The organism is Arthrobacter sp. E1SS-5 (assembly GCF_057073715.1).
The window spans coordinates 2384850-2440520 of the sequence record NZ_CP172703.1 but is presented as its reverse complement, the minus strand read 5'-3'; the positions used below and the strand labels follow the sequence as shown (position 1 = coordinate 2440520).

The window sequence follows — 55671 nt, the reverse complement described above, 5'->3', positions numbered from 1 at the left end:
CACGCGTCCACCTGGTGGGTTACGGCCCGTCGTCGTCCACCATTGGTGCCAACCGGGCAGGCCGGGCAGCAGTGGCGGCAATCATGGGACTGCCTGGAATGGCGGCGGCGGCGGAACCGGTAACGTGGGGGTGATGCCCCGGGCGCCGGGGCCGGCAATCGCAACAGAAGGCGGCAGGACACCGGTGGCAGCAAACACGCTGGAGGACATTTTCCACGTCCTGCGCCGGCGGCCCGATGTGGAGGCTCCCAATCTGCAGGCGTGGGACGCGACAGACCGGCTGCTGCTGGGGACGGCCGTGCAGCTCGGGCGGGCCGGCAGCACCATGGCCGTCATCGGTGACCGCTACGGTGCCTTGACGCTCGGCGCTTCCGCCGTGCTTGCCCCCGCGTCGCTGCGCGTGCACCAGGACCTCATCACCGGGGAAAGGGCCCTGCGGCTCAACGCGGCCGAACTCGATGCTGGACAGACAGCCGGGTTGCAATCCCGCCGGGAGGCTGCCGGATCCGCAGTCGCCGAAACCGGTTTCGTCCAGCTGCCCCTTGGCCGGGAACTGCTGGAGGGAGCAGGAACGGTCCTGCTCCAGCTCCCCAAGACCCTCGCCGAACTGGAGGAAATTGCCACGGCCATAGCGCGGTACGCGGCGCCGGACGTCCGGTTGTTGGCAGGAGGCCGGGTGAAGCACATGTCGCTGGGCATGAACGCAGTCCTTGAACGGTACTTCGTGTCCGTGCAGCCGCAGCTCGCACGGCAAAAGTCGCGGGTCCTTCTGTGCAGCGGCCCCAAGCCTGCCATTGCCGCCCCGCGCTTCCCGGTAGTGGAGCACGTGGCTGAGCTGGACCTGGACGTGGCCGCACATGGCGCTGTCTTTGCCGGTCCACGGCTGGACATCGGCACACGGTTCCTCCTGACGTTCCTGCCCGCCATGAAGCCGGCGCGCCACGCCGTGGACCTGGGCTGCGGCACCGGGATCCTCGCCGCCATGTATGCCCGCCATTTCCCCGCCGCCGAAGTGACGGCTACGGACCAGTCAGCGGCCGCCGTGCAATCCGCCCTCGCCACGGCCCGTGCGAATGGACTCGCGGGCCGGATCACGGTCCTGCAGGACGATGCGCTCAGCACCTTTCCAGCCGGTGCAGTGGACACCGTGCTGCTCAACCCGCCCTTCCACGTCGGCGCCGGTGTCCACGCGGGCGCCGGGCTGAAGATGATTGAGGCCGCGGGGCGGGTGCTGGCTCCCGGGGGAGAGCTGTGGACCGTCTTCAACCGGCACCTGGCCTACCTTCCGGCACTGGAGCGGTATGTCGGTCCCACCGTGGTGGAGGGAATGAACCCGAAATTCACCGTCACGCGCAGCACACGCCGCCTCCGCTGACCGGAGATAGTCATCCGCGCCGCGCCGCCGTCCGCACATGTGGGCGGGGGCGCACCCTTAACGTACGATTCAAAGCATCACCATCACCGGTAGCCGAAGACGTTTAGGGGAAACAGTGTCTGAGATCCGCCAATCATCTCCGAGACGCGGAACCAACCTGCCAAGGATGGGTGACTTCAACCTCACCGTCATCCTCGACGCAATCCGCAGGACGTCCGGTGGTCTCAGCCGGGTCGAGCTGGCCCAGATCGTGGGCCTGTCCCCGCAGACCATCTCCAATATTTCACGCCGCCTGCTGGACCAGAACCTGATCGTCGAGGCCGGCAAGGAGGGCAGCGGTCCGGGCAAGCCGCGGACCATCCTCCGCCTCAATCCCGGCGGCATGTACGCCCTGGGGGTCCACTTGGACCCCGCCGTCACCACGTTTGTGGTCCTGGACCTCGTGGGAGCCGTGGTGCGGCATTCCCGGATCAAGACACCCGGCGGCAATGATCCGTCCGCCGTCATCGCCACCATTGCCGCGGAGATCGCCCAGCTCGTGGAGGATTCGGGCGTGGACCGCAGCCGCATCGCAGGACTGGGAGTGGCTGCACCCGGCCCCATCGACCTGGATAACGGCACCGTGGTGGACCCGCCGCTGCTGCCGGGCTGGGACAGGGTGGAGCTGCGCGACGCGCTGGCCAGGGCCACCGGCTACTCGGTGCTCGTGGACAAGGACGTCACCAGCGCCGCGGTGGCCGAAACATGGGCAGGCGGCCCCAGCGGCGCCGGCAGCTTCATCTTCATGTATATGGGCACGGGTATCGGCTGCGGCATCGTGCTCAACGACGAAGTAGTCCGGGGCACCTCCGGCAACGCCGGCGAAATCGGCCACATCGTGGTGGACCCGGACGGGCCGGTCTGCGACTGCGGCCAGCGCGGCTGCGTGAAATCCTCCGCCATCCCGCAGGTCCTGGTGGCAGAGGCGGAAGCAGCCGGAATCCTGCAGGGCCCCGCGGCCGGGAGCGCCGCCGAAATCCAGCAGAGCTTCTCTGAACTTTGCGCACTTGCGTACGCAGGAGATGAACGGGCCTCCGCCATCCTGGACAAGTCAGCCACCTTGGTTGCCAGGGCCGCTTCGGTGGTCACCAACACCCTTGACGTGGAACGCGTGGTCTTTGGCGGCCCGTTCTGGACCTGCCTGGCGCAGCGATACCTGGAACTGATCCCGCCGCTCCTGGATGCCAACAGCGATGTCCGTCTGATCCACCCCATCGAGGTAGTAGGCACAGGCGTGGGGGAGGACGTCGGGGCTATCGGGGCCGCTTCCCTGGTCCTGGAACATACCCTCGCGCCCCGTGCCCAGCGGCTCCTGCTGGAAAGCTGACCGGCATGTTTCGCCGGGCATCCAAGACAGCATCCCTGCTGGCCGCCGCGGTCCTGGTCCTCACCGCCTGTACACCCGCAGATCCGGCCGGCGGCGATAAGACCATCAAGGTGGCCTACCAGAAGACAGACTCCTTCACCGCCCTGGACACCATGCTGCAGGAGGCGAAAAAGGAGTTTGAAGCCGCCAACCAGGGCGTCAGGGTTGAACTGCAGCCCATCCAGGCCAACGACGATGACTACGGCACCAAGCTGGCCCTGGCCCTGCGGTCGCCCTCGACTGCCCCGGACGTCTTCTACGAAGACACCTTCAAGGTCCGCTCCGACGTGGACGCCGGGTACCTTCTGAACCTGGACAGCCGCCTGGCAGGCTGGGGGGACTGGGCCACCTTCGACAACGCCGCGAAGGAAGCGGGAAAAGCGGACGACGGCGGCACGTACGCGGTCCCGTTGGGCACTGACACCCGGGCCATCTGGTACAACAAGAAGGTTTTTGAGGCAGCCGGCGTTGGAGTGCCCTGGAACCCGTCCAGCTGGCAGGACATCCTGGACACCGCCCGGAAGATCAAGGCCGCCAACCCTGACGTGATCCCCTTCAACATGTACGCCGGCAAGGGCACCGGTGAAGGAACCGTCATGCAGGGGTTCTACGAACTCCTGTACGGCACCGGAGCAAGCCTCTACGACCAGGACTCCAAGAAATGGGTCGTCGGCTCGGCAGGGTTCAGGGACTCGCTCACTTTCCTCGGAACGCTCTATGGGGAGCACCTGGCCGTTCCCCCGGCTGAAGCGCTGGACCCGAACGTCTGGAAGAAAGTGTTCGGCGAATGGTTCCCCAAGGCAAAACTGGGGGCAACCGTGGAAGGCTCCTACGCGCCGTCATTCTGGCAGGACGGCGGGAGTTACGCGTGGCCAGGCTACGCGCAGGACATGGGCGTCGCCCCGTTCCCCACACAGAACGGAGCGGCACCCGGCAAGGTCAGCATGTCCGGTGGCTGGACCCTGGCCGTCGGCGCAGAAACCGGGCAGCCGGACCTGGCCTTCAATTTCCTCACCACTGCCCTCAACGCAAAGAATTCGCTGGCGTTCACGGTGGCCAGTTCGCAGATCGCGGTCCGCACCGACGTCGCAGCCGATCCCGGCTACCAGTCCGCCAACCCGTTCGTGAAGGATGTCTCCGGCCTGGTGTCCGTCACCCGGTTCCGGCCGGCCACCTCCGACTACCCGCGGATTTCCGCTGCCGTCCAGGAAGCCACCGAGGTTGTCATCACCGGCAAGCGGACCCCGGAGCAGGCGGCGGCCGACTATGACACGGCCGTGGCCGGCATTGTGGGTGGCGACAAGACCATCCGGAAGTAGCAGTGGCCGCCAACCACCGCGGCCGGCAGGTGCTCCGCTACCTGCCGGTGCTGCCCGCCGTCGTGCTGCTGGCCGTGTTCCTGGCCGGCCCCGTGATGTGGGCCTTCCACGCCTCGCTCACCAACGCCGGACTGACCGGCCGGCACGCCAGGAACCCCGAGTGGGTGGGACTGGAGAACTACCAGCGGCTGCTGCAGGATCCTGCCTTCCCGCTTTCGGTGGTGCTGACAGTGCTGTTCGTGGCAGGTTCGGCCATCGCGGGCCAGAACATGCTGGGATTGGCCCTGGCGGTCCTCATGCGGCGCGCGCGCCCGACGATTTCGGCAACTGTTGGCACCGCCGTCGTGGCGGCGTGGGTCCTGCCGGAAATCGTGGCGGCCTTCGCCGCCTATGCCTTCTTCAGCCGGGATGGCACATTCAACCAGTTGCTCGGCGCTTTTGGGCTGGCCGAAACCGACTGGCTTTACGCCGTCCCCATGGCGGCTGTGATCCTGGCGAACACCTGGCGCGGGACAGCCTTTTCCATGCTGGTGTACCGGGCCGCGCTGAACGGCGTCCCGGCCGAGCTGACCGAGGCCGCACAGATGGACGGTGCCGGTGCCTGGCAGCGGCTGGCGTTCATTACCCTGCCGGTGATCCGGAGCAGCATCGCCACCAACCTGATGCTGGTCACGCTGCAGACCCTCGCCGTCTTCACCCTGATCTGGGTAATGACCGCCGGTGGTCCCGCCAACGGCAGCACCACCTTGCCTGTCCTGGCCTACCAGGAGGCCTTCAAGTTTGGCGACATCGGCTACGGCACGGCCGTCGCTGTGGTCCTCATCCTGATCGGAGCCGTGTTCGGACTGGCATACCTGCGCCTGCTCAGGGAGAAGAAACCGTGACGGGCCGGCACGGGCGTACCCGCAGCGCGTGGGCGGACGTGGTCCTGTTGCTGATCGGTGCGTGTTTCCTGCTGCCGCTGCTATGGCTGGTCCTCGGATCCCTGGATCCCGCCGCCGGGCACTCCACCAAGGTTCCGCAGCAGCCCGGACTGGACAACTTCGCCGCCGTCTTCACTCCGGAGTTGCTGCTCCGGCCACTGTGGAACAGCCTGCTGCTATCGGCCGGAACCGGCGTCGTTACGCTCGCGGCAGCCGTGCTGGCCGCCTATCCTCTGTCCCGCTACCGGTCCCGGTTCAACACTCCGTTCATGTCGGCCATCCTGTTCGGCACCTGCCTTCCCGTCACCGCCATCATGGTGCCGGTCTACGGATTGTTCGTCCAGCTTCGGCTGCTGGACTCCATGCCTGCCACAGTGCTGTTCCTGGCCGCCACCAGCCTTCCCATGGCCATCTGGATGACCAGGAACTTCATGGACGCCGTGCCGGTGGCCCTGGAGGAGGCGGCGTGGGTTGATGGTGCATCCAGGTTGTCCGGGCTGCGGTCCATCGTGCTTCCGCTCATGGGACCGGGACTGGGCGTGGTGTTCATCTTTGTCTTCATCCAGGCATGGGGAAACTTCTTTGTTCCTTTCGTGCTCCTGCTGTCGGAGGCCAGCCAGCCCGCCGCTGTGTCGATTTTCAGCTTTTTTGGCCAGCACGGCGCGGTGGCCTACGGCCAGCTGGCCGCATTCTCGATTCTCTATTCCGTTCCGGTCCTGGCCCTGTACGCCATCGTGGCGCGCGGATCCGGCAACGCACTGGCCCTTGCAGGAGCCGTCAGGGGCTAGTCAATGTCCTCAAGCACCACGCCGAAGGGCAGGGTATCGTCCAGGTGCGCCTGATGCCCCGTGGGATTGTTCACCACCCGGACCCCGTGCAGCTTTTCCGCCGCAGACTGCATCAGGACCGGCCGGACCGTGTCCACGAAGTGCTGGCTCTTGTCCGCGAGGTATTCCTTGTAACTGGCTGGAAGCTCAATCATGGCAAAAGGATAGACCTGCAGGTCCCTTTAGGGGAGTGGTGCCCATTGCCGGACTCCAGGGCTCCGGCTTGGATAGGATGGCGGGCGGAACATGGCCGGCCCGGCCCGTGCGCCCAACACCGTCTTCAGGGGGAATCCAGTGCTTTCGACCAGCGTGCCCGCAAGAATCCAGCCGGCGGAGCTGGCCAGGGCGCAGCAGGTGGCGGCCAACATTTCCCGCAGTTTCGATGCAAAAGTGGTGGGGCAGTCCCGGCTGCGGGAGTCGTTGCTGGTGGGATTGCTGACCGGCGGCCACATCCTCCTGGAAAGCGTCCCGGGACTGGCCAAGACCACGGCCGCGCAAACCCTCGCCGAAGCCGTGAGCGCCGAATTCCGAAGGATCCAGTGTACTCCTGACCTGCTGCCCAGCGACATCGTAGGGACCCAGATCTACGATGCCGCCAAGGGAAACTTCCGCACCCAACTCGGCCCGGTGCATGCCAATATCGTGCTGCTGGATGAGATCAACCGTTCCAGCGCCAAGACCCAGAGCGCCATGCTTGAGGCCATGCAGGAACGTCAGACCTCCATTGGCGGGCAGGACCACCCCCTGCCCGCGCCGTTCCTGGTCCTGGCAACCCAGAATCCCATCGAGCAGGAGGGCACCTACCAGTTGCCCGAGGCCCAGATGGACCGCTTCATGCTCAAGGACGTGCTGGATTACCCCACTCCCGCGGAAGAGGCAGAGGTGATCCGGAGGATCGATGCCGGCGTCTACACCCGCGAACAAAAACCGGCAGCCGCTGCCTCCCTGGACGCCATCACCGAAATCCAGGACCTGGTGGGGCGGGTCTACCTCGATCCGTCAATCGTCAACTACATCGTGGGGCTGGTCTACGTAACGCGGAACGCCTCCCAATACATTGATGCCCGGCTGGCCGGCTTCATCGAATTCGGCGCCAGCCCCCGGGCCAGCATCGCCTTCAGCCAGGCTGCGCGTGCGGTGGCGCTGCTGCACGGCCGTGACCACGTGATCCCGGAGGACATCAGGTCCCTGGCCCACCGGGTGCTGCGGCACCGGTTGATCCTGAACTTCGACGCAGTGGCCGAGCAGGTCCCGGTCGAAGCCGTGATTGACGCCGTCGTGGCCGCCGTCCAGACTCCCTGATCCCGCATGGCCAGCCTCCTTCAGCGGGTGAAGTCGAAGATGGCCATCTTCGCGCACCGCAAAGCACGTGGAATGCTCGACGGCGAGTACGGTTCCGTGTTCAGGGGCCGCAGCCTGGACTTTGACGACCTGCGCGCCTACATACCGGGTGACGAGGTGCGCGACATCGACTGGAAGGCCACAGCCCGGCACGGATCGCCCCTGATCCGGCGCTACGTGGCCGTCCGCCGGCAGACAGTCCTCCTGGTTACCGACACAGGACGGAATATGGCGGCGGAGGCTCGGTCCGGGGAAACGAAAAAAGACATTGCCGTGCTTGCCCTGGGCGTCATGGGCTATCTGGCCCACCGGCACGGTGACGTGGTGGGCCTGGTGTGCGGCGACTCCACCGGGACCCGCTCCCTGCCGGCGAAAGGCGGCGAAGCCCACCTGGAACGGCTCCTCAGGCACGTGGACTCCCATGCCCGCCTCGACGGGGCGCCCAGCAGCATCCAGGACCAGCTGGGCTACGTGGCACGCAACGTCAAGGGCCGCCAACTGCTCTTCGTCGTGGCGGACGAACTGGCGGCGGACGCTGCCACCGCCCAGCTCCTGCGCCGGCTCCGGGCCCAGCACGAAGTCCTGTGGCTGACAGTGCGGGACGCGGACCTGGCACCCGCCACTGAGCCCGATTCCCCTGAAACCTACAGCGTGGCCGATGAGTCCCTCCTGCCCTGGCCGCCGGGAGTGTCCGCCGGCGTGGAGGCCGCCTACACGAAAGCGACCTCGGAGCGTGATGCGGGCCGGAAGGCCATGCTGCGCGCAGCCGGAATCACTGAAGGGGACGTGGCGGGCACCGGGGATGTCATCACCGGACTGTTCGCGCTCCTGGAGAGGCACCGGCGTGCAGGCTGATCCCGGGTTCTTCGCCCCGCTGCAGTACAGCACGGCCTGGGCGTGGTGTGGAGTCGCGCTGCTCGTCCTGGTGGCAGGCTGGTACGTCTTCGTGCTGGCCACCACCCGCACAGCCTGGCGCCCGGAGCCGGCCGGGAGTGCGAAGGGACGGTCCGCGCTGACCGACCTGCCTTCCCTCAAGGCAGCCTACCTGCAGCGTATCCGCGACGTGGAGCAGGCAGCGGCGGCGGGCACCCTGGATGCGCGCCCCGCGCATCAGGAGATCAGCCTCCTGCTGCGCGGGTTCGTCCGGGATGCCACGGGTGTGGATGCGACCAGGATGACCCACCAGGACCTCGCCCGTCATCCCCTTCCCGTAGCGGCCGACGCCGTCCAGGACCTCTACCCCGCGGAATTCGGTCCCGGGCCGCTGCCTTCCGTGGCTGCGTCCGCGGCTAGAGCCTCGGCGGCGGTGCGCGCGTGGAGCTGATGTTCTGGTGGCTGCTGCCCGTAGCGGCCGCCGCGGCCGGGGTTGCGGTATGGGTTGCGCTGCGGCGCAACGGGGGGAGCAGCGTACGACGACGGCCCGTGGCGCACGCGGACAGGCTCACCGCGCTGCCGGAATACCAGGCAGCCCTCCGGCGGTACCGGCGGTGGCTGGCCCTGGCCGGAACAGCGCTGGTCCTGTTGCTGGTGTCCACCGCGGCAGCCGCGGCACGCCCCGTGGCGATGGATACCGTCAGGCCGGAGCAGCACAACCGGGACATCATGCTCTGCCTTGATGCCTCCGGCTCCATGAGCAGCGCCGACGCCGCGGTTCTGGACGTCTTCGCCAAACTCGCACGGGAGTTCGACGGCGAACGGATCGGCCTGACCATCTTCGACAGCAGCGCCATCCAGGTCTTTCCGTTGACGGACGACTACGCCTACGCGCAGGAACAACTTCAGGGCGCCAAGGACGCCTTCGACGGCAAACCCGGAAGCTCCGGATTCCTTGATGGCACGTGGAGCGGCAGGGGCTCGTCCCTGATCGGCGACGGCCTGGCGTCCTGCCTCAACAGCTTCCCAGGCGCCGGCAAGTCCCAGGAGGCCACCGGCGGGGGAAGCGACCCCCAGCGCTCGCGGTCTGTGGTGCTTGCGACAGACAATTTCCTGTCCGGCAAACCCATCATGACGCTGGACCAGGCGGCCGGATTGGCCAGGGAGCGGTCCGTCCACGTCTATGCGCTGAACCCGGCGGACCTGGACTACGGCTCCGGTCCTGACCAGCCCGGCGCACGACTGCGGGCAGCCGCAGAGTCCACCGGCGGCGCCTACTTTGCCCTTGACAGCCCGGACGCCGTGGCCGGGATTGTCACCGGGATTGAGCAGACGGAGACGACGGCGGTCCAGGGGGCGCCCCGGGCTGTATTCGCAGATGTCCCTGGCGTGCCGCTGGCCGCCGCGCTGCTGTCTGCCCTTGCCCTTTGCGCCGTTCTTTGGCGGCTGCAGCGCGTCCACCTCCGCAGCAGGACCTGGCTGCGGCGCGGAACCATTGTCCTGCTGCTTCTTGCAGCGGTCCTGCGGCCGCACCTTCCGGGCGGCACCGTCCAGGCCGCCAGCGCCGACCTGAACGTGTTCTTCGTGGTGGATACCACCACCAGCATGGTGGCCGAGGACTACGGCAACGGAAGCCCGCGGCTGGACGGCGTCCGGAAGGACATCATGGCCATCGCCGAACAATTGCCCGGCGCCCGGTTCTCCGTCATCACGTTCGACACCACTGCGCACGTCCGCATGCCGCTGAGCACCGACACCCTTGCCCTGGAAACCATCACGGACGTCCTGGAACCGCAGGTGACCGCCTACGCCAAGGGCAGCAGCATCACCGCAGCCAGGCAAGTGCTGACCGAGCGGCTGGCAGCGGCCAGGGACAGCCACCCGGGCAGGCCGCGGCTGGTGTACTACCTGGGCGACGGCGAGCAGACCGACGGCAGGGAGCCGGAGCCCCTGAAGGTCGACGGCGGATTGGTGGCCGGGGGAGCAGTGCTGGGTTACGGCACGCCCGGAGGCGGCCGGATGAAGGAGAACACAGGGACGGACGACGGCGGGACCGCCGGAGGGGCGGCCGGCACCCCGAGTGGCGGTTACGTCCAGGACAACCGGCCCGGCAGCACCGGCGACGCGCTCTCCATGATTGACGAGGGACGGCTGCAGGCCATCGCCGGGCAGCTTGGGGTGCCATACGTCCATCGCGTTGCAGGCGCCCCTGTTGCTGACATGATGCAGCAGGCGCACCCCGGAAGGGTGGAACACGCAGACGGTGATGGTTCGCTGGCGGCAGGGACGGAGTTCTACTGGATCCTCGCTGCCGGCGCCTTCCTGCTTGCCCTGCCGGAAGCCGTGGCACTCGTAGGGCAGCTTTGCGGACTCCCGCGCGCAGGCCGGAAGGAGGAAAAGCCGTGACCGCACAGTCGACACCGCATTCCCGAAGGCGCCGCCTGCTCCTTTGGTCCGTGCTGCCGGTGCTCCTGGTGCTGTGCTTCGCCGCCAAACTGCTCAGCCTGGGTATCCTCGCTGACCGCGCCGCCGCCGGTTTTTCCGCCGGAAACGCTCCCGCCGTTGATGCCGCCGCCCGGGGCCTTGAATTCGCCAACGTCGTGGAGCCGCACAAGGCGCCGTTCGCGGCCGGTGACGCAGCCGTGGCGGCGGAGGACTATGCACGTGCCAGGACACAGTTTGAACAAGCTCTAAGTATGGTTCCCGCCAACTCGGGGGACGGGTGCATCATCCGGGTCAACCTTGTGCTGGCGATCGAACGCCTGGGTGACCAGCGGCAGCAGGCCGGGGACCCGGCGTCGGCCGTCCTGTTGTTCCAGGAAGCGCTGGCAACGGCCGGGCAGGCACCGGAAGCATGCCTGGCCGGGAATCCCGACACCGGCGGCCGGCTCGATGATGCCAAGGAGAGGCTGGAGGGCAAGCTCGGGGCTGCCGGACAGGCTGCGGGCGGGACGCCGGCACCAGGGGCGGACCCGCCCCCGAACCCATCAGCAGATCCCCGGCAGGGCCAGCTCGACCAGCTCCAGGACAGCGCACGGCAAGCCGAGCGGGAGCGGAACAGCGGGCGCGAACGGGAAGAGTACCTGGACGGCGGGGACGGGAGAGCCGTGGAGCGCCCGTGGTGAAGGCATGTTCCGGCGAAGAAAATTCTGTTGCCTCGGAAAACCACCTGTAAAACAGTGTCTTAATTCGGCGCCGACTTGTCCTCCACCCACCACTGCCCATAGAGTCGTGGACAAGTTACCGCGGTAACGTGTCAGCGATCCTCCGTCTGGAGGGTGTGGGTGCCCCCATGTGGGCCTGACATTTGCTCACGGACTACTTCATGCAAGGCGTAACAGTCGCGGCTGCGTCCCTGGTGGAGTCCCTCCGTGTTCCCCAAACTCAACTCATTGCCGGTATCGCCGCCGTTAAGTCGGCGGGAAGCAGGCAATGGCCCAAAGCCAAGGACGCAAATGTCACCACCAAGCCTGATTGACGCACACCCGAACCTCTCCGAAGCCGCTCCCGTGGCGCTTTCCTATGAGCTGTTCCCGCCCCGTTCGCCTGCAGCAGCGGAAACGCTCTGGACCACCATCCGCGAACTGGAAACCACTGAGCCGGATTATGTCTCCGTGACCTATGGCGCCAGCGGCTCCAACCGGGACACCGCCATCGAACTCATCAACCGGCTCCTGCTGGAGACCAATCTCCGGCCTCTGGCCCACCTGACCTGCGTGGGCAACAGCCCCCAGGAACTTGCAGCGATCGTGGGCGAACTGCTGGACACCGGCGTACGGGGCATCCTTGCCCTGCGCGGAGACCTTCCCAAGGACGCCAGCGCACCCGCCGGATCCCTCCGGTACGCCCAGGACCTCATTGAACTCATTCGCCGCGTGGAGCAGCGCCGCTCGGCCCTGCTGTGCGCCGGCAAAATCGCCGTCGGCGTGGCGGCGTACCCCGCCCGCCACCCGGAATCGCCCAGCGAGGAGCACGACGTCGAGGTGCTGCTGGCCAAGCAGCGTTCCGGCGCCGACTTCGCCATCACGCAGGTGTTCTTCGAGACCAGCCAATACGCCGACCTGCTCACCAGGGCCCGGCGGGCCGGCGTGACCATCCCCATCATCCCCGGCGTCATGCCGCTCACCAGCCTCCGCCGGCTCAACCGCCTCGGTCAGCTCACCGGTGTGGAGCCCGCGCCGGAACTGATGGCCAAGCTGGGCGCTGCCGATTCCGACCTGGAGCGGCTCCATATCGGAGTCGATGCCACGGTGGACCTGGCCAACGCTGCCCTGGACGCCGGCGCCCCCGGCATCCACATCTACACCTTTAACGAGCACCAAAGCGCGCTGGAAGTGCTGGACAAGCTCGCCCTTCCCCGGCGCAGCCGTCCCGGCAGCCAGCACAGCCGGCGGGAATCAATCGCCCGCAGCCTCCTCGCCAGCTGACCGAGCTGGAGTCTCTCCACGCTGCCGCCTGACCGGCCGCACCACTAAGCATCTCCATCACTGCGCGCACCATTCCGTGCTGCGTTCCTTCGCGCTGCGCTGATCCGCGCGCCCTTCCCACTTCCAGGAGTACCCATGACTGAACAGAACACCCCCCGCACCCCGTTCCCGTCCGCTTCACTTCTCGGCTACCCCCGCATCGGCCGGCGCCGGGAACTCAAGAAGGCGGTGGAGGCCTACTGGGCCGGCAGGATCGACGCCGCCGCCCTGGACGCCGCCGCCAAGGACATCCAGCTGGCCACCGCCCGCCGCCTTCAGGAACTCGGCCTCACCGAGGCCGCCGCCGTGCCAGGCACCTTCTCCTACTACGACCAGGTCCTCGACACCACTGCCCACCTGGGCGCCGTGCCTGCCCGCTTCGGCAAGCTGCTTAACGCCGATGGGCAGCTGGACATCGACGGCTACTTCACGCTGGCCCGCGGCAACAGGGAACAGCAGCCGCTGGAAATGACCAAGTGGTTCGACACCAACTACCACTACCTGGTTCCGGAGATCGGCCCCGAAACCGGGTTCACCCTGGCGTCCACCGCCAAGGTTGACGAGTTCGCGTTCGCCCTGGCCAACGGGATCGAAACCCGCCCCTACATCGTTGGGCCGGTGACCTACCTGCTCCTGTCCAAGGCCTCCGACGACGCCCCGGCCGGTTTCGCACCGCTGTCCCGCCTCGAAGACATCCTGCCCGTCTACGTCCAGCTGCTCGAAAAGCTCGCCGACGCCGGCGCCCACTGGGTGCAGCTCGAGGAGCCCGCGCTGGTGGTCGACCAGGAGACCCCGGCTGCAGAGGTCGAAGCAGCTGTTGCACGGGCTTATGAGGTGCTGACCGCCGAGGCCAACCGTCCGCAGATCCTCGTTTCCACCCCGTACGGCTCGCTCGAAGGCCAGCTGGGCACCCTCGCCGCCACCAACATCGAGGCCCTTCACATCGACGTCTTCAAGGGTGCCGTTCCCTCCGCCGCCGCGCTGGCGGGGCTGGGCAACAAAACCCTGGTGGCCGGCGTCGTGGACGGCCACAACATCTGGCGCAACGACCTTGCCGCCTCCGCCGCCAGGCTCGACCAGCTGAAGGCCGCCGCCGGCAGGCTCGCTGTCTCCACCTCCACCTCCACCCAGCACGTCCCGCATGACGTTGCCGAGGAAACCCAGCTGTCAGAGCAGCTCCGCAGCTGGCTGGCCTTCTCGGACCAGAAGGCCGTAGAGGTCAAGACCCTGGCGTCCTACCTCGCGGACCCGGCCTCGGCCAAGGCTGCCGTCCAAGAGGCCACTGCCGTGATCGCTTCCCGCGCCGCGGCGGAAGGGGTCCGCCGCGCCGACGTCAGGGCCCGCACCGGAGCGCTTTCCGCCGCAGACTTCACCCGCTCCGACTATGCCGTGCGCGAGGCTGCCCAGGAAGAGGCCCTGCATTTGCCGCCGCTGCCCACGACAACCATCGGTTCCTTCCCGCAGACCTCCGGGATCCGTTCCGCCCGCGCCCGCAACACCAAGGGCGAGCTGAGTGATGGGCAGTACGAACAGCTCATGAAGGATGAAATCAAGCGCGTAGTGGACCTGCAGGAAGAGCTGGGCTACGACGTCCTGGTGCACGGCGAACCGGAGCGCAACGACATGGTGCAGTACTTCGCCGAGAACCTCGAGGGCTTCGACGTGACGGTGCACGGCTGGGTCCAGTCGTACGGCTCACGCTGCACCCGTCCGTCGATCCTCTGGGGCGATGTCACCCGCAGCGCCCCCATCACCGTCAAGTGGGCGGAGTACGCGCAGTCGCTGACCGCAAAGCCGATGAAGGGCATGCTCACCGGTCCGGTCACCATCCTCGCGTGGTCCTTCGTCCGCGACGACCAGCCGCTGGCTGAAACCGCCAACCAGGTCGGCCTGGCGCTGCGTGATGAGATCGCCGATCTCGAAGCAGCAGGCATCAGGATCATCCAGGTGGACGAGCCCGCCCTGCGCGAACTGCTCCCGCTGCGCAAGGCAGACCAGCCTGACTACCTCAAATGGTCGGTGGATTCCTTCCGCCTGGCCACGGCCGGCGCCGCCGACTCCACCCAGATCCACACCCATCTCTGCTACTCGGAGTTCGGCGTGATCATCGACGCTATCGACGGCCTGGACGCCGATGTTACCTCCATCGAGGCCGCCCGCTCCCGCATGGAGGTTGTCCACGATCTCGAATCCCACGGCTTCGGCCGCGGGGTTGGTCCGGGTGTCTACGACATCCACTCGCCCCGCGTTCCCGGCGAGGCCGAGGTCACCGAGCTGCTGTCCACGGCCGTCAAGCACGTCCCGTCCCGCCAGCTTTGGGTCAACCCGGACTGCGGCCTGAAGACCCGCGGCTACGCCGAGACCGAGGAGTCGCTGCGGAACCTGGTCAAGGCCACCCAAACGGTCCGCGCGGAACTGCTGCAAGCGGCCAAGTAGGGAATCGGGCTAAAGGCTCAAGGTCCGGTGCGCCAGCGCGTCGGACTTTGAGAAGCGGACGACGGCGGTTTGGTCACCTGAGGTGACCGGCCGCCGTCGTCTGCTTCATCCGCCAGGCGCTGACTGCCAGCCAAACGCTTGCGGCGACGATTGCCACGATGCCGACCAAAGTAGGCACCGAGTTGGCGTCGGAAAACCCGGATTCTCCGATGATCCACCCCTGGGCCACGTAGGCCAGCCCGGACAGCGCCATGAGTAGTCCGATGATCCGGGGAACACGATGTGTGGCAGCCACAGCAATCCCAAGGAGCAACAGGGCAGCTCCGAGCAGGAAGCTTTGGTAGCTGCGCATGCCCCATTCCAGCCAGCGGATGCCCTCGGCCGCAGCGAAACGGGCTGCTTTTTCGGGCTCCGGGGCAGCGGCCCAGGCGTCCACCGCCTGCTTCAAAGCCACGCCGTCCACCGCTTGGAGTGCCGCATAAAGCGCCAGGGCCGCAGCGGCGGAAAGGGCACCAAACCGGGCAACCCAGGCCACAGCGTGCTGACGGACCTCAAGGGCTGCCCACAGGGAGACGAGGGCCGCGCATACCAACGCCATCCCCACGAACTGACCGAGGTGAACGGCGGTCCAGATGCCGCTGTTGGCGTACGCCGTGAACGAGGCAACGTGGTCGTTTGCATCATGGGACCCTGCATGGAACACGCCGGCAATTATCGAGGCCAGCACGCCGGCCAGGAGCAGTGACGCGGCGAGCCGAAACGTGCCGGCCCTGACTTCTTGCATGAGTCCCATGCTGATACCACCGGCGCGGCGGAGCCAGAGTCGAACGCCCCATCGATTGCTCCGTAATGGTCTTTATGAGCGTCCATAACGACGATTACGGAGCAGTCGATTCAGGACTCCCAGACGATCTCGTCGTCCACCACGCCGTCCTGGTCGGCGCACGCCACCAGGACCTCATCGGTGAAGTGCTGGCCCAAAGTGAAGTCCATGACGAAGTAGCGCTCAGGCTGGCCAGGGTAGATGGCAACGTGGCCCAGTTTCAGGGCCTTGAGGAAGACCTCGTTGGTGAGCTGGCTGCGGTCCTGGACGCCGAACACCTTGTGCAGATGCTCGTCCTTGAGTGCGTTGCAGTGGAAGTGCAGGTACTCCTGGGGGCTGGTGCCCTCCTGCTCAAGCTCTTCCGCGATCATTGCGCGGACCTCGTCCACCAGTTCGGGGAGGAAGCGCAGCCGGTATTCGACTTTGCGAAGCGCGGCTTCGTCAAAGTGGTCGTGCGCGTTGATGTTCAGGTCGAGTTCCAGCGGGTGGCCCCGCAGTTCATGCTGGGCCGCGAAGAGGTGATCCATGCCGTGGTTGAGCTCGATCTCCCCAAAGTGCTGGCTCGCTACCTTGTTCATAGTCTCAACATAGACCCGAAGCGCAGACCATTCCAGCGTTCGGCCCTAATTCACTGCGGTGCGCATCCCGGCAAGGGTTTCCGCCAGCAGGTCAACGAAAAGCTGCACCCGCGCGGTCTTCCGGTCGTTGATCAGCAGCGCAAATACGTTCCGTGCCAGCCGGATTTCGGGCACGTCCAGCACCACGACCCCTGCCGGTTTGTTCCGCAGCGCCAACTCCGGAACCAGGGCCGCGCCCAGCCCGGCTGCGGCCATTTCCAGGCTTGCGTGGAAGTCGTCGCTGTGTGCAACCACGCGGGGGTGGAGGTTGCAGCCGGCGAACAGCCGTTCGATCACCATGGCGTCGCTGGTGCCGGGGTGGTGCATGATCCATGGCATCTCCGAAAGGTGGTCCGCGGCCACCTTGGCATCGGCCCGGAAGCCCCAGCCCGCCGGCAGCACCACCCTGAAGTCGTCGTCGCCGATCCATTGCCGGTTGATGGTGTTGGGCCAGGCGAAGCCCGTCTGCCCCACCTGGAACACCACCGCCAGGTCCAGGTCCCCGCCGGTGCGCAGGCCCTGGATGGTCTGGCCGGGCTCCGCGACGGATACCCGCAGGTCAATGCCGAGTTTCTTCCACGCCGGGTTCTTGAGGATCCGGGGCAGGACGTAGGTGGCCAGGCTGGGGAAGATCCCCAGCCGCAGCTCCTGGCTTTCGCTGTCCTGCGTCCTTGACGCGGCGGCCATGAGTGCCTCGATGTCGGTGAGCACCTTGGCGGCATGGCGGGTCATGACGACGGCGGCTTCCGTGGGGACCACGGCACGCGCCGACCGCTGGAAGAGGGTTACGCCGGTTTCCCGCTCCAGCGCGGACATCTGCTGCGAGACGGCCGATGCCGTGTAGCCGAGCGTCGCCGCTGCCGCAGCGAACGAGCCCAGCCGCGTGACCTCCAGGAGGGTCTTCAAGTGCACGGGATTTACCACCAGCCCACAGTACTGCACCCATCCGCCGCCGCTACTGCGCCGAACTGCCATCTGTATACCCGGCCCAGCGACAAATGTTCAGCAGAGGAGCATAAGTTGTCACTTAACCCAGCAGGAAGTGCAGGCAGGCGGCGCATCGCCGTCATCGGCAGCGGCGTGGCAGGACTGACAGCCGCCTATGTCCTGAACAGGCAGGACGACGTCACCCTGTTCGAAGCAGACTCACGGCTGGGAGGCCACGCCCACACCCACGACATGCCGCAGCCCGACGGAAGCGTGATCGGGGTGGACACCGGGTTCATCGTGCATAACGAGCGCACCTATCCCACCTTGCTGCGTCTGTTCGCCGAACTCGGCGTTGAAACGCAGGACTCGGAGATGAGCATGTCCATCCGCTGCGACGGCTGCGGACTGGAATACGCCGGTGCCCGGGATGGTGCCCGGGGGATCATCGCCAAGCCCTCCAGCCTGCTGCGTGGCCGCTACCTGCTGATGCTGCTGGAGGTCACCCGCTTTTACCGGAAGGCGAGGGAACTGCTCAGGACCGCGCCGCCGTCGGCCGTCAGCGACGAAGTGGACATCCCGGAACTGACGCTCGGCGCCTTCCTGGAGCGGGAGAAGTTCAGCACGTACTTCATTTCCCACTTCATGACCCCCGTGGTCAGTGCCGTCTGGTCCTGCGATCCCACCACCGCCCTTGCCTATCCCGCACGCTACCTGTTCACCTTCCTTGGCCATCACGGGATGCTGGGCATCAAGGGCTCGCCACAGTGGCGCACGGTCACCGGCGGCTCGGCCCGGTACGTGGAAAAACTAGCCGCAACACTCAGCGACGTCCGGCTGAACACGCCCGTCATGGCCATCCGGCGGCTGCCTGACGGGGTGGAGCTCGCAACGGACAGCGGGCTGGAAGACTTTGACGCGGTCGTCATTGCCACCCATCCTGCGCAGGCACTGGGGTTCCTGGCCGACGCCACGCCCGAGGAGAAGGAAGCGCTGGGCGGAATGCCCTATTCGGTGAACCACACCGTGTTCCACCAGGACCCCGCCGTCCTGCCCGCGGCGGACAACGCCAAGGCGTCTTGGAACTACCGGCTTCCGGGTTGCGACGCCCGCCCGGACAAGGTCCTGGTGAGCTATGACCTGACCCGGCTGCAGCGGCTCACGCCCGCGGACGGCCGCCCCTACCTGGTGAGCCTGGGCGAATCGGAGCTGATCGCCGGCGACGCCGTGCTGGAGCGGATGGTGTACGAGCACCCGCAGTACACCCCTGAATCGGTGAAGGCCCAGCAGGCCATCGCCGCCCTGAGCAACAGCCGGATCGCGTACGCCGGGGCCTACCTTGGCTGGGGCTTCCACGAGGACGGCGCCCTCTCCGGCGTGCGGGCCGCGGAAAAGCTGGGCCGCACCTGGCCGGTGGCGCTCGCCGACCCGGGCGACACCGCCGGTGAAGGGGAGCGGGAACTGGCCCCGGAACCTGCATGACCATGGACGCCTCGATTTACCGCACCTCCATTTCCCACGTGCGGCGCAGTCCCTTGAAGAACGCCTTCACGTACCGGAGCTACAGCTGGTTCGTGGACGTGGACGCGCTTCCGCGGCTGCCTTTCCCGCTCCGCCCACTGGCCGTGTTCCGTGCAGCAGACCACCTGGGGGACCCGGATGCCAGCATCCGCTCCAACGTGGAGCGGTACCTGCGGACCCAGGGCATAAAGCCCGACGGCGGCCCCATCCACATGCTGGCCAGCGCCAGGGTGTTCGGGTACGTGTTCAATCCGCTCACCCTGTTCTGGTGCTACCGCTCCAATGGCGACCTGCAGTGTGTGGTGGCCGAGGTCCACAACACCTACGGGGAACGGCACTGCTACCTGCTGCGCACCGACACCGCCGGACGGGCATCTGTGCCGAAGGCGTTCTACGTTTCACCCTTTAACGACGTCGACGGGCAGTACCGGATGAAGCTACCGGCACCGGGGGACCGGCTGGCGGTATCCATCATCCTGGACCGGGAGGGGCAGCTGCCCTTCGTGGCCACCATGGACGGACGGCGCAGGCCCGCCACGGTCCGGAACATCCTGGCTGCCGCGTTGACGGTGCCTGCCGCGCCGCTGCTGGTATCCGCCCTGATCCGGATTCAGGGCATTAAACTCTGGGCAAGACGCCTGCCCGTCGTTGCCAGACCACATCACCCCTCACAGGAGGCAGTTCAATGACAATGACTGACGACAACGGCACCACTGCCGGGCACCTGCCCGCAGCCTGGGGCGCATCCGGCGTGCCGGCGTCGCCCGCCACCATCGATCCCGACCGCTGGCCCGGTGTTGCCGCACCGCCGTCGGGCCTCAAGGCTGACGTGGCCGGCAAAGCTGCCGGCCTGCTCTTCAAGGGCGCGGTAAAGCGGCTGCCGCTCCGGGTGGAATACCCGGACGGAACGGTGCTGGGAACGGGCGGACAAGACGCCCCTGTGATGACCATGGTGCGGCCGGGGGCCTTCGAGAACCGTATCGGCGACAACGGCCTTATCGGCCTTGGCGAATCTTTCATGGCCGGCGACTGGGAGGCCTCGGACCTGGCGGAGGTGCTGGAAGTCTTCGCCGCGTCGGTGGACACCCTGATCCCCATGCCGCTGCAGAAGCTGCGCTCGCTGTACCTGCCGCGGACGCCCCGCCAGGAACGCAACGCCGAACAGAACACCCGCAGCAACATCTCAAGGCACTACGACCTGTCCAACGAATTGTTTTCCAACTTCCTGGACGCCACCATGAGCTACTCGTCGGCGCTGTTCCCGGACAAGGCCGGTCCGCTGTCGTCGGTGGCGTGGGACGTCCTGGCGGAGGCCCAACAGGCAAAGATTGACCGGCTGCTGGACAAAGCCGGCGTGGGCCAGGGGACCCGGCTGCTGGAAATCGGCACCGGGTGGGGTGAGCTTGCCTTGCGCGCCGCCGCCCGCGGCGCCACTGTTTACTCCGTCACGCTTTCCAGCGAGCAGAAGGCGCTGGCCGAGTCACGAATCGCGGCGGCCGGGTTCGCGGACCGGGTGACCGTGGCCCTGCAGGACTACCGGGCGGTGGAAGGCGAGTACGACGCCGTGGTGTCCGTGGAAATGATCGAGGCCGTGGGTTACGAATACTGGCCCATCTACTTCCAGACGATCGACCGCGTCCTGGCCCCCGGCGGAAAGGTGGCCATCCAGGCCATCACCATGCCGCATGGGCGGATGCTGGCCACCCGCAACGCGTACACGTGGGTGCACAAGTACATCTTCCCCGGCGGGTTCCTGCCATCGGTCAGGGCCATCGAGGGAGTGACGCAGCGGCACACCACCTTGCGCGTGCGGGAGCGCATGGGGATGGGCGACCACTACGCCGCGACCCTGCGGCTGTGGGAGGAGCGGTTCCTTTCGCGGTCGCGGGAAGTGGGGGAGTTGGGCTTCGACGCCGTATTCCAGCGGATGTGGCTGTTCTACCTCTGCTACTCACGTGCCGGATTCCAGTCGGGGTACCTGGACGTCCAGCAGATTGTGCTGGACCGCCGGGAGGCGCAGCTCTAGGTTTGCGTGTTAAGGGAAGGGGAGGAGCAGGCATGAAACTCAAGACACTGGCATGGACGACGGCGGCAACGGTCGCCACCGCCGCGGCAGGCGGGGTGGCGACCGACCCCCAGAGCAGTTGGTACCTTAAGCTGCGCAAGCCGGATTGGCAGCCGCCCGCCCTTGCGTTTCCCGCGGTGTGGACGGCCTTGTACGCGGATCTGGCGGTGACGTCCGCCGTCGCCCTGGACCGGGCTGCTGAACTGGACCGTGCTGCCGACAGCCCGGGCCCTGTCCGTAAGGACCACCGCCGGGAACTCCGTGCGTACCGCGCTGCGCTGACGGCCAACCTGGTCCTCAATGCATCGTGGAGCTGGTTCTTCTGGCGCTCACGCCGGCCGTGGCTCGGAGCTGCCGAAGCGGCCGTGCTTGCGGCCAGCAGCGCCGACCTGGTGCGGCGGACGTACCGGCTGAACCGGGCGGCCGGCGTTTCGCAGGCGCCGTACGCTGCCTGGTGCGGGTTCGCCACCGTACTGTCTACGGCAATCGCCAGGCTCAATCCCGGCAGCAGGTAGGAAGCGGAGGACATCGTCCTCTGCCGTGTGCTGGATCAAGGGTCCCCCATCACTACATGTAGTGATGGGGGACCCTTTTCTTGTGGTGGGCCAGGCAGGGCGACACGCCGGGCAATCACGACACGCGCAGTGTGCAAAAGTGTTCAAGTCCGTCCACAGGGTGTGGACCAACCCCGCAAAAAACCCGGGATCCCGGGCATTTTTTCCGGTCCTGCCTGTGGATTAAAGGTGCATTAAATGACATACTTGTAATACATCATCTTGGGGTTCCAAAGAGGCGTCTGCACTACATGTAGTATCTACATACAGCTGGACGGGGACACCGCACCAGCAAGAGTTCAACTAAGGGGACAGGGACAATGACCGTAACGGTTTACACGAAGCCTGCTTGTGTTCAGTGCAACGCCACTTACCGCGCGCTCGACAAAAAGGGCATCACCTACCAGAGCGTTGACATCTCCCAGGACGCCGAGGCACTCGAGCGCCTGAAGGCACTGGGCTACATGCAGGCTCCCGTTGTGGTCACCGACCAGGACCACTGGTCCGGCTTCCGCCCGGACAAGATCGAAGAACTGGCACTGTCTGCCGTTTCTTCCGTGGCCTAGGAGCCACTGCTTTTCCTGCCGGCAACCAACTACAAGCTGAGGTGACTCCCATGGCACCAACAGCACAGCGTGACCACACGGCTCAGCGTGTGGAGGTGTCCCCGCCGGCCACAGATCGGAACGATCCCGGGCAGGCTCTCACGGAGAGCCAGCTCATCTACTTTTCCTCCACATCCGAGAACACCAGCCGCTTCGTTGCGAAGCTTGGCCGTGAGGTGGCCCGGATCCCGCTTTATGCAAAGGACGCACCCCTTCTCGCCACCCGGCCCTTCGTGCTGGTGGTGCCCACCTATGGTGGCACCGGGGGAGAGGGGTCCGTTCCCAAGCAGGTCATCCGGTTCCTGAACAACCCGCAGAACAGGAAACTGCTCCGCGGCGTTATTGGCGCCGGCAACACAAACTTCGGGGACAACTACTGCATGGCCGCGGACATCATCGCCGCCAAATGCCAGGTACCCCACCTTTATCGATTCGAACTTATGGGAACGCCGGAAGACGTCACCCGGGTCAACCAAGGATTGGACAAGTTTTGGACACGACTGTCGCAGACACAGAAGTAACCAGGGCCCAGAAACCTGAGATGCCTGCCGCCTACAAGGGGTTGGGCTATCACGAGCTGAACGCCATGCTGAACCTTTATGGTCCCAATGGCGAAATCCAGTTCGGCGCGGACCGCGAGGCTGCGCACCAGTACTTCCTGCAGCACGTGAACAACAACACCGTGTTCTTCCATGACCTGGAAGAGAAGCTCGACTACCTGGTGAAGAACCAGTACTACGAGCGCGAGACGCTGGACCAGTACACGATGAACTTCATCCGTGAGCTGTTCAACCGCGCCTACAAGAAGAAGTTCCGCTTCGAGACCTTCCTGGGCGCCTTCAAGTTCTACACCTCGTACACCCTGAAGACGTTCGACGGCAAGCGCTTCCTGGAGCGCTACGAGGACCGCGTGTGCATGGTTGCCCTGCACCTTGCCCGCGGCAACGAGCAGCTTGCCACCCAGATGGTGGACGAGATTATCGAAGGCCGCTTCCAGCCGGCCACCCCCACGTTCCTGAACGCCGGCAAGAAGCAGCGCGGCGAACTGGTTTCCTGCTTCCTGCTCCGCATCGAAGACAACATGGAATCGATCGGACGCTCCATCAACTCTGCCCTGCAGCTGTCCAAGCGCGGCGGCGGCGTGGCCTTCGCGCTGACGAACATCCGCGAAGTCGGCGCCCCGATCAAGCAGATCGAGAACCAGTCCTCCGGCGTCATCCCCGTGATGAAGCTCCTCGAAGACAGCTTCTCCTACGCAAACCAGCTCGGCGCCCGCCAGGGTGCAGGTGCCGTGTACCTGCACGCACACCACCCGGACATCTACCGGTTCCTGGACACCAAGCGCGAGAACGCGGACGAAAAGATCCGCATCAAGACCCTCTCCCTGGGCGTCGTCATCCCGGACATCACGTTCGAGCTGGCCAAGAAGGACGAGGACATGTACTTGTTCTCGCCCTACGACGTGGAACGCGTCTACGGCATGCCGTTCTCCGACGTCTCGGTCACCGAGAAGTACTACGAGATGGTGGACGACTCCCGGATCAAGAAGACCAAGATCAAGGCGCGCGAGTTCTTCCAGACCCTCGCCGAGATCCAGTTCGAATCCGGCTACCCGTACATCATGTTCGAGGACACCGTGAACCGGGCCAACCCGATCGACGGCAAGATCATCATGTCCAACCTGTGCTCGGAAATCCTCCAGGTTTCCCAGCCCACCACGTACAACGATGACCTGTCCTACGCCGACACCGGCAAGGACATCTCCTGCAACCTGGGTTCGCTGAACATCGCCAAGACCATGGACTCCCCGGACTTCGGCCTGACCATCGAGACGGCCATCCGGTCCCTCTCGGCAGTGTCGGACATGTCCAACATCACGTCGGTACCGTCCATCGCCAAGGGCAACGACCAGAGCCACGCCATTGGCCTGGGCCAGATGAACCTGCACGGCTACCTGGCACGTGAGCGGGTCCACTACGGCTCGGAAGAGGGCCTGGACTTCACCAACATCTACTTCTACTCGGTGGTGTACCACGCTGTCCGCGCCTCCAACCTGCTGGCCATCGAAACCGGCCAGACGTTCGGCGGCTTCGAGAAGTCCAAGTACGCGTCGGGTGAATACTTCGACAAGTACACGGAGCAGGAGTGGGTGCCGCAGACCGAGAAGGTCCGCGAGCTCTTCAAGGACGTCCACATCCCCACCCAGGCTGACTGGCTGGCGCTGAAGGCTTCCGTCATGGAGCACGGCATCTACAACCAGAACCTGCAGGCTGTTCCGCCCACGGGCTCGATCTCCTACATCAACAACTCCACCTCCTCCATCCACCCGGTGGCGTCGAAGATCGAAATCCGCAAGGAAGGCAAGCTGGGCCGTGTCTACTACCCGGCGCCGTACCTGACGAATGACAACCTGGAGTACTACCAGGATGCGTACGAGATCGGCTACGAGAAGGTCATTGACACCTACGCTGCCGCCACCCAGCACGTGGACCAGGGCCTGTCGCTGACGCTGTTCTTCAAGGACACCGCCACCACGCGCGACATCAACAAGGCCCAGATTTACGCCTGGAAGAAGGGCATCAAGACCATTTACTACATCCGACTCCGCCAGCTCGCGCTGGAAGGAACGGAAGTGGAGGGCTGCGTCAGCTGCATGCTCTAGTTGTACCGTCAACTAAAGGTGCCAGTACGACGGCGGGTGGCCGCCCGCCGTCGTACGCTTTAACTTAGTGAAACCCACCCAACGCTTAGGGGATGACATGACCGAGAAGGTCAAGCTGCTTAGCCACGTCGAGGCCATTAACTGGAACCGCATCCAGGACGATAAGGACGTTGACGTCTGGAACCGCCTGGTGAACAACTTCTGGCTGCCGGAGAAGGTGCCGCTGTCCAACGACGTCCAGTCGTGGAACACGCTGACCCCGGTTGAGCAGCAGCTCACCATGCGCGTTTTCACCGGCCTGACCCTGCTGGACACCATCCAGGGCACCGTTGGCGCCGTCTCGCTGATCCCGGATGCGCTGACCCCGCACGAGGAAGCCGTCTACACGAACATCGCCTTCATGGAGTCGGTGCACGCCAAGAGCTACTCGTCCATCTTCTCCACGCTGGCCTCCACCAAGGAGATCGACGAGGCATTCCGCTGGTCCACCGAGAACGAGAACCTTCAGAAGAAGGCCCAGATCGTCATGGACTACTACCAGGGCGACGATCCGCTCAAGCGCAAGGTGGCCTCCACGCTGCTGGAGAGCTTCCTGTTCTACTCGGGCTTCTACCTCCCCATGTACTGGTCCTCACGCGCCAAGCTGACGAACACGGCAGACCTGATCCGCCTGATCATCCGCGACGAAGCCGTGCACGGCTACTACATCGGCTACAAGTTCCAGCGTGCGCTGGAAACCGTGTCCGAGGAACGCCGCCAGGAAATCAAGGACTACACGTTCGAGCTGCTCTTCGAGCTGTACGAGAACGAGGTCCAGTACACCCACGACCTGTACGACGGCGTGGGCCTGGCCGAGGACGTCAAGAAGTTCCTGCACTACAACGCCAACAAGGCCCTGATGAACCTGGGCTACGAGGCGATGTTCCCGGCATCCGTCACCGACGTGAACCCGGCCATCCTCTCGGCCCTGTCCCCGAACGCGGACGAGAACCACGACTTCTTCTCCGGCTCGGGTTCCTCCTACGTGATCGGCAAGGCAGTGAACACCGAGGACGAGGACTGGGACTTCTAGTCTTCATCTTTCTTCAACAGGCCCACCGAATGACCCCGCATGCTGAGGCATGCGGGTCATTTGTTTAAGACCCGGACTCCTGTCCGCGTTCCGGGGCGGAATTCTTCCTCTCCCGGAGTGGTTCCAGCAGTATGGCCCTTCCCCCTCCACGGATTTCCATTCTCGACCGTGCCAATGCTCGCGACGGGTTTCCTGCTGCCGACGCCCTGAACCGGGTGCTGGAACGTGCTCAGCGGGCCGAGGAGTTGGGTTACCACCGCTTCTGGGTCGCAGAGCACCATGCGGTACCAGGTATCGCCGGTTCCGTACCGGCTGTGCTGATGGCCGCCGTTGCTGCCCGGACGCACTCCATCCGGGTTGGTTCAGGAGGCATCATGCTTCCCAATCACCAGCCACTCGTGGTGGCCGAACAGGCGGCCACACTGGAGGCCCTTCATCCCGGGCGCATCGACTTGGGCGTCGGCCGGTCTGTCGGTTTCACCCCGGCAGTCCGGGATGCGCTTCGCGCCGGGAACCAGGAAGCTGAGCGGTTTGAAGACCAGCTGGCCGAACTGCTTGCCTACCTGTCCGGCACGGCGTCCATCACTGCCCGGCCACGGAACCACTCGGCGACACCGGTCTTCGTGCTGGCCACCGGTTCGGGAATCGATATTGCAGCCCGCGCCGGCCTGGCAGTGGTGCTGGGAGGGCCAGCGGTGTTTCGGACAGATCAGAACGGCAGACTCCCGGCGCTGGAAAGGTATCGCTCACAGTTCCGTCCATCGCGCTGGTTCCAACGGCCCTTCGTCATGGTTTCCGCCAACGTAGCAGTGGCCGCCACGCGCCAGGCAGCCCGGGAACAGCTTTTGCCCGAGGCCGTCGCGCTGGCCCGCTCCAGGACCACCGGCGAATTCTCTGCCCTGGCGCCCGTGGGCCCGGCCGAGTGGGCCGGCCTGACTGTACGGGAAAAGGAAGCGGTCGAAAAGAACATGGCGACCTCGATCTACGGCACTGCCTCCGAGGTGCGGACCCAGATCCAACACCTGCTCGCGGCCTCCGGAGCAGACGAGTTGCTGGTAACAGGCGGAGCCTTCGACGTCGCGGCACAGGCGGAATCGGACCGGATCCTGGCCGGACTCTTTCCCCAAGACGAGCGCCACGGCATGGACGACCGTAGTGGATTCGTAGCATCCCGTTGACGTTTACTGCCCGGGTTCAAGGGCCGGCGGCGGTTTGGGGGGCTGCATCCGGTCCCGGGATGCTTGCGGCCGCCGGCCCTCTCCCCATGTGTAGACCCTGCCCCAGCGGCAGGATCCTGTTCCTCAAAGATAGGACCCGTTCCTAAACGGCAGCCCACGATGGGCACAAGGTTTGCTCAAGAGTGGCCGCTTCATTAGCGCTGGGTCCCAGGATGCCGCTCTTCGGATAGGATGCGAATTCCACCAACGATAGAAAGACCGCAGTGAAGCAGAGTATTTTCTCCCGCGTCGCCCAGCTCGCCAAGGCCAACCTGAACGCCCTCCTGGACTCCGCCGAAGACCCGCAGAAGATGCTGGACCAGATGGTCCGCGACTACTCGGAGAACATCCGCGAAGCCGAGGCTGCAGTCGCCCAGACAATCGGCAACCTCCGCATGGCCGAGGACGACTACAACAGGGCAATGGACGACGCCAACACCTGGGGCCGCAAAGCCATCGCCGCCTCCCGGAAAGCCGATGAGTTCCGGGCCGCGGGGAACAGCATTGACGCGGACAAGTTCGACGCCCTCGCCAAGGTCGCCATCGGCCGGCAGATGACGGCCGAATCCACCGCCAAGGCCCAGGAGCCAAACCTGGCCGCGCAGAACCAGGTAGTCGACCAGCTGAAGAACGGTCTGGACATGATGCGCGGAAAGCTCAGGGAGCTGACCGCCAAGCGCAACGAGCTGGTCAACCGTGCCCGGGTCGCAGCCACCCAGTCCCAGGTAAACGAGGCCCTCAAGGCCCTGGACAGCGGGGACCCGACATCGGCGATCGGCCGCTACGAGGACAAGGTCCGCCGCCAGGAAGCCACGGTCCGGGGCCAGCAGGAACTCGCGGCCTCATCACTGGAAGCCCAGTTCGCCTCCCTGGAAGACCTCGGCGAGCAGACCGAAGTGGAGGCACGGCTTGCGGCGCTGAAGTCCATGGACCGGAAGGCCATCGACTACTAGGACACCGTCCAGGCCCGCCGCAGATTCGGTCAGAGCAGCCAGCGCCACCAGCGCGGCTGTTCCGGTTCCGGCGTCGGTTCCGGCTCCGGCTCCTCGCCCAGGGCCAGTGCGGCCTTGACGATGTCGTCCTCGGTGAGCGTCATGACGGCCTCGCGATCGAGCGTGTCGAGACCTTGTTCCTCGTCGAGCGAAAGCCGCAGCGCCTGGCGGTTGAGCGCCTGCTCGAACAGCGTGCGGGCGAAGCGTGCGTTGCCGGAGTCCTCGCCCGCGTGCAGCCCGGCGAGGATTCGGCGCAGCATTTGGTCCGCACCAGGCTCCAGCCTGTACTCGTGCTGGGCCAGCATCTGGTGGAAAATCGTCTGGAGTGCGTCGATGGAGTAGTCGGGGAACGTGATCTCGCGGGCGAACCGGGAGCGCAGCCCGGGGTTCGAGAGCAGGAAGGCCTCCATCAGCCGCGGGTACCCGGCCACGATCACCACCAGGCGGTGGCGGTGGTCCTCCATCCGCTTCAACAGGACCTCGATCGCCTCGGGGCCGAAGTCCATCCGGCCGTCCTCGGGCGCCAGCGCGTACGCCTCGTCGATGAACAGTACGCCGTCCAGCGAACGCCGGATCACCCGGTCCGTCTTAATGGCGGTCTGGCCGACGTACTGCCCCACCAGGCCCGAACGGTCCACCTCCACCAGGTGGCCTTTCTGCAGCAGGCCCACCGCTCGGTACATCTCGGCCAGGAGCCGCGCCACGGTGGTCTTGCCCGTGCCCGGATTCCCAAGGAAGACCAGGTGCTGAGATGTGGCCACCTCGGGCAGGCCGTGTGCCTTACGGCGCGCCTGCACCTGCAGCAGTGCGACGAGGGCCCGCACCTGTTCCTTGACGGTCTCCAGCCCAACCAGTGCATCGAGCTCCTCTTGCAGCTCGGACAGTGGCCGGGCCGGCCCGGGCCTCTGACCGATGAGATCGCCCACCAGGTCGTCGACGCGTTCCGAACCGGGCAGCTTGAGCTGATCGGCCAGGTGGCCGATGGTTTCGCGCAGCTCGTCGAGCGGTTTGCGGCTGGCAGCCATGCATCCACTTTAGTACCCGTTTCCCCGCCATGAACGGTTCATCCTGGTCACAAAGGATGAGCCGTAGCGGAGGGCAGGGTCCGGCCCTAGGATGGCGCCATGAGGAAGTGGGGCGAAATGCATCCCGCGCTCCGTGCAGTTTTGGTCGGCGTCGTTGCCTTCGCGGCCATCCTGGCGGCCGGTCTCATCCTCGGGGGCGACCTCGACGACGCGGTCGCCAATGCCGTCTTCTACGCTCTGCTGATCGGTGGCGGCGTGTTTTTCCTTACGACGTTCCCGACAGGCACCGTCAAGCTTGATGAGCACGGCAAATTTGTCATCTTCTTGCGTTTCCCCGGTTCATCACCGGGATCGCTCAGCAGCACATGGCAGGTGGGCATCGCCAGTCCAGGTCCGGGCCAAATCGATTTTCAGCCGACGATTCATGACGAACTGATAGCCAGCGGCCGCAGCAAGGCTCTTACGGGACTCAGGGTCATGGAGTCCCCACCGCGGAAGGCGAACCGCCACGACGGCAAGCAGGAAGTACCGTTGGACTTTCAGATCATCAGCCTGGACTCAGACCGTGGCGTCATTGAAATCGCAGCCAGCCCTGCCGCTCTCCGGAATCTTCAGCGCGTCGTATCGACACCCATGTGAGCGATGCCTGCGTTCGAGGCCCTGCGCCGGCTGTTCGCGGCGCGCCCCATCAGTTTTCGGGAGGGGAGCAGACGTGACCGTCGGCGTCCATGGGCTGCCCGCAGAGCGGGCAGAGGGGACGCCCGGCTCCCACTACTTCCCGTGTGCGCTTGGTAAATGCGCGGGCGGTGCCCACCGGCATTTTCACCAACACCATTTCGGGTACTTCAGCGTCGTCCTGATCGAGGGCTTCGTCGTCATCACCCGCATCGCTGATGGGGTAAGCCTCGATGACCACCTGCGCCGTTGTGGGGTCCCAACCCAGGCTCATCGCGCCGGTTCGGAATTGCTCTTCAACGGCCTCGAGCGGATCGTTATCGACCAATTCGATGGGAGTAGTGGTGGGAACGCTGAAGGGATTGCCCTCAAGGGCGTTGAGCTGGTCGAGAACATCGTCAATCTTCTCCGCGAGCAGAGCTGCCTGCTGCTTCTCCATGGCGATAGTCACGATCTGCTTGCCCGTGCGTACTTGCAGGTAGAAGGTGCGCGCTCCAGGAACACCGACGGTGCCGATGACAACCCGGTCAGGCCAGGAAAACTCGTGAACAAGTGTAGGCATGTCAGTAGTCTAGGCGACATGAACTTCCTCGGCCGGTGGGCCGGAACCATCGCATGGGCGATGCTGGTCCTGGCTTCGATGGCCTTGATCGTCATTGGACTGTCCGGGACTTTGTTCTTTGTTTGGGCTCCGGAACCAGCGCTGGTGGAAAAGGCGAATGTTGGCCGCCCTTACGTCTATGCAGGGTGCGTGTTGTCCGTGACGGCGGCCCTGTTGTCACATGTGCGGGGCAACCCTATATGGGTGACGGTCTGCGTCGGCCTTGTAGGGATGCTGGTGGGGTGGGCTGCCTGGACGAACCCCTACAACCTGCTACGCCACCTGGCCGTCGTCGTGACCTTCCCCCTTGCCCTGGCCGGGATCGCCGAGGTCATGTGGGCACGCGGGTACCGACAACGGTGACGGGTCCAAGGGAATCCTTCTACTGGGTAGTGTGAACAAATGAACTTCTCTTTCGAACTCCCCGAAGGCGTTGTCCTCAGGCCGGTCCAGAAGCTGGACGCCAGGGCGCTGACAGAGGCGTTCCAGAAGAACCGCGCCCATCTTGCGCCGTGGGAACCGATTCGTCCCGACAAGTTCAACACAGTTCAAGGACAACAGGAGGTGATCACCAGGCAGCGGCGGGAACTTTCTGCAGGCACCGGCCTTCCAATGGTATTGGTGCGCAAAGAGGACGTGGTCGGCCTGCTGACCTTGAGCTCCATGGTGCGGGGTGCCTTCCAAAACGCGCACCTGGGATATTGGATGGACCAGGCTTTACAGGGTTCCGGAATCATGACGGCGGCAGTGGCTGCCGCCGTCAACATCGCCAAACATGACCTCGCGCTGCATCGGCTTGAGGCCGCGACCCTGGTCCATAACACGGCATCGCAGCGGGTGCTGGAAAAGAACGGATTCGAGTCCTACGGCACCGCGCGAGCCTATTTGCGGATAGCGGGGATGTGGCAGGACCACCGCATGTTTCAGCGGATTCTTTAGACGATATGGGGCAGGAGAAACTGCTCACGCGGCCCCGGTCCGAATCGGAGCGGTTATGAAGCACGCAGGTGGGCCAACACCAGTCCGACGGGGATGCTGACGGCCACCACCGCCACCAGGGCCCGGTAAACCCACAGCGCCCATCCCGGCTTTGTACCGGGGCCGCGAACAGTGTCAAACATCAACGCCAACGCAACAACCAGCAGTACGCCGCCGGCATCGACCACCCAGGGGTTGGCAACCAACGTGCCGCCAATAACGAACGCGCTTGCAGCGTTCCAGGCAACCAGCTCCGCGACAACTCTCCAGCCGCTGAAGCGTCGCGCCGCCAAAAAGTATTGGCTTGTGCCTATGGCACCCTGCGCCACTCCTCCGACGAGAACGAGATACGCCGCCGCCCACGACCCGTGCTCAAGATGAAACGGGCCCGTGACGGCGGCGACGAGGCCACCTGCCACAACGCACAACAGCGCCACAGCGCCAAAGGCCAATGCCCCCTTGATCTGGCTTACCGGCCCCACCCGTGACGAGTCGCTCATGCCGTCCAAAATACTGCACACCACGTCAGCGCAGGGGAGGGGTTACTCCGCTAAGGAATACGAAGAACCCGACGGCGTGCGCTGCAGCACGCCGAAGTCGACCATGTAGCGGCGCAGCAGCACCACGTCGTCTGTATAGCTGAGCAGCCGCTCGTTGACCTGTCTCTCAGTGAGCTTTTCGGCGGGTGCGATGACCTCCGTGGCGATTCTCGCCAACAGCGCCCGCCGCTCGGCCAGATTGGCGGGATACCTCTCAATCCGGCCAAGCCGCATGAACCTGTCCAGCCCGGTCTGCGGCTGCCGTCGGGGCTGCTGGGCCAGCAGGTCCCGGAATATCGCTTCCCCAGCGACCAGCTCACCGGATGCGTGCCGCTGGACGAGCCCGGACTCCAGCAGGCCGGCGATGGCCCGTTGGCGCCGCTGCTCCTTCACATCAGGCAGCACATCACGAGGGGCCGCGCCCAGCACTATCTGGGCATAGGCGGTCCTGGCATCAGCGTTGCCCAGCATCGCCAGCACGCGACGCCAGTGCGGTCCGTTCATCTTCGATCCTCGGGCCACGCCAGCCTCCTCCTCTGCCGCCGACGCACACGATCGCGTCGGAGCATGCTGGAGATCCTAGCCCGCATGCCACAGTTCCCGGAAGCTCACCGGAGGCGTAGAGCGCACACGAAGAACCATTCCGGTCAGCCTGTCTGGGTGGCAGGCAGGACCCTCATGGTCGCCGGCAGGAAGACCCGGCACCTCTACAACGCGGCCCACGAAGCTGCGCGCGCCTCAAAGCTGCTGACTGCCGCGGCGGGCTTTCCCGTTAAAGTGACTGCCGTCGTCGTCATTGTCGAGCCGAAGACGCTGACCATAAAGGCGCGCCCCGAGCAGGCGGTAGTGGTCACCGACGCCCAGCTTCCGCGCTGGCTGCGCACGGCCAGTCCCGTGCCCGCCTGGGCGGAACTGACCCGTATTTCCGCCGTCGCGGGCAAGCCGGGCACCTGGCACAAGCGTCCGGCCGCGCAACATGACCCGCGGGTGCTGCAACAAAAGTTCGACGCGCTCAGGCACCTTGTTGTCCAGGCACGACGGCGGCGCGCGGCCTGGGTGCTGGGCGTACCGGCGGTGGGCTTCCTGACGATGATGAACGGAGGCCACCTTGCCGCGGCTATCCTGCAGGGGCTCGCCGGGCGTTGACCGGGCCACAGGACATTCGGCACTGTTCCGGGGTCCGGCAGGTCCCCAAACTGAGGTGATGCGACTCCCGACGCGCCTGCTCCCCGTGCTGGGGATCGCGGCCGCGGTGGGAGCCTGTATTCGCTGGTTCCGTCCCTGGCAGCTCACCTGGGGCGCCACGCCGGATGAGGTCGCCCGGGCAATGCCCGGCGACGAATATGTGCCCAATCCGGCCTTCAACGCTACGAGGGCCATCACCATCTGTGCAGCGCCGGAAAGGATATGGCCGTGGCTGGTCCAGGTGGGGCTGGCCGCGGCGGCTGGTACAGCTACGACATCCTCGACAACCTTGGCCGGCCAAGTGCACGGCGGATTATTCCTGAGCTGCAGAACCTCGCCGTGGGCGACGTCGTCCCCATGAGCCCGGATGGCAGACACGGCATAACGGTCCAGAGGATGGACCCGCCACTGTCCATGGTCTGGGGCACGCCGGGGAACACCAGCTGGACCTGGCAGCTTGAGCCGGTCAGCGACGGTTCAACCCGGGTTATCAGCCGTATCCGTGCCCGGTACCGCTGCTTCCCGCCCGCCATGGCCTTCTCGGCACTCGTGGAATTCGGAGACATCTGGATGATGCGGAAGATGTTGCTCAACCTTCGCGAGCGTGCCGAAACGGTGCCGCTACCAGGCCAGGAACCCCTCGCTACGCCTCCTCCGCTTTCGCATAAAGCGCCAGGAGATCACGGCTGAACTCATGCGGGGACGTTTCGCATGGGCTGTGCCCACCCCTGTAGACCCCGATCCGCGCACGGATCGCCTGCGCAAACAGCCGGTGCAGCTGGAGCGGCCACAGGTCATGCTCGCCGACGGCCACGAACTTGGGAAGCTCTGCCTCAGCCAGTTCCTGCCGTAGATCCGGAACGTTTTGCATCAGGGTGTAGATATCGCGGATGGACGAGCGGCGGGTGAAACGGAAGCGGTAATTGACGAACCGCTGCCTTCCCGGCGGTACGTGGGCCACCCTCCCGCTGCGGATTCCCCAGATGAGCAGCGCGGCACCGGCCCTGCCGTTGACCCACGTGCTGAACCGGCCGATGCGGCTCACACCCCGGAAACTCGGACCCGGTTCCGGTGGGCACCCCAGGAAGGTGATGGACCGGAAGAGATCCGGGCGCTCCACGTAGGCGAGCTGGGCGATGATGCCCGCGAAGGAATAGGCCACAACGTGCACGGGGGCGGCTGTACCTTCAAGGACCGCCAGGAAGTCGTCCACGAACAACCCGTAGTCGTAATGCTTCCGGGGCGGCACCAGGTTCTCCGGCCCTGCCCCGGCTGACTGGTATTGGCCCGCGAGATCGTACGTCACCGCGTAGTATCCGGCGCCCGCAAGGTCCGGCATCATGAGCGAGAAATCCTCTTTCGAGCCGGTGGCGCCCGGCACCAGGACCACGCATGGATCATCCGGATTGCCCAGCGCCATGGCGGCGAGCTTGCCGCTGGGGACGTCCAGCGTGAACTGCACTGAGCCAGGCGGTGGCACGGACCAGTCGACATCACCCAGCTCCGCATCCTGCAGGGCCGCCGCATCCACTCGGGCAGAGCCAAACTCCTCGGGATCAACTCCGTAGTCTCTTTGGCCCGGCTCCGGCATGGTCCCAAGATAGCCCAGCCGGACGCGCCTAGTCAGCGCCAGCGGGAGGACCGGCCACGTTGCCCACAAACGCATGGAGCCGCCGGTACACCTCCTGCGATTCGGGATAGCGGTAATCCTGTTGCCAGGTGTGTTCGGTGTTGGCACTGGCCCAGGGGTAGACGAGGGCATCCACGGGAACGCCATGGTCCTGCAGCCGTGCGATGAAATTGAGGTTGGAACGGTAGAAGAAGTCGCGCTCGGACGTGGTGACGAATACCGGGGGGTGGTTCCCGTCCAGCCACTCGATGGGGGACAGGTAGCCTGCTGCAGATCGCAGCCGTGCTGAGGTCAGGGGTGCCGTGGCCGGCAGCAGCATGCGGACGAAGTTAAGGCTGAGGACAAAGCCGCTTTCAAAGAACACCGAAAAATCAACGGCGCTGCAGTGCTGGACAAGCCCTTTCACATGGCCCGCCGGAACGGCCGGCAGCAGCGAGTAGTGCGCGGCCAGCTCAGGGCGCAGGTTGATGGCGGTGAGCAGGGCAGAAATTTGTCCGCCCGCGGAGTCCCCGCCCAGGACCAGGCGCGCAGGGTCCCCGCCGTACTCCCCGATATTCGCGGCAACCCACGCTAGGGCGGCGTTCGCGTCCTCCAGCACGTGCCCCATATGGAACCGCGGCGCGTGCCGGTAGTTGACGTTGACCACCACCATCCCGCCGAGGGCCTGGTTGGCGCAGTACTTGGTCAACGCCGACTTGTCGCCGGACGTCCACCCTCCGCCATGGAAATAGACGTAGACCGGCAGGCCCCCGCCATCCGACACCACATCTTCACCCGACTGATGTGCCAGGGGTGTCTGTACATCCAGCCGATGGGCGCGCAGGCCATCACCGACGTAGTCGAGGTCGTGGAAATATGCCACCTCGGTGACGGGATCCGTGTTGAACCGCACCCGCTCCCGCGAGCTGACCGAACGCATCAGCAGCCGCCACGTCCACACAGGTACGCGGCGCAACGCAGTCCTGGCCCGGCGGGCCAACTGGAATGCGCCACCGGAATCGGCAGCCACCGTCATTCCTCCATTTTACCGGCGGCCCGGGCTTACTCCTGCCTGCCTTCCCTTATCCGCCGCGCATCCTCCTGGGCCCTCAGGGCCAGAGGTGTCACCACCTCACCCCTCATCACTTGGCTGGAGGCAGGGCCCATACTTCGAAGTTCGGACACCGTGCGCGGCGGGTTCACGCTGTGGGCCACCGCATGGCAGTTGGGGCACAGCGGAATGAGGTCGGCTATGGGGTCGAGCTGATATCCGTGGCCCAGCATGTCCGGCGGCACCAGATGGTGCACGGCCAGGGCCTCAGCTGCGCTGCCACCGTACGCGGACTCGAATGAGAACCCACAGGCCGCGCACGATGTGCCGTGGAACGCCAGGCAGATCCGCCGGGCGTCAGGGTCCCGTTCGAACCGGCTTACCTGGACAGTGCTGACGGCGTCCGGCGGCAAGGCGCCGCCGACCACCTCGGCGCGGCCCGCCGGCGTGGGCCCGCAGGCACGCCAGAGCCGGCGCAGGGAAGGCTCGTACGACGGCGGCAGGGCCACCAGGGAGGGCCCGCCCGCCTTGGCCCAGTGGTCATGGGGGAGGGCATCGGCAAGGATGCCGGGACGTATCTGTTCGCCCAGTGGAAGCAGCGCGTCGAAGGCGACGGCGATGAACCATTCGTTCGCTCCGGCCAGATGGTAGGGCTCCGACGCCACCACGCCGTGACCGATCAAACCAGCGGCCGCTTCGTTGCTGCCGTGCAGCAGGAGCCAGGCTTCGGTGCCCGGGCTGACGTCCGGGCGATGCTCCAGGCACCACCGCTCGATTGCGCTGCCGAACTCTGCAACGCACTTGACGACGGCTTGGTAGTCCCAGCGCACCAGCATGTTTGTGTCGCATCCGAGAATTACTGCAGCCACTGCACACCGAACCCCGCCACGCGCCGTCGAACGCTAAACACTGAGCGGGACTTAGATCGGTTCCTTGGCCAGTGCCTTGGTCTTGGCGGGCGTTTCGCGTCCCAGGCGTTGATCAAGCGTGACGCGCAGCCGCGCTGCGGCAACCTGGACGCGGTGCTCGGCGGCCGTACCGGTTTTCCTGGCGGGCTTGGCCGCCGCGTTCCGGGGAGTGTGGATGAAACGGTGTTCAGGCGATGTTGCGCTCACGGTCCAACCTCCTTGGTACTGTCGTCATCCGTCATTCCATTCTCGCCTAAGTTGTCGCGGTCGTCCACGAAGGCCGGCTCCTGCCCGAACGCGGCATCCACCCCGGCATCATCCCCGTTCTCGTCCCCGGCCACGCTTTTCCAGGCTATGTCGAACAATTCGAGTTCCTCGGTGCGGGCCAACTCGCTCCTGGCCAGGACCTCCAGGGTTGCCAGCCCCAGCGCCTTGGTCCCTTCATCCGGGTCCAGTGCCCGGTCCAATGCCCACTGGGTGCGGCGCCACCATTCCGCCCGGCTGTCCGCCTCGGTCTTTTGCCGAAGGGCGTCGGCATCGGCTTCGCGTTTTTGCTCCAGCGCCGTCTTGTCGGCGGCAGTGCGCTGCTTCAGGGTGCGCCAGTTGATGTAGAAGGCGAGCAGGGCAGCGATGAGGACGGCCAGGGGGCCTAACCCCGCAAGGATGACCCACCAGTCCGCCGGTCCGGAATGGACCACGACGTCCAAGGGGCCGGGGGAGGGAACAGGGGTCACCGGACCAGCTTAGGCGCCAGGTTCCGCCGGCAGTGGGCCGACACTCCACCCGCATTCCTTCCCATCATCCGGTGGGCGACTGCGTCAACTGCCTCTCCTTCAACTGCCCCGGCGGGAGATGAGGACCGGGCCGCGGGCGTGGTGCAGGACGGCGTGGGCGGTGGAACCCATGGTTTCCCTGAGGATGCCCTGGCCGTGGGAACCCACCACCACTATCCGGGCTTCTGCGGAGGCCTGGAGGATGGCGTGCGGGACCGAGCCGTCCGTGAGGACCTCTCCCTCAGCGGTGATACCGGGTGCCGCAGCACGTGCATGGGTCAACGCGGACGACAGGATCCTTTGGGCCTCAGCCTCGGCTTCCTGCGTAGCCAGCCGCCGGTGGCCCGGGGGCTGGTGCTGGACATGGATCACGGTGAGTGCTGCCTGCCACGCCGTTGCAAGGGCGCAGGCATCCTCCAGTGCTGCGGGGGAACCGGACGCGTCGACGGCGACGACGACCTGCCCGTCCGGGTGGAGGTCCCGGCGGATGACGGCGACGGGGCAGGCAGCGGTGGCCGCCAGTTCCAGGCTCACCGACCCCACCAGCAGGCCCAGGAAACCGCCCAGGCCGCGGCTGCCGACAACCAGCAGCCGTTCGCCCGTGGAAACCTGGGCCAGAAGCTGCGCAGGCAGTCCGTGGAGCAGTGTGCTCCTGACCTGAAGGCCCGGAACCTCCGCTGCCGCATGCGCAATGCCTTCTTCCAGGATGGACTGGGCGGACTGCTCCAGGCCGCTGCCGGACACGCCCGGCACCGGGCCGAGATGCCTGGTAAGCAGCGGCCACATTGAACAGTGCACCACGTTCAGCGGGCAGTTCACCGCCCGGGCGTGCCGGGCTGCCCAGCGAACAGCGGCCGCGGCCTCATCCGATCCGTCATAGCCGGCCACAACTGCTTTTGGCTCCTGCGTCACCTGACTGCGCTCCTGCCCGGACCGGCCATCACCCGCGGGACCTTCGGCCCTTTGGCAGCCCTGCTCCTTGGTTTCATCCTGATTCTAAGTAATGGGGAGGGATATGGGCAGCGTGGTCAGCCGTATTGCCGCGGCGGTACTTGCCGTGGCTGCCCTCCTCCTGGGGTTCCCGGCGCCGGGCACCGCGGTGGCACCCGTCGCTGTCGTTGTGGAGGACACCGCAGGGGTGCTTGACCAGAACACCCTGCTGCCCGCCGTCTAACGCATTCAGTTTTACGAGCCCACCCGAGTCGCCGTCTTCACTTACAACGGAACGGCGGAGGACAACCTCAACGAAGAGGTCCTCAAGTTTGCCCGGTCCAAACATCCCGAGTGGATCAGCGCCGACGGCCAGAAATGGGCCGACGGGCTGTTCATATTCGCGCTCGACCCTGTGGGCCGCCATGTGGGGACCTACATGGGCGAGGACCGGAAGGTTTCCCTGGAACAGCGCAGCGACATTCAGGACGCGTCAAAGGACCTGTTCCGCGACGCGCAGTGGACTGACGGCACGGTGGCCGGCATTCGCCGTGCGGCCGAACTCATCAATCAACCGTGGTACCGGTCCGCCGCGTTCCTGATCACAGCATGGGTTACTGGCGGCATTGCGGCCCTGAGTGTTGCCGCATGGTTGATCGTCCGCGCCGTGACCAGGAGCGCCTGCCGGAAACAGATCGAACGTGGGGACCGCAGCTACTCCAACGTCAGCATGGACCTGGACGTGACGGAACTGAACGCCGGGACCATCCCGGAATCCTCCCGCTATGGGAGCCAGGTCCTGGAGAAACACCGCACCTTCCTGAGCCGCTATGCCACCGTCACTCAACTGTCCAACCAGGTGCATGCGTTGGGCAAGCGGTCCTTGAGCAGCCGGAAGAACCTCAAGCTTGCCCGCCAGTTCGCGGACAGCGCCGCCGAGCTGGACGCGCTGGACGACGTCATCGCGGACAGCAACGCCTTGTTGAACCGCGCCGACACCTGGCCTACCGCCTGGGACCGGCAACTTGCCCCGTTCCGCAAGGACCTGGCCGGGCTGGAGCAGCTCCTGGCCAAGCGGCACGGACAAGGGGACTCCGCCACGGCCGCCGCGCTGCGGTCCTTCCGCGACGAAAGCCTGCGGGAGATCGAGCGGTGGACCGCAGAACTGGCGGACGGGCGGATATCACCGGAAAAGGCCCTGGACCGTCTTTACCAGGCACGTACCCGGCTTTCGGAACTCCTGGAGAACCATGCGGAAACGGTCATCCAGGGTTTTGCAAAGAACGAGCGGGAGGCGCGGCTGATGCGCGAGCAGATGGAGACGGCGCATGAGGGCCTGGACCACCGCCGGCAGCGGAGCTACGAGCCGAGCATCCTGGGGACGGTGTACCCGTCGTACCAGTTTTTCTCTGTCGCCACCTTCAGCTCCGGATTCAATACCGGGGTCAGCAGCGTCAACTCGGCCAGGGGCGGCGGCAGCACCACCGGTTATGGCAGCAGCGGCGGCAGCTTCTCCGGCTCCGGCAGTTCGTCCGGCTTCTAGTTTTCCCTGGGGCTTTGGCGGCGCGTGTCTTTTGACGCCGCGTCGCCGGGAGGCATACAGGAGTGAGGCCCATCGTCCTCGATGGGCCTCACTGACCTTACTGGCTGAGCGGCAGTCCGCCTGCGCCTTACAAGCGCTTCGGCTCATGCTGCGCCCACGCTGCCGAGCCTGCGGGCGCTGCGACGGACGGTGTAGCGGAGGTGCGGGGCCGCTGCGAGCACAATGCCTGGCGGCGGTGGCGCAACATCCCGGATCAGCCCGGTCCCTGCGCATTCGCGTACCTCAGCTATTGCTGCAGCCGCCTCCTGTTTGTCGGTGAATTGTCCGGAAACCGCCAAAACGTGCCCATCGGGCATCACAAGCCGGAACCGGATCTGCGAGTCTTCATCAACGAACAGTTCGAACGTACCTGCCATGTGCCTTGTTCTCTCCTCAGGGTCCTGCCTGCGTCGACGTTGACGCGGACGGCGGCCTGGCCCGACTTCCGGTCCAGCAACCGGGACGCACAACCCAGCTACGGTGCGTCTTCCGGCCTGAATCCAGCTTCTCAAAGGGCCCGGCCGGCCTTTTAGGGACCAAAGTCCCTGACTGGCGGCCCCTGGGATGCTAGCCGGGCAGGCCGGGACAGGCGGATCAACACGATTCCGGTGGCAATGAACCACAACCAGAGCAGGATGCCGTAGCCCCAGTAGAAGTCGGGGACCGTGTGGCGAAGGGCCTCGCTGAGGACTCCCAAGGCGCCCGTTCCAATACCGAGCCACGCCAGGTACTGCGGGAAGGGCGCCGCTGCCGTGAGCATTGCCAGTCCCATCAGGAGAATTCCAAGGGCAGAGAGGACGCCGGCGATGGCAGGTGTGTTGTTTTCGGCGATGATGGCTTCAGCGGCGGTGGTGTAGGCGCTGCGTTCACCTTCTGTCGCGGCGCTCATGTAGCGGTCGCTGAGATAGACGAGGTTGAGGGACCCCCGGCTGCTGACCGGGACGGCAAGCAGGAGCGCCCAGGGCAGGGCGCCAAAAATCAGAGCTATCAGGGGCAGGCTCTTCCGGAAGGGCATCAGCCCCACGAAGAGGGCCGTGAAGACAAGGACCGGGAGGATGTTCGGCAGGATCCACAGAACCTGCTCGGCCACATAGTTCGTTTTGTTGGCAGCAATGAACTCGAGGGTGGCAGCTCCGCCGTGCACCGGCGGGGGTGCCAGGAAGTCCAGCACCAGGGCAGCTATCAGCAGGAGGACGAACAGGATCGATGACGCCCCCGCCGTGAGATAGAGGAGGCCCCACCCCGGCCGGGTCCCGGGTGCACCGCGCCTTTTCATGCTTGGAGGCTGCCATTTAATCAGCGGGCCGGACAGTGCCGTTTGGCCCGGTGCCATGTCCCGCGGTTATTGCCGCTGGTGACCAAGGTCCCTGGCCTGCCATGCGGGTTCTTACGCTCCGCGAAGAGATAGCCCGCGATGGGTGGACGGAAACCAGCCACGGGGCGCAGCCGTGGGACTTAGCCTTTACCCGCCGCAGTGGTTCATGACGCCGACGGCGGGCGCCGCCTTCCCGGGCGCCGTTCTTCCAGGTCTCCCCTCCCGGCCTCAGGCGACCGGCCACACCACCCTGGTCTGCCACGTTGCAGGATCCGGTTGCTGTTCCGGGTCGGTCAGGTAGTACTCCCACATCGTGTCCGAGGGGGCGGCACCGTCAGCTTCCATCCGTTCCCTGATGGCGTCGTAGGTGGTACCCAGCGTGTCGTAAGGGCCGGTATGCACCGCTTCAAAGGCATCTGTATCAGGGAGCGATCCGCTGGCCACTTCGCCTGTTCCCCGGAAGTCCCCGGCGACAGGGAACCCGGCTTCGACATCCACGGTTTCGCCCGGCATGCCGTGGTAGCGCGCGAACGGCGGGCCGGCGGGCCTGGCGCCCTGCATCTGGACCGCAGCCATAACAGCGCCGAAGGCACGGCCGAAGAAGCTGGTCAGCGCGTCCATCGGGACCGTTTCACGCACTACGGCGACGGGTTGTTCTGTGACATGGATTTTTTGGGGCTGCTGGCCATTCTCGCTCATGGCATCAGCCTTGCGGTCCCGGCACCAGCCTGACAGGGCCATAGGACTCTAACTGTCAGCCCGCGGCGCCGTACGCTTCCTGCATCCAGGTGCGGACCTCGGCGTCAAGTTGGGTGGTGTCCGTGAGTTCCAGGTGGTGCATCCAGATTCCGGACGAAGGATGCACGATCTGCTTGAAGCGCGGCGACCCCAGGTCCCGCGGCAGTGCCAGGGACAGGACAAGCGGAACAGAAGACTTCACGTAGACCCCGGGCCGCCAAAGGTACGCGAACCCGCGGTGCCGGCGGAAGGAAATCTGGCTCTTGCCCACCCTTATCTCGTGCGGTCCCACGCTTGCCGCCATTCGCTCCGCTTCTTCGTAGAGACCAAACGCGGTGGAGGCTCCGTTGAAGAACTGCTCCACCGTCCGCGGTTGCATCGACGATTGCCTCCCTAAGCCTTGCCGGTGTTGGTCGTTACGGATTTCATATGCGCTCCGGTACGGGTCGGCGGCAGGTCTGCGCCTCAAGCATGCCGGTGTTCGTTGGTCCGGGGGCAGGGCCAAAGGTCACCCGGTAGGGGTGGGGGACAAGCCGGGGCCAAATGCCCTAGCCCGCCCCACGGCAGAAGGGTAGGTTCAATTCCATGTGCGATGACCTTCACCGCCTCGTGCCGACGGGTCCTGGATGAGGAAGCAGGCGTCCCCGCCCACGGCAGCCGGCGGGGGTTCCGGCAGCCTTGATGCCGTGGAACCCGCCAGTTCGCCCATGGGAAAGTCCTGGGGCTTCCTCAGACGGTATCCCGTTGTCGCGCTGACCCTTCTGGTGCTCATGGCCACGCTGGTGCTGGTTCAGTTCGGCCTGGAACTCCAGGTCCGCATCTTCGCGTCGGCCTATGCGGCCGTTATCGTGGTGGCGCGCGCAGGCGGCATGGTCCGGTCGCTGCGCGAGGGCCGGTGGGGCATCGACCTTTTGGCCCTGATGGCCGTTGCCAGCACGGTGGCGGTGGGCGAGTACCTGGCGGCCCTGGTGGTGATCCTGATGCTCACCGGCGGGGAGGCGCTGGAGAATTTCGCCCAAGGCCGCGCGGCGCGGGAACTAAGGTCGCTGCTGGACCGCGCTCCCCGCTTTGCCCACCGCGAGGAATCCGGCGCGGTGCTGGTGGACACCCCGATCGGCGAGGTTGCGCCCGGGGACGTATTGGTGGTTCGCCCGTCCGAACTGGTACCCGTCGACGGCGAACTCCTGTCCGCTTCAGCCACCCTGGATGAATCATCGCTGACGGGCGAAAGCCTGCCGGTGGAACGGAGCCAGGGGGAACAGTTGCTCAGCGGTGCGGTCAACGGCGTGGCGGCTATCCGGATGCGGGCAGCGGCCACCGCGGCCGACTCGCAGTACAGCCGCATCATTGCCCTGGTGGAGGAGGCCTCCAACAGCCGTGCCCCCGTAGTCCGCATGGCCGACCGCTACGCTGTGCCCTTTACCTTCCTCGCCCTGGCCATGGCGGGAACTGCGTGGCTCCTGTCCGGCGAGCCGCTGCGATTTGCCCAGGTCCTGGTGGTGGCCACCCCCTGCCCACTGCTGATCGCGGCGCCGGTGGCGTTCCTGGCCGGTACCAGCCAGGCCGCACACAAGGGCATCATTATCAAGAACACCCGGACCCTTGAACAGCTGGCGAAGGCACAGTCCGCGGTCTTCGACAAAACCGGTACCCTCACCTCCGGGCGGCCCGTCCTCGATGAGGTCAGGGTGGGACCTGGCCACGGGGAGACGCTGGGGAGCAGGAGGATCCTCCAACTTGCCGCGTCCGCGGAGCAGTACTCTTCGCATGTGCTGGCAGCTTCGGTAATCGAAGCTGCACAGGCAGTCGGGCTCGCCCTCCTGCCAGTGCAGCAGGCGACGGAAAACGCTACCCACGGTGTGGAGGCGGTCTGTGACGGCCAACAGGTGGTGGTGGGAAAAGCAGGCCTGGTCCGCAGCTCATCCACCGGTTTCCGGGAGGCCGCGGTCCACAGCGGCCAGCTTGCCGTCCACGTGGCTGTCAACGGCGGGTACGCCGGTGCGTTGATCATGAAGGATCCATTGCGGGGAAACGCCGTGGATACGCTCGAACGGCTGCGCGGCCTCGGCGTGCAGAACACCATGCTCCTGACCGGTGATGCCGGCGCCACGGCCGCCCACATTGCCGAAGAGGCCGGGATAGGGCGGGTCCAGGCTGAGTGCCTTCCCGAGGACAAGGTCAAAACTGTCGCCGCCCTGGCGGAACGGCCGGTCCTGATGGTGGGCGACGGCGTCAACGACGCCCCCGTCCTGGCCGCTGCGGACGTCGGGATCGCGATGGGGGCCAAGGGCGCCACGGCGGCGAGCGAATCGGCGGACGTGGTGATCATGCTCGATGACCTTTCCAAAGTGGCCCAGGCCGTGGCCATCGGCAAGCGCACGGTGGCTGTCGCCCTGGTGAGCATCTGGACGGGAATAGGGCTCAGCCTTGTCCTGATGGCCATCGCCATGACCGGATACATTCCCGCCGTCGCCGGCGCGCTCCTTCAGGAACTGGTTGACCTGGCCACCATCCTGAACGGGCTCAGGGCGCTCCACGGTGCTGACAGGAAACCCGGTGCCGGCCGGAAACCCGGTCCACGGAGGCTGCCGGCGGCATGACTTTCGGCCCTTCCCAACCCAGGCTGCAGCCGGGAACGTGGTGACCATGAACGCAGAAACAGGAGCCAAGCCGGTCATTGTGGGCGTGGACGGGTCCGAATATTCCTCCGCAGCCCTCCGCTACGCGGGCACACTGGCAGCCCGCCTTGGCGCCCGGCTCGAAGTCATCTCCTGCATCGGGATGCCGGACTACCTGGTGATGCAGCGGCTTGAGGGGGCGGACCGGCAGTTCACCGCAAGGCTGGAAGATGCTGCCGGGCGCCTGGTGGAGGACGCCCTTGGCCGGGCGTTCTCCGGTGAACGGCCGGAAAACATCGACGTAACCATCAGGTTTGGATCACCGGCGAAGGTGCTGGTGGACGAGAGCCGGCGGGCGCAGATGCTGGTAGTTGGGCGGCACGGCGAAGGCGGCCTGCTCAAGTCGTCCATGGGCTCCGTCAGCAAGGCGTGCGCTGCCCACTCCAACTGTCCGGTGCTCCTGGTTGGGCAGGAGGCGGACGCTGTGTGAGCACCGCGGAGGGCCTGAGCTCTGAACGGGCCGCGCAGCTCCTGAAGCAGGCAGGCCCCAACCAGCTTCCCGCGGAAAAACCCGTTCCGCAGTGGCGGAAGCTCTGGGGCGAAATGACGCACTTCTTCGCCCTCATGCTGTGGTGCGCGGCCGGACTGGCCTTCATCGCGGACATGCCGCAACTCGCGGTGGCGATCATCGTCGTCGTCATTGTCAACGGAGTTTTCGCGCACATCCAGCAGGAACGCGCCCAGCACGCCGCCGCCAGGCTGCGGGGCCTGCTGCCCGCCGACGTGGTGGTCCGGCGGGACGGGAAGGTGCGCAAGGTCCACGCCAGTGAGCTGGTGGTCGGTGACGTGGTGCTGCTCGCTGCCGGCGACCGCATCCCCGCGGACACGGTGCTGCTGTCAGCGTCGGCCTGTGCCGTGGATGAATCCATGCTGACCGGCGAAAGTGCCCCGGTGCCGAAAATTGCGGGTGATCCGGCCTGGGGCGGCACCTTCCTGGTCAACGGTTATGGCGAGGCCTCCGTGTCGGCAACAGGTGCCGGAACCAGGCTTGCCGGGATCGCTGCCCTGACCAGCGGGGCAGTTCCTCCGCCCACGCCGCTGTCCCAGGAACTGCGCCGCATCGTCCGCGTGACTGCGGGCATGGCGCTGGGCATCGCTGCGGTCTTCTTCCTGGCATCGCTGCTGGTGGGCTTCCAATGGCGGGACTCGTTCCTTTTTTCCATCGGCGTTGCCGTTGCACTGGTCCCGGAAGGCCTCCTGCCCACCGTCACCCTGTCACTGGCCATGGGGGCCCAGCGCATGGCGGGCCGCAGCGGGCTGGTCCGGAACCTCGAAGCAGTCGAAACCCTGGGCTCAACCACCTTCATCTGCACCGACAAAACCGGGACCCTGACGCAGAACCGGATGAACGCCGTCGAAGTCTTCACCGTGGCCGGTCCTGTCCAGGTGACGGGCCAGGGATATGCTCCCGACGGCGGTTTCCAGGGGAGCGGGGTGGAAGAGGCCGCGGAGGCGGCGCTGGCAGCGCGCACGGCTTCGCAGGGCCGGGCCGAGCTCCGCGACGGACAGTGGCGGGCGCAGGGCGACCCCATGGAAGCGGCCATGGACGTCCTGGCCCGCAGACTGACAGGCACCGAGGCCGGCCCTGCCCCCTGGCGCCGGTTGCCGTTCGATCCAGTGCGGCGCCGGGAATCCGCCCTGGTTGGGACGGACCTGTTCTGCAAAGGCGCTCCAGAAACCGTGCTCCCGGTCTGCGAAGCCGTGCCCGGCCCGGTCAAGGAACAGGTGGAGGTGATGGCTGCACGCGGGCTTCGCGTCATCGCCGTGGCCCGGCGCCGGCTCGGGGGAACTCCTGCTGCGTGGCAGTCCACTCCAGCCTTGGAGCTTGAAACCGGCATGGAACTGCTGGGCCTGATCGGACTGCAGGACCCGCCCCGGCCGGATGTGGGGGATGTAATCCGCACGGCGCGGCAGGCGGGACTCAGGATCGCGATGATCACCGGCGACCACCCGGCCACGGCGGCGGCGATTGCCCGCCAGATCGGGCTGACCGGCAGCCCCGAGCTGGTGCTGGAAGGCGCGGACCTGCCGGAGGACGACCAGATACTGGGCGCACTCCTGGACCGCGACGGAGTGGTTGTCAGCAGGGTCTCGCCCGAGCAAAAGCTCCGCGTGGCCAAGGCGCTGCAGGCCCGCGGCCATGTGGTGGCGATGACCGGCGACGGCGTCAACGACGGCCCGGCCCTCCGCGAAGCGGACATCGGTGTGGCCATGGGCCTCAGCGGAACAGATGTGGCGCGTGAAGCCGCGGACCTGGTTCTCCTTGACGACCATTTCGGCACCATCGTGGCCGCCATCGAACAGGGCAGGGCCACCTACGCCAACATCCACCGGTTCCTCACCTACCACCTCACCGACAACGTGGCGGAACTGACCCCCTTCGTCATCTGGGCACTGTCTGGCGGCCAGTTCCCGCTTGCCCTGGGGGTCCTGCAAATCCTGGCCCTGGACATCGGCACCGACCTGCTGCCTGCCCTGGCCCTCGGTGCCGAGCCGCCCGGCAGGCGCATCCTGGCCCGGCCACCCGAACGGCGGCATCTGATGGACCGGCAGTTGATCATCCGGGTCTTCTGCATCCTGGGTCCCGTGGAGGCCGTGATGGAAATGACCGTGTTCTCCGCTGTCCTGGCCGGCGGCGGATGGAGCCGCGGACAGGTGCCGGAGGCAGGACTCCTGATGGTTGCCTCCGGTGCTGCTTTTACGGCCGTCGTTCTGGGCCAGTTGGCCAACGCCTTCGCCTGCAGGAGCGCCACGGTGCCTCCCTGGAAGCTGGGGTGGGGGACCAACAGGCTCCTGGTATGGGCCGTCCTGGCCGAACTGGCCATCCTTGCCGCCTGCCTGTACGTGCCCTACCTCGCTACGCTGCTGGGCCAGGCACCGCCAACACCGGCGGGCTTCCTGCTGGCGCTCCTTGCGGCCCCTGCGGTGCTGACGGCGGACTGGGTGCACAAGTCGGCGCGGGGGCGGCTGCGGCGGAGCAGGACCTAAGACTCTGCATGCCCCGGCCGGCGAAGACCAGAATCAAGCCATGAGTGCCGCCGCAGAAACGTCCCTGGCCAACGCCAACGTCAAGTGGATCGAGGACACCGGGATCGCGGACATCCCTTCCGTTGGAGGGAAGAACGCTTCGCTGGGCGAGTTGAGCCGCGCGCTGCAGTCCGCAGGGGTCAGGGTTCCCGAGGGATTTGCCACCACGGCCGCCGCCTACCGGGCGTTCCTTGCTGCCAACGGCCTGGAGCCGCGGATCAGGAAGCACATGGAAGACCAGCGCGCTGGAACATCCACGCTGCGCCAAGCCGGGGCCGCGGTTCGGGAGCTGTTCCTGCAGTCCACTTTCCCGGAGGACATTGCCACGGACATCCAGGAACACTACAGCGCGTTGTGCCGGCGGGCGGGGCAGGCGGAGCTTGCGGTTGCGGTCCGCAGCAGCGCCACCGCGGAGGACCTGCCGGACGCCAGTTTCGCCGGCCAGCAGGAAACCTTCCTGAATGTGGCAGGCGGGCGCGCAGTCCTGGATGCGTGCCGGCGCTGCTACGCTTCCCTGTTCACGGACCGCGCCATCAGTTACCGCGAAATGAAGGGATATGACCACCTGGACGTCGCCCTGTCCGTGGGGGTGCAGCGGATGGTCCGCTCAGACCTTGGCGCCTCCGGGGTGATGTTCTCAATCGACACCGAGTCCGGCTTCCCCGGCGTGGTGGTGATCAGCGCAGCCTGGGGACTGGGGGAGACGGTGGTCCAGGGAACCATCAACCCGGACAAGTACCAGGTGTTCAAGCCACTCCTGGCAGAAGAGCGTTTCAGCCCCGTGATCGAGCGCGAGCTGGGCGCCAAGGAACGCAAAATGGTGTACAGCCAGGGTGGGGATGCGCGGACCAGGATGGTGGAGACCTCCGAACGGGAGCAGCGCTCGCTGGTGCTGGCTGACCGGGAGGTTGTCCTGCTTGCCCGCTGGGCCGCTGCCGTGGAGGAGCACTACGGGCGGCCGATGGACATGGAGTGGGCCAGGGACGGGATCACCGGAGAACTCTTCATGGTGCAGGCAAGGCCGGAAACCGTTCAGGCCCGCAGGAGCACAACCATGTTCCGGACGTACCACCTTGCACAGCCCGGGAAGGTCCTGGCCTCCGGTGCCGCTATTGGCGACGCCATTGCCCGGGGCCAGGCCTGCGTGGTGCGGGATGCCAAGGACATCGAATCCTTTGTTGACGGCTCCGTGCTGGTCACCCGGATGACGGATCCGGATTGGGTGCCCGTGATGAAGCGCGCGGCAGGAATCATCACGGACCACGGCGGCCCCACCAGCCACGCAGCCATCGTCAGCCGCGAACTGGGCGTGCCCGCCGTCGTGGGAACGCGCAACGCCACGGAAGCACTGTCCGACGGCGTCAAGGTCACTTTGTCCTGCGCGGAAGGCGAGGAGGGCCGCGTCTACGAGGGACTGCTGGAGTTCTCAGTGGAAGAAGTGGACATGCAGGCGCTTCCAGCCACCCGTACAGCCGTGATGATCAACATCGCCAGCCCTGCCGCCGCGTTCAAATGGTGGCGGCTGCCGGCCGCCGGCGTGGGCCTGGCCCGGATGGAGTTCATCATCAACAACCTGATCCGCATCCACCCCATGGCCCTGGTCCATCCGGAGAAAGTGGCGGACCCGGACGAGGCCGCGCTCATCCGGCAGCTGACCAACGGCTATGAAGACCCCCAGGAGTACTTCATCGACGTGCTGGCCACCGGGATCGCAAAGATTGCCGCCCCGTTCCATCCCAAGCCCGTGATCGTCCGGCTGAGCGACTTCAAGACCAACGAGTACGGCCACCTTATTGGCGGCAGCGCCTTTGAACGCCCGGAGGAAAACCCCATGCTCGGGTTCCGTGGCGCTTCCCGCTACTACAGCAGCCACTACCGGGAAGGGTTCGCCCTGGAATGCAAAGCCCTGAAACGCGTACGCGAGCAGGTGGGATTCGGCAACGTCATCGTCATGGTTCCCTTCTGCCGCACCGTGCGGGAAGCGGACCAGGTGATCCAGGCGATGGAGGAGCATGGACTGGTCCGCGGCAGGGACGGGCTGCAGCTCTACATGATGTGCGAGATTCCGTCGAACGTGGTCCTGGCAGCGGAATTCGCCAAGCGCTTTGACGGCTTCTCCATCGGGTCCAACGACCTCACCCAGCTGGTGTTGGGCGTGGACCGCGACTCGGAGGAGCTTGCCGGGCTGTTCGACGAGCGGGATCCGGCAGTGATGGCCATGATCGCCGAGGCGATCAGCAAGGCCCACGCCGCCGGCATCAAGATTGGAATCTGCGGACAGGGGCCCAGCAACCATCCGGACCTCGCAGAGTTCCTGGTCAGCCAGGGCATCGACTCCGTGTCCCTGAACCCTGACACCTACGTGCGGACGCTCCCGGTCATTGCAGCGGCGGAGGCGCTGGCTTCCAAGAGGCAGCCGGCCGGGACGGTGCGCCAGGCCTGACCGGTGCATCAAACCGGGGCCGGCGCGCGAAAGTGCCTGGCCCCCAAGGTTCGGACCCCCCGGGAAGCCAGGCACCGGCGTCGTACTTTACCTGTCCTCAACCCCTGCTGATGGGGATCTTTGACGCCCCGGCTTCCTGCTCCTGCTCCGGCATCGGAGCCCGGACTTCGAGCAGGCCGTCCTTGTAGGAGGCAGTGATGTCGCCTTGCTGGACGCCGCTGGGGAGGGGAATGCGGCGCATGAAGGAGCCGTAGCGGAATTCGGACCGGTAGCTGTCCTTGTCCTTTTGCTCCTTCTTCTCCTGCCGCTCCGCCTTGATCGACAACACGCCATCGGCAACCGTAACGTCAACGTCCTTTTCCGGATCTATGCCGGGCAGTTCGGCCCGCACCACGAGCGTGTTGCCGTCCATCATCTCCTCAACCCGAATGGCCGAGGAACCCATATCGCCTTCGAACAGCCTCTCGATGACGTCCATCGGGGAGCGCCGGGTATCGAACCATCTCATCAGGTCAGTCATTCTTGCCTCCTGCTCAAGTGGAAGCCGGACCATCGCGGTGCCCGGCAGTTCCACCATCCCCTTCCCATGCCGCCGCTTCCAGAGTCAAAGGTCCCAGCCCGCCGTGGCGGCCCCGCATGGATGGCCGCCGCGTGAACCGCCCCACCACCTCGATAGCGACGCAACCTGCGGCGGCAACCGAGGTGGAAAGGATCAGCAGGCCGGGAGTCGGCCAGTCCACGCGGAAGAAGTCCTGTGCCACCGGGACGGTGAACAGCAGGACCAGCCCTGTGTACATTCCGGCAAGGATCAGGACCTTGACCGGGTTGAGGGGACGCGAGGCCATCACCAGGATCCACGCAGCCACCAGCCCCAGGGTCACGGTGGCCGCGGACTGCGCCGACTCTTCGCTGTATCCGCCCCAGGTCTGGGCGTAGCCGCTGACCGTTAGGACGCAGAGGGCGGCGCAGATGCCCGCCGGTACAGCGAAGGCGAGGGAGCGCCGGAGGAACCCGGGAGCGTAGCGCTGCCCGCCGGGCTGCAGGGCCAGGAAGAACGCCGGCAGGCCAATGGTCAACCCGTCCAGGGCCGACAGTTGCCGGGGCAGGAAGGGAAAGGCCAGCAACAGGATGCCTGACACCACAGAGATGATGGTGGCGTAGACGGTTTTGCTCAGGAAGACCAGGGAAACGCGCTCGATGTTGCTGATGGCACGCCGTCCCTCGTCCACCACGGCCGGCAGCCGCTCGAAGCGGCCGTCCAGCAGGACCAGGCGGGCCACGGCCTTGGTTGCCGGGGAGGCCGAGTCCATGGCAATCCCCAGGTCGGCCTCCTTGAGCGCCAGGACATCGTTCACCCCGTCCCCCGTCATCGCAACGGTATGCCCCCGCCGCCTCAGGGCCTGGATCAGGTCCCGTTTCTGGGACGGTGTCACGCTCCCAAAGAGGCTGTGGGCCTCCACCGTTTCCTCCAGCTCAAGGGGATCGTCAGGAAGCCGGCGTGCGTCACAGGTAACACCGGTCCCAAACCCCACCCCGCGGGCCAGCGCACCCACCGTGCGGGGATCATCTCCGGAGATGATCTTGACTGTTACCCCCTGCCGCCGGAAGTAGTCCAGCGTCGACGCTGCATCCCGCCGGATGCTCTCGCGGAAGGTCAGCAGCAGAACCGGGACCAGCTCGGGCGGGAGCCCGGTCCCTGCGTCATCCGGGGGCAGCGGCGCCGGCAGGTACACCAGCGCCAGGGTCCGCAGGCCCGTTGCGGCGAGCGCTGCGGCATCGCCGTGCGCCTTTGCGCAGCGGGGACCGTGCAGCACCGCATCCGGTGCTCCCAGGATCCAGGTGCCGGCAGCAGGAGAGCCGGCCGCGAACGTCACCGCGCTCCACTTACGGGCAGAGGAGAAGGGAACCGAGTCCTGCTCCTGCGGCGGAACCTGCGCAGGGAAGGCTTTTCCAATGGCTGCCGCGGTGCTGCTGGCCTCCGGGTTGGCACCAAACCATTCCAGCGCCTGCCGCCAGCCGGGGGCAGGAACCGTCCCGGCGTCGTGGATGGCGTCGAACACGATGGAGCCGGAGGACAAGGTGCCGGTCTTATCCAAACAGAGGACATCCACCCGTGCCAGCACCTCCACGGCGGCAAGTTCCTGGATCAGCACTTTTTGGCGGGCAAGCCGGAGCCCGCCCACGGCGAAGGCCACGCTGGTCATCAGGAGCAGCCCCAGCGGAATCATGGCCATGATGCCCGCAACGGAGCCCACGGCCGCCGGCACCCACCGCCCTGATGCCATGGCACCGCCCCACCCGCCCTGCTCCTGCATCTGCGCATTGGTAAGCAGCAGGGCGGTGGGAAGAAGCAGCCAGGTAATGACGGCAAAGACCTTTTCCAGGCCCCGCCGGATCTCGGACGTCACCAGGGAAAACCGGCGCGCCTCGGCGGCCAAACCGTAGGCGAATGTGTCAGGTCCCACCCGGAGCACGGTGGCCCGCCCATTCCCGGCAAGGATCAGGGAACCGGAGAGCAGTACGGCACCGCCCTGCTTGGGGACGGGCTCAGATTCTCCGGTCAGCAACGATTCGTCCACCTCAAGCGGGTTCCCGTCCAGCAGCACCAGGTCCGCCGTGACCTGGTCTCCGGCGTTGAGTACCACCAGCTCGTCCGGGACCAGCTCTTCCGAGGATATGGTTTCCCGGGCACCGTTCCTGACCACCGTGCTCCTGGCGGCATGCAGGATGGCAAGCTGGTCAAGCAAGCGCTTGGCCCGGTATTCCTGGATGATGCCAATCAGCGAATTGCTGATGGCTGACAACCCGAACAGCGCATCACGCCACTGGCCAAGGACCAACAGCAGGATGAAGCACCCTCCCACCACGCCGTTGAAAAGGGTGAAGACGTTGGCCTGGACAATCTCTCCGACCGTCCTGCTGGTAGCCGTGGGCACACTGTTGATGCGGCCGGCAGCAGTGCGTTCCCGAACTTCTGCGGTGGAGAGCCCCTCCCGGGCATGGCGCGCGTCCACGCCCGGGACCGGGGCCCCGTTGTCCCCAGCTACCGTCATGGCCTGGCCAGGCTGCTGGCAGGTCAGTCCTGGTGCTGCTGCCTGTGCATGCGGGTGATGACCGTTGGGCAGGGCGGCTGGGTCAGCACCGCGTGTGCCGCGGACCCCAGAAGGAGCCTTTCAAAGCCACCCTTGCCGCGGCTGCCCAGCACCAGCAGGCGGGCGCCGGCAGCTGCCCGGACCAAGGCGTCCGCAGGTTCCAGGACAGTTTCCATCACGGTTTGCACCCTGAGATCCGGGTAGTCCTGCCGGAGGCCGGCCTCCGTCTCGGACAACACGATCTGCTCCTCCTCCATCACGTGGGTGGCGAAACTGCTTTGCGGCAGCCCGGCGGAGATCCAGCGGTTGGGGCCGGTGAACGCGTAGAGGACCGTCAGCTCCTCCCCGAGGGCGTCGGCTTCTGCTGCTGCAAAGGCAACGGCCTGCGTTGATTCCCGTGACCCGTCCACGCCCACCACGATGCCGCGGCCGTGCTCCTGGGCATCGCCGATGACAGCCACGGGGCACTCTGCCGTAGCCGCCGCCTGCAGGGCCCGGTCCGTCAGCGCGCCGCGGGTGTGGCCGCTGGTGCCCAGGACCAGCATGCTGGCATTTTTGGAGTAGTCACCCAGCGCGGCCCCTACGCCGCCTTCCAGGAGCTGGAGGGTAACCTGCAGGCCGGGCTCTGCTGCGGTGGCCTTCTCGCCGGCTTCCTTCAGCAGGCCCAGGCCCGATTCCCGCAGGACTTCAAGGTAGGGCAGGACTTCGGCGGCCATCCACCGGTCATCCACGACATTCACGACGGCGAGGGGGAGCTTGTGCCTGTTGGCCCGGGCTGCTGCCCACAACAGGGCGGCGTTGGACGCCGAGGAATCGGTGATGCCGACGGCGATTGGCTTGGCAGGTGCCATGGGTGACCATCCTTTGTGGGTTCTTTGGGGGAGTGTTCTGCCGGAGCAGGGGAGCGTCCGGTTGCCGGCCTAATCCGCGGTCGGTTCCCGCGGCGGCCACCAGTGGGTTGGCGCGGCGATGACGAACCTGCGCCCAGTGATCTCCTGCGGCGTGATCCGGATCAGGATGTTCTTTTGGCCGGGCTGCCAGGGTGAAAGCCCGGCATCCATGGCGTCCTGGGTTTCCTCGGCATCGGACACGACCACCGCGTGCCCCTTAAGGATGACGCTCCAGGCAATGGTGCCGTACTGGTTCATCCCGTCCGCCTCGACCGCCACTGCTCTCCGTTCAGCGAGGGAGGCAAGCTTTGTTCCTTCGCCGGTGCGGATGAGCAGGGTGCCGTTGGTGGGGACAAAGTTCACAGGATAGTTCTCCACCGTGTCCCCGTCGGTGAAGGCAATCCTGCAAAGGGACGTTGAACGAAGGTATCGCCAGCAATCGTGGACGCCCAGTTCCTTGATTTCCGGTTCAGTCGCGGCAGTATTCATGGCCGTAGCCTAAAGCCGGGCGCCGTTCCCGGCTAGGGAAAAAGGTCCCGCGCCCCCTAGCGCCCCCATTCCGGCACAATCAAAGGTATTTTTCCCCGTGCCCTCCTAGAATTAATTGCGAAGCGCCTTCATGCTCAGGTGAGGGTGGAATTGGGGGCGGAGGCCGGCACTTCCGTTTCGAATTCTTGGACCGCGCCAGGGACCTGCAGCGCTGCAGGTTCCTGCCGCAGGAGGTGGCACGTGAGTTCTGAGCAGCCTTGGCGCTCGCCGATGCGGGACAGAGTTGAAGACCTGATGCGGGACTTCACGGCCCGCGGGGACGAATTGCTTGACACGCAGGAACGGATCAACGGACTGTTGGCGGCGGTGGTGGCCCTCGCCGAGGACCTGAGCCTTGAGGCCGTGCTTGACCGGCTTGTGCGGTCCGCCTGCGCCCTGGTGGGCGCACGGTACGGCGCATTGGGAGTCATCGGAGAGGACCGAAGGCTGAGCCACTTCATCACGGTGGGAATCGACGAAGAAGGAATCCGATCCATCGGCGACCTTCCTACCGGCCACGGCGTGCTGGGCCTCTTGATCCGCGAGCCGAAACCCCTACGCCTCCATGACCTTGGCCAACACCCCATTACGTCCGGATTTCCCGCGAACCATCCGCCCATGAGGACCTTCCTGGGCGTGCCGGTCCGCGTCCGGGATGAAGTGTTCGGCAACCTCTACCTGACGGAAAAACAGGGCGGGGAGGACTTCACCGTGGAAGATGAAGACCTTGCGGTGGCCCTGGCTGCAGCGGCCGGAGTGGCGATCCAAAACGCCCGCCTGTTCGAAGACAGCAGCCGGCGGCAGAAATGGCTCGAGGCGGGGATGGAACTGAGCAGCAGGTTGATCATGACCTCTCACCCGGGGGATGGGGACAACCTGGATGTTGTTGCCGACACCGCCCTCAAGGTCTCGGACTCCGCGCTTGCAGTCGTGGCCGTTCCGGCCGGTGACGGCACGCTTCGCTGCCGTTCATGCCTCGGGGTGCAGGGTCTGCAGGCCGGCCAAGAACTCATGGTTTCACAAGCGGTATCGAGCGTCCTTGAGGGCGGCGGATCGTTGGTGGTGAAGGATCCGCGGCAGGTGT

The 55671-nt window shown here is 65.9% G+C and carries 58 protein-coding genes (2 of these 58 running past the window's edge); 36 read left to right on the top strand and 22 right to left on the bottom strand.

Annotated elements, in window-relative coordinates:
• The 6 genes from ACIGJD_RS11330 to ACIGJD_RS11305 form a co-directional block, all read left to right on the top strand.
• Positions 1 to 134: the end of an FAD-dependent oxidoreductase gene (locus tag ACIGJD_RS11330; protein WP_483686290.1), read on the top strand. 949 nt of this gene lie to the left of the window's left edge; 134 of the gene's 1083 nt are visible here — the last part of the coding sequence; its start codon lies off the left edge, out of view; it ends in the stop codon at positions 132 to 134.
• 50 nt (positions 135 to 184) lie between these two features.
• Positions 185 to 1375: a class I SAM-dependent methyltransferase gene (locus ACIGJD_RS11325; protein ID WP_483686289.1), complete on the top strand. Its 1191-nt coding sequence runs from the start codon at positions 185 to 187 to the stop codon at positions 1373 to 1375.
• 166 nt (positions 1376 to 1541) lie between these two features.
• On the top strand, positions 1542 to 2741 hold the full coding sequence (locus ACIGJD_RS11320) for an ROK family transcriptional regulator (RefSeq protein WP_483686288.1): 1200 nt from the start codon (positions 1542 to 1544) through the stop codon (positions 2739 to 2741).
• 5 nt (positions 2742 to 2746) lie between these two features.
• A complete protein-coding gene (locus ACIGJD_RS11315; protein WP_483686287.1) occupies positions 2747 to 4099 on the top strand; it encodes an extracellular solute-binding protein in 1353 nt (450 codons plus the stop codon).
• Positions 4100 to 4101: 2 nt separating this feature from the next.
• Positions 4102 to 4983, top strand: coding sequence for a carbohydrate ABC transporter permease (locus ACIGJD_RS11310; protein ID WP_483686286.1), 882 nt, complete (start codon positions 4102 to 4104; stop codon positions 4981 to 4983).
• On the top strand, positions 4980 to 5810 hold the full coding sequence (locus tag ACIGJD_RS11305; protein ID WP_483686285.1) for a carbohydrate ABC transporter permease: 831 nt from the start codon (positions 4980 to 4982) through the stop codon (positions 5808 to 5810). Before ACIGJD_RS11310 ends, ACIGJD_RS11305 begins: the two co-directional genes overlap by 4 nt.
• On the opposite strand, the gene ACIGJD_RS11300 is transcribed toward ACIGJD_RS11305, so the two are convergent.
• Positions 5807 to 6004 (bottom strand): hypothetical protein, encoded by a 198-nt coding sequence (locus ACIGJD_RS11300; RefSeq protein WP_142133647.1) that lies wholly within the window; start codon positions 6002 to 6004, stop codon positions 5807 to 5809. The genes ACIGJD_RS11305 and ACIGJD_RS11300 overlap by 4 nt on opposite strands.
• A gap of 139 nt (positions 6005 to 6143) precedes the next feature.
• Between ACIGJD_RS11300 and ACIGJD_RS11295 the strand changes: the two genes are divergently transcribed.
• The 8 genes from ACIGJD_RS11295 to metE all read left to right on the top strand — a co-directional run bounded on the left by ACIGJD_RS11295 (position 6144) and on the right by metE (position 14965).
• Positions 6144 to 7151, top strand: a complete 1008-nt coding sequence (locus ACIGJD_RS11295) for an AAA family ATPase (protein WP_483686284.1) — start codon at positions 6144 to 6146, stop codon at positions 7149 to 7151.
• Between the two features lie 6 nt (positions 7152 to 7157).
• Positions 7158 to 8045 carry a DUF58 domain-containing protein gene (locus tag ACIGJD_RS11290; RefSeq protein WP_483686283.1) on the top strand — a complete coding sequence of 296 codons (888 nt, stop codon included), beginning with the start codon at positions 7158 to 7160 and terminating at the stop codon, positions 8043 to 8045.
• Entirely contained in the window at positions 8035 to 8514 is a 480-nt protein-coding gene (locus ACIGJD_RS11285; protein ID WP_483686282.1) for a hypothetical protein, read from the top strand. The genes ACIGJD_RS11290 and ACIGJD_RS11285 overlap by 11 nt, the downstream gene beginning before the upstream one ends.
• Positions 8514 to 10469 (top strand): VWA domain-containing protein, encoded by a 1956-nt coding sequence (locus ACIGJD_RS11280; protein WP_483689481.1) that lies wholly within the window; start codon positions 8514 to 8516, stop codon positions 10467 to 10469. Before ACIGJD_RS11285 ends, ACIGJD_RS11280 begins: the two co-directional genes overlap by 1 nt.
• On the top strand, positions 10466 to 11188 hold the full coding sequence (locus ACIGJD_RS11275) for a hypothetical protein (RefSeq protein ID WP_483686281.1): 723 nt from the start codon (positions 10466 to 10468) through the stop codon (positions 11186 to 11188). Before ACIGJD_RS11280 ends, ACIGJD_RS11275 begins: the two co-directional genes overlap by 4 nt.
• Positions 11189 to 11388: 200 nt before the next feature.
• Positions 11389 to 11541, top strand: a complete 153-nt coding sequence (locus ACIGJD_RS11270) for a hypothetical protein (RefSeq protein WP_483686280.1) — start codon at positions 11389 to 11391, stop codon at positions 11539 to 11541.
• Positions 11519 to 12490 (top strand): methylenetetrahydrofolate reductase, encoded by a 972-nt coding sequence (locus tag ACIGJD_RS11265; RefSeq protein WP_483686279.1) that lies wholly within the window; start codon positions 11519 to 11521, stop codon positions 12488 to 12490. Before ACIGJD_RS11270 ends, ACIGJD_RS11265 begins: the two co-directional genes overlap by 23 nt.
• Positions 12491 to 12625: 135 nt before the next feature.
• Positions 12626 to 14965, top strand: a complete 2340-nt coding sequence (gene metE, locus ACIGJD_RS11260) for a 5-methyltetrahydropteroyltriglutamate--homocysteine S-methyltransferase (protein WP_483686278.1) — start codon at positions 12626 to 12628, stop codon at positions 14963 to 14965.
• 73 nt (positions 14966 to 15038) lie between these two features.
• Here metE and ACIGJD_RS11255 read toward each other — a convergent pair whose 3' ends face one another.
• From ACIGJD_RS11255 to ACIGJD_RS11245, 3 genes are all read right to left on the bottom strand, one after another.
• Positions 15039 to 15749 carry a DUF4386 family protein gene (locus tag ACIGJD_RS11255; protein WP_483686277.1) on the bottom strand — a complete coding sequence of 237 codons (711 nt, stop codon included), beginning with the start codon at positions 15747 to 15749 and terminating at the stop codon, positions 15039 to 15041.
• 110 nt (positions 15750 to 15859) lie between these two features.
• Positions 15860 to 16366 carry a DUF2004 domain-containing protein gene (locus tag ACIGJD_RS11250; RefSeq protein ID WP_483686276.1) on the bottom strand — a complete coding sequence of 169 codons (507 nt, stop codon included), beginning with the start codon at positions 16364 to 16366 and terminating at the stop codon, positions 15860 to 15862.
• A 45-nt stretch (positions 16367 to 16411) separates the two neighbouring features.
• Positions 16412 to 17329 (bottom strand): LysR family transcriptional regulator, encoded by a 918-nt coding sequence (locus ACIGJD_RS11245; protein ID WP_142133655.1) that lies wholly within the window; start codon positions 17327 to 17329, stop codon positions 16412 to 16414.
• 96 nt (positions 17330 to 17425) lie between these two features.
• On the opposite strand from ACIGJD_RS11245, the gene ACIGJD_RS11240 reads away from it, so the two are divergent.
• The 10 genes from ACIGJD_RS11240 (at position 17426) to ACIGJD_RS11195 (ending at position 27981) form a co-directional block, all read left to right on the top strand.
• Positions 17426 to 18814 (top strand): NAD(P)/FAD-dependent oxidoreductase, encoded by a 1389-nt coding sequence (locus ACIGJD_RS11240; protein ID WP_483686275.1) that lies wholly within the window; start codon positions 17426 to 17428, stop codon positions 18812 to 18814.
• On the top strand, positions 18811 to 19542 hold the full coding sequence (locus ACIGJD_RS11235; RefSeq protein WP_483686274.1) for a DUF1365 domain-containing protein: 732 nt from the start codon (positions 18811 to 18813) through the stop codon (positions 19540 to 19542). Before ACIGJD_RS11240 ends, ACIGJD_RS11235 begins: the two co-directional genes overlap by 4 nt.
• Positions 19539 to 20879, top strand: coding sequence for a class I SAM-dependent methyltransferase (locus ACIGJD_RS11230; protein ID WP_483686273.1), 1341 nt, complete (start codon positions 19539 to 19541; stop codon positions 20877 to 20879). The genes ACIGJD_RS11235 and ACIGJD_RS11230 overlap by 4 nt, the downstream gene beginning before the upstream one ends.
• Positions 20880 to 20911: 32 nt before the next feature.
• Positions 20912 to 21433 (top strand): TspO/MBR family protein, encoded by a 522-nt coding sequence (locus ACIGJD_RS11225; RefSeq protein ID WP_483686272.1) that lies wholly within the window; start codon positions 20912 to 20914, stop codon positions 21431 to 21433.
• Positions 21434 to 21792: 359 nt separating this feature from the next.
• Positions 21793 to 22038, top strand: coding sequence for a glutaredoxin-like protein NrdH (gene nrdH, locus ACIGJD_RS11220; protein ID WP_013601222.1), 246 nt, complete (start codon positions 21793 to 21795; stop codon positions 22036 to 22038).
• Positions 22039 to 22127: 89 nt separating this feature from the next.
• On the top strand, positions 22128 to 22598 hold the full coding sequence (nrdI, locus tag ACIGJD_RS11215) for a class Ib ribonucleoside-diphosphate reductase assembly flavoprotein NrdI (RefSeq protein ID WP_483689480.1): 471 nt from the start codon (positions 22128 to 22130) through the stop codon (positions 22596 to 22598).
• A gap of 20 nt (positions 22599 to 22618) precedes the next feature.
• Positions 22619 to 24739, top strand: coding sequence for a class 1b ribonucleoside-diphosphate reductase subunit alpha (gene nrdE / locus ACIGJD_RS11210; RefSeq protein ID WP_483686271.1), 2121 nt, complete (start codon positions 22619 to 22621; stop codon positions 24737 to 24739).
• Positions 24740 to 24836: 97 nt separating this feature from the next.
• Positions 24837 to 25811, top strand: a complete 975-nt coding sequence (nrdF, locus tag ACIGJD_RS11205) for a class 1b ribonucleoside-diphosphate reductase subunit beta (protein ID WP_015937302.1) — start codon at positions 24837 to 24839, stop codon at positions 25809 to 25811.
• 131 nt (positions 25812 to 25942) lie between these two features.
• Positions 25943 to 26989, top strand: coding sequence for an MsnO8 family LLM class oxidoreductase (locus ACIGJD_RS11200; protein ID WP_483686270.1), 1047 nt, complete (start codon positions 25943 to 25945; stop codon positions 26987 to 26989).
• 263 nt (positions 26990 to 27252) lie between these two features.
• Complete coding sequence (locus ACIGJD_RS11195; RefSeq protein WP_483686269.1) at positions 27253 to 27981, top strand: PspA/IM30 family protein; 729 nt, start codon at positions 27253 to 27255, stop codon at positions 27979 to 27981.
• A gap of 29 nt (positions 27982 to 28010) precedes the next feature.
• On the opposite strand, the gene ACIGJD_RS11190 is transcribed toward ACIGJD_RS11195, so the two are convergent.
• Positions 28011 to 29045 carry an AAA family ATPase gene (locus ACIGJD_RS11190; protein ID WP_483686268.1) on the bottom strand — a complete coding sequence of 345 codons (1035 nt, stop codon included), beginning with the start codon at positions 29043 to 29045 and terminating at the stop codon, positions 28011 to 28013.
• Positions 29046 to 29144: 99 nt separating this feature from the next.
• Between ACIGJD_RS11190 and ACIGJD_RS11185 the strand changes: the two genes are divergently transcribed.
• On the top strand, positions 29145 to 29684 hold the full coding sequence (locus ACIGJD_RS11185) for a hypothetical protein (RefSeq protein ID WP_483686267.1): 540 nt from the start codon (positions 29145 to 29147) through the stop codon (positions 29682 to 29684).
• 49 nt (positions 29685 to 29733) lie between these two features.
• On the opposite strand, the gene ACIGJD_RS11180 is transcribed toward ACIGJD_RS11185, so the two are convergent.
• Positions 29734 to 30282, bottom strand: coding sequence for a DUF3090 domain-containing protein (locus tag ACIGJD_RS11180; protein ID WP_483686266.1), 549 nt, complete (start codon positions 30280 to 30282; stop codon positions 29734 to 29736).
• Between the two features lie 18 nt (positions 30283 to 30300).
• Here ACIGJD_RS11180 and ACIGJD_RS11175 point away from each other — a divergent pair, with 18 nt between their 5' ends.
• Entirely contained in the window at positions 30301 to 30684 is a 384-nt protein-coding gene (locus tag ACIGJD_RS11175) for a hypothetical protein (RefSeq protein WP_483686265.1), read from the top strand.
• Positions 30685 to 30723: 39 nt separating this feature from the next.
• Positions 30724 to 31260, top strand: coding sequence for a GNAT family N-acetyltransferase (locus ACIGJD_RS11170; protein ID WP_483686264.1), 537 nt, complete (start codon positions 30724 to 30726; stop codon positions 31258 to 31260).
• 53 nt (positions 31261 to 31313) lie between these two features.
• Here ACIGJD_RS11170 and ACIGJD_RS11165 read toward each other — a convergent pair whose 3' ends face one another.
• Both ACIGJD_RS11165 and ACIGJD_RS11160 read right to left on the bottom strand, forming a co-directional pair.
• On the bottom strand, positions 31314 to 31799 hold the full coding sequence (locus ACIGJD_RS11165; protein ID WP_483686263.1) for a hypothetical protein: 486 nt from the start codon (positions 31797 to 31799) through the stop codon (positions 31314 to 31316).
• Positions 31800 to 31841: 42 nt separating this feature from the next.
• Positions 31842 to 32342: a DUF2087 domain-containing protein gene (locus ACIGJD_RS11160; RefSeq protein WP_483686262.1), complete on the bottom strand. Its 501-nt coding sequence runs from the start codon at positions 32340 to 32342 to the stop codon at positions 31842 to 31844.
• A gap of 156 nt (positions 32343 to 32498) precedes the next feature.
• Here ACIGJD_RS11160 and ACIGJD_RS11155 point away from each other — a divergent pair, with 156 nt between their 5' ends.
• A complete protein-coding gene (locus ACIGJD_RS11155) occupies positions 32499 to 32984 on the top strand; it encodes a hypothetical protein (protein ID WP_483686261.1) in 486 nt (161 codons plus the stop codon).
• Between the two features lie 267 nt (positions 32985 to 33251).
• Positions 33252 to 33713, top strand: coding sequence for an SRPBCC family protein (locus ACIGJD_RS11150; protein WP_483686260.1), 462 nt, complete (start codon positions 33252 to 33254; stop codon positions 33711 to 33713).
• Here the strand turns inward: ACIGJD_RS11150 and ACIGJD_RS11145 are convergent.
• The 6 genes from ACIGJD_RS11145 to ACIGJD_RS11120 form a co-directional block, all read right to left on the bottom strand.
• A complete protein-coding gene (locus tag ACIGJD_RS11145; RefSeq protein WP_483686259.1) occupies positions 33667 to 34614 on the bottom strand; it encodes an alpha/beta fold hydrolase in 948 nt (315 codons plus the stop codon). The two genes, ACIGJD_RS11150 and ACIGJD_RS11145, sit on opposite strands and share 47 nt — an antisense overlap.
• A gap of 28 nt (positions 34615 to 34642) precedes the next feature.
• Positions 34643 to 35668, bottom strand: a complete 1026-nt coding sequence (locus ACIGJD_RS11140; RefSeq protein ID WP_483686258.1) for an alpha/beta hydrolase — start codon at positions 35666 to 35668, stop codon at positions 34643 to 34645.
• Between the two features lie 26 nt (positions 35669 to 35694).
• Positions 35695 to 36552, bottom strand: a complete 858-nt coding sequence (locus ACIGJD_RS11135; RefSeq protein ID WP_483686257.1) for an HNH endonuclease — start codon at positions 36550 to 36552, stop codon at positions 35695 to 35697.
• Between the two features lie 51 nt (positions 36553 to 36603).
• Positions 36604 to 36798 (bottom strand): hypothetical protein, encoded by a 195-nt coding sequence (locus ACIGJD_RS11130; protein WP_483686256.1) that lies wholly within the window; start codon positions 36796 to 36798, stop codon positions 36604 to 36606.
• A complete protein-coding gene (locus ACIGJD_RS11125) occupies positions 36795 to 37325 on the bottom strand; it encodes a hypothetical protein (protein ID WP_483686255.1) in 531 nt (176 codons plus the stop codon). Before ACIGJD_RS11125 ends, ACIGJD_RS11130 begins: the two co-directional genes overlap by 4 nt.
• Before the next feature lie 99 nt (positions 37326 to 37424).
• Positions 37425 to 38276, bottom strand: a complete 852-nt coding sequence (locus ACIGJD_RS11120; protein WP_483686254.1) for a universal stress protein — start codon at positions 38274 to 38276, stop codon at positions 37425 to 37427.
• A gap of 103 nt (positions 38277 to 38379) precedes the next feature.
• Between ACIGJD_RS11120 and ACIGJD_RS11115 the strand changes: the two genes are divergently transcribed.
• Entirely contained in the window at positions 38380 to 38538 is a 159-nt protein-coding gene (locus ACIGJD_RS11115) for a hypothetical protein (protein ID WP_483686253.1), read from the top strand.
• Between the two features lie 3 nt (positions 38539 to 38541).
• Positions 38542 to 39837 carry a DUF5129 domain-containing protein gene (locus ACIGJD_RS11110; protein ID WP_483689479.1) on the top strand — a complete coding sequence of 432 codons (1296 nt, stop codon included), beginning with the start codon at positions 38542 to 38544 and terminating at the stop codon, positions 39835 to 39837.
• 143 nt (positions 39838 to 39980) lie between these two features.
• On the opposite strand, the gene ACIGJD_RS11105 is transcribed toward ACIGJD_RS11110, so the two are convergent.
• The 4 genes from ACIGJD_RS11105 to ACIGJD_RS11090 all read right to left on the bottom strand — a co-directional run bounded on the left by ACIGJD_RS11105 (position 39981) and on the right by ACIGJD_RS11090 (position 42308).
• Positions 39981 to 40253 carry a YegP family protein gene (locus tag ACIGJD_RS11105; RefSeq protein WP_483686252.1) on the bottom strand — a complete coding sequence of 91 codons (273 nt, stop codon included), beginning with the start codon at positions 40251 to 40253 and terminating at the stop codon, positions 39981 to 39983.
• Between the two features lie 152 nt (positions 40254 to 40405).
• Positions 40406 to 41152 carry a DUF4386 family protein gene (locus tag ACIGJD_RS11100; RefSeq protein WP_483686251.1) on the bottom strand — a complete coding sequence of 249 codons (747 nt, stop codon included), beginning with the start codon at positions 41150 to 41152 and terminating at the stop codon, positions 40406 to 40408.
• A 267-nt stretch (positions 41153 to 41419) separates the two neighbouring features.
• Positions 41420 to 41890, bottom strand: a complete 471-nt coding sequence (locus ACIGJD_RS11095; RefSeq protein WP_483686250.1) for a GyrI-like domain-containing protein — start codon at positions 41888 to 41890, stop codon at positions 41420 to 41422.
• 55 nt (positions 41891 to 41945) lie between these two features.
• Entirely contained in the window at positions 41946 to 42308 is a 363-nt protein-coding gene (locus ACIGJD_RS11090; RefSeq protein WP_483686249.1) for a DUF5655 domain-containing protein, read from the bottom strand.
• Between the two features lie 247 nt (positions 42309 to 42555).
• Here ACIGJD_RS11090 and ACIGJD_RS11085 point away from each other — a divergent pair, with 247 nt between their 5' ends.
• From ACIGJD_RS11085 to ppsA, 4 genes are read left to right on the top strand one after another with little or no spacing between them, the layout of a single operon-like run.
• Positions 42556 to 44529: a heavy metal translocating P-type ATPase gene (locus tag ACIGJD_RS11085; protein WP_483686248.1), complete on the top strand. Its 1974-nt coding sequence runs from the start codon at positions 42556 to 42558 to the stop codon at positions 44527 to 44529.
• Positions 44530 to 44575: 46 nt separating this feature from the next.
• The gene (locus ACIGJD_RS11080) at positions 44576 to 45037 is read left to right on the top strand and encodes a universal stress protein (protein ID WP_483686247.1); all 462 of its coding nucleotides are present in this window, start codon (positions 44576 to 44578) and stop codon (positions 45035 to 45037) included.
• Positions 45034 to 47595, top strand: a complete 2562-nt coding sequence (locus ACIGJD_RS11075; RefSeq protein WP_483686246.1) for a cation-translocating P-type ATPase — start codon at positions 45034 to 45036, stop codon at positions 47593 to 47595. The genes ACIGJD_RS11080 and ACIGJD_RS11075 overlap by 4 nt, the downstream gene beginning before the upstream one ends.
• A gap of 40 nt (positions 47596 to 47635) precedes the next feature.
• Complete coding sequence (gene ppsA, locus ACIGJD_RS11070) at positions 47636 to 50077, top strand: phosphoenolpyruvate synthase (protein WP_483686245.1); 2442 nt, start codon at positions 47636 to 47638, stop codon at positions 50075 to 50077.
• Between the two features lie 97 nt (positions 50078 to 50174).
• On the opposite strand, the gene ACIGJD_RS11065 is transcribed toward ppsA, so the two are convergent.
• The 4 genes from ACIGJD_RS11065 to ACIGJD_RS11050 all read right to left on the bottom strand — a co-directional run bounded on the left by ACIGJD_RS11065 (position 50175) and on the right by ACIGJD_RS11050 (position 54548).
• Positions 50175 to 50597 (bottom strand): Hsp20/alpha crystallin family protein, encoded by a 423-nt coding sequence (locus ACIGJD_RS11065; protein ID WP_483686244.1) that lies wholly within the window; start codon positions 50595 to 50597, stop codon positions 50175 to 50177.
• Between the two features lie 13 nt (positions 50598 to 50610).
• On the bottom strand, positions 50611 to 53130 hold the full coding sequence (locus ACIGJD_RS11060; protein ID WP_483686243.1) for an HAD-IC family P-type ATPase: 2520 nt from the start codon (positions 53128 to 53130) through the stop codon (positions 50611 to 50613).
• Positions 53131 to 53153: 23 nt separating this feature from the next.
• Positions 53154 to 54020, bottom strand: coding sequence for a universal stress protein (locus ACIGJD_RS11055; protein WP_483686242.1), 867 nt, complete (start codon positions 54018 to 54020; stop codon positions 53154 to 53156).
• A gap of 69 nt (positions 54021 to 54089) precedes the next feature.
• On the bottom strand, positions 54090 to 54548 hold the full coding sequence (locus tag ACIGJD_RS11050; protein WP_483686241.1) for a pyridoxamine 5'-phosphate oxidase family protein: 459 nt from the start codon (positions 54546 to 54548) through the stop codon (positions 54090 to 54092).
• Between the two features lie 270 nt (positions 54549 to 54818).
• Here ACIGJD_RS11050 and ACIGJD_RS11045 point away from each other — a divergent pair, with 270 nt between their 5' ends.
• Positions 54819 to 55671 carry the 5' portion of a GAF domain-containing sensor histidine kinase gene (locus tag ACIGJD_RS11045; protein ID WP_483689478.1) on the top strand. Its footprint extends 848 nt past the window's final position, so only the first 853 of its 1701 coding nucleotides appear in the window; its start codon is at positions 54819 to 54821; its stop codon lies beyond the right edge, outside the window.

What these genes read in the sequence shown, in the direction of transcription:
- ACIGJD_RS11320 (WP_483686288.1), top strand. Translation starts at nt 1,542, where the DNA reads ATGGGTGACTTCAACCTCACCGTCATCCTCGACGCAATCCGCAGGACG.
- ACIGJD_RS11315 (WP_483686287.1), top strand. Translation starts at nt 2,747, where the DNA reads ATGTTTCGCCGGGCATCCAAGACAGCATCCCTGCTGGCCGCCGCGGTC.
- ACIGJD_RS11300 (WP_142133647.1), bottom strand. Translation starts at nt 6,004, where the DNA reads ATGATTGAGCTTCCAGCCAGTTACAAGGAATACCTCGCGGACAAGAGC.
- ACIGJD_RS11290 (WP_483686283.1), top strand. Translation starts at nt 7,158, where the DNA reads ATGGCCAGCCTCCTTCAGCGGGTGAAGTCGAAGATGGCCATCTTCGCG.
- ACIGJD_RS11280 (WP_483689481.1), top strand. Translation starts at nt 8,514, where the DNA reads ATGTTCTGGTGGCTGCTGCCCGTAGCGGCCGCCGCGGCCGGGGTTGCG.
- ACIGJD_RS11270 (WP_483686280.1), top strand. Translation starts at nt 11,389, where the DNA reads ATGCAAGGCGTAACAGTCGCGGCTGCGTCCCTGGTGGAGTCCCTCCGT.
- ACIGJD_RS11265 (WP_483686279.1), top strand. Translation starts at nt 11,519, where the DNA reads ATGTCACCACCAAGCCTGATTGACGCACACCCGAACCTCTCCGAAGCC.
- metE (WP_483686278.1), top strand. Translation starts at nt 12,626, where the DNA reads ATGACTGAACAGAACACCCCCCGCACCCCGTTCCCGTCCGCTTCACTT.
- ACIGJD_RS11255 (WP_483686277.1), bottom strand. Translation starts at nt 15,749, where the DNA reads ATGCAAGAAGTCAGGGCCGGCACGTTTCGGCTCGCCGCGTCACTGCTC.
- ACIGJD_RS11250 (WP_483686276.1), bottom strand. Translation starts at nt 16,366, where the DNA reads ATGAACAAGGTAGCGAGCCAGCACTTTGGGGAGATCGAGCTCAACCAC.
- ACIGJD_RS11235 (WP_483686274.1), top strand. Translation starts at nt 18,811, where the DNA reads ATGACCATGGACGCCTCGATTTACCGCACCTCCATTTCCCACGTGCGG.
- ACIGJD_RS11230 (WP_483686273.1), top strand. Translation starts at nt 19,539, where the DNA reads ATGACAATGACTGACGACAACGGCACCACTGCCGGGCACCTGCCCGCA.
- ACIGJD_RS11225 (WP_483686272.1), top strand. Translation starts at nt 20,912, where the DNA reads ATGAAACTCAAGACACTGGCATGGACGACGGCGGCAACGGTCGCCACC.
- nrdH (WP_013601222.1), top strand. Translation starts at nt 21,793, where the DNA reads ATGACCGTAACGGTTTACACGAAGCCTGCTTGTGTTCAGTGCAACGCC.
- nrdE (WP_483686271.1), top strand. Translation starts at nt 22,619, where the DNA reads ATGCCTGCCGCCTACAAGGGGTTGGGCTATCACGAGCTGAACGCCATG.
- nrdF (WP_015937302.1), top strand. Translation starts at nt 24,837, where the DNA reads ATGACCGAGAAGGTCAAGCTGCTTAGCCACGTCGAGGCCATTAACTGG.
- ACIGJD_RS11200 (WP_483686270.1), top strand. Translation starts at nt 25,943, where the DNA reads ATGGCCCTTCCCCCTCCACGGATTTCCATTCTCGACCGTGCCAATGCT.
- ACIGJD_RS11190 (WP_483686268.1), bottom strand. Translation starts at nt 29,045, where the DNA reads ATGGCTGCCAGCCGCAAACCGCTCGACGAGCTGCGCGAAACCATCGGC.
- ACIGJD_RS11185 (WP_483686267.1), top strand. Translation starts at nt 29,145, where the DNA reads ATGAGGAAGTGGGGCGAAATGCATCCCGCGCTCCGTGCAGTTTTGGTC.
- ACIGJD_RS11180 (WP_483686266.1), bottom strand. Translation starts at nt 30,282, where the DNA reads ATGCCTACACTTGTTCACGAGTTTTCCTGGCCTGACCGGGTTGTCATC.
- ACIGJD_RS11175 (WP_483686265.1), top strand. Translation starts at nt 30,301, where the DNA reads ATGAACTTCCTCGGCCGGTGGGCCGGAACCATCGCATGGGCGATGCTG.
- ACIGJD_RS11170 (WP_483686264.1), top strand. Translation starts at nt 30,724, where the DNA reads ATGAACTTCTCTTTCGAACTCCCCGAAGGCGTTGTCCTCAGGCCGGTC.
- ACIGJD_RS11165 (WP_483686263.1), bottom strand. Translation starts at nt 31,799, where the DNA reads ATGAGCGACTCGTCACGGGTGGGGCCGGTAAGCCAGATCAAGGGGGCA.
- ACIGJD_RS11160 (WP_483686262.1), bottom strand. Translation starts at nt 32,342, where the DNA reads ATGAACGGACCGCACTGGCGTCGCGTGCTGGCGATGCTGGGCAACGCT.
- ACIGJD_RS11145 (WP_483686259.1), bottom strand. Translation starts at nt 34,614, where the DNA reads ATGCCGGAGCCGGGCCAAAGAGACTACGGAGTTGATCCCGAGGAGTTT.
- ACIGJD_RS11140 (WP_483686258.1), bottom strand. Translation starts at nt 35,668, where the DNA reads ATGACGGTGGCTGCCGATTCCGGTGGCGCATTCCAGTTGGCCCGCCGG.
- ACIGJD_RS11115 (WP_483686253.1), top strand. Translation starts at nt 38,380, where the DNA reads ATGGGCAGCGTGGTCAGCCGTATTGCCGCGGCGGTACTTGCCGTGGCT.
- ACIGJD_RS11105 (WP_483686252.1), bottom strand. Translation starts at nt 40,253, where the DNA reads ATGGCAGGTACGTTCGAACTGTTCGTTGATGAAGACTCGCAGATCCGG.
- ACIGJD_RS11100 (WP_483686251.1), bottom strand. Translation starts at nt 41,152, where the DNA reads ATGAAAAGGCGCGGTGCACCCGGGACCCGGCCGGGGTGGGGCCTCCTC.
- ACIGJD_RS11095 (WP_483686250.1), bottom strand. Translation starts at nt 41,890, where the DNA reads ATGAGCGAGAATGGCCAGCAGCCCCAAAAAATCCATGTCACAGAACAA.
- ACIGJD_RS11090 (WP_483686249.1), bottom strand. Translation starts at nt 42,308, where the DNA reads ATGCAACCGCGGACGGTGGAGCAGTTCTTCAACGGAGCCTCCACCGCG.
- ACIGJD_RS11085 (WP_483686248.1), top strand. Translation starts at nt 42,556, where the DNA reads ATGAGGAAGCAGGCGTCCCCGCCCACGGCAGCCGGCGGGGGTTCCGGC.
- ACIGJD_RS11080 (WP_483686247.1), top strand. Translation starts at nt 44,576, where the DNA reads ATGAACGCAGAAACAGGAGCCAAGCCGGTCATTGTGGGCGTGGACGGG.
- ppsA (WP_483686245.1), top strand. Translation starts at nt 47,636, where the DNA reads ATGAGTGCCGCCGCAGAAACGTCCCTGGCCAACGCCAACGTCAAGTGG.
- ACIGJD_RS11065 (WP_483686244.1), bottom strand. Translation starts at nt 50,597, where the DNA reads ATGACTGACCTGATGAGATGGTTCGATACCCGGCGCTCCCCGATGGAC.
- ACIGJD_RS11060 (WP_483686243.1), bottom strand. Translation starts at nt 53,130, where the DNA reads ATGACGGTAGCTGGGGACAACGGGGCCCCGGTCCCGGGCGTGGACGCG.
- ACIGJD_RS11055 (WP_483686242.1), bottom strand. Translation starts at nt 54,020, where the DNA reads ATGGCACCTGCCAAGCCAATCGCCGTCGGCATCACCGATTCCTCGGCG.
- ACIGJD_RS11050 (WP_483686241.1), bottom strand. Translation starts at nt 54,548, where the DNA reads ATGAATACTGCCGCGACTGAACCGGAAATCAAGGAACTGGGCGTCCAC.